Here is a 57412-nt window from a genome sequence, read left to right on the forward strand (position 1 = left end):
CAAGTCTCCCAGTTTCCAATGACCCTCCCCGGTTGAGCCGGGGGCTTTCACATCAGACTTAAGAAACCGCCTGCGCTCGCTTTACGCCCAATAAATCCGGACAACGCTTGCCACCTACGTATTACCGCGGCTGCTGGCACGTAGTTAGCCGTGGCTTTCTGGTTAGATACCGTCAAGGGATGAACATTTTACTCTCATCCTTGTTCTTCTCTAACAACAGAGTTTTACGATCCGAAAACCTTCTTCACTCACGCGGCGTTGCTCGGTCAGACTTTCGTCCATTGCCGAAGATTCCCTACTGCTGCCTCCCGTAGGAGTCTGGGCCGTGTCTCAGTCCCAGTGTGGCCGATCACCCTCTCAGGTCGGCTATGCATCGTGGCCTTGGTGAGCCGTTACCTCACCAACTAGCTAATGCACCGCGGGTCCATCCTCAAGTGACGCAAAAGCGCCTTTCAATTAATAAACATGAGTTCATTAATATTATGCGGTATTAGCACCTGTTTCCAAATGTTATCCCCCGCTTGAGGGTAGGTTACCCACGTGTTACTCACCCGTTCGCCACTCTTCTTTTTCCGGTGGAGCAAGCTCCGGTGGAAAAAGAAGCGTTCGACTTGCATGTATTAGGCACGCCGCCAGCGTTCGTCCTGAGCCAGGATCAAACTCTCATAAAAAGTGTTTGAACAGTCAAAAGACTGTTAAGCTCAATAAAATTGATTCTTTGCTAGCTATTGCTTGCATGTTGTTTGCTTCTATAAAAGAAGCATCCTACACATTGGTTCGTTTGCTTGCTTTGTTCAGTTTTCAAAGGTCTACATAAGCTGTTAAAAGAATGTGTTTAGAAATTGTCGCGATAAGGAGAAATCATTTGAAGTTGTTTTCAAACTTCGGATGATTTTGACTTATTGCCGTCATTTCTCATTCGTTTAGCTTACTTGGTTGTCGCTTTTTAAATGTTTCAGCAACTCTTATATCTTATCAGCTGACGTTTTGTTTGTCAACTGTTTTTTTCAAAAAGTTTTGAAAACTTTTTGAAATGATATTTCAGAAATGTGCTGATTACTAAGCAACTTCGTTAGTTTAGCAATCATTGTTACAATTGTCAACAACTTTTTTCAAAAACATTTCAAGTTGTTTTCAACTGTGTGACTGCTTCGTCAACGTTGATTAATTTAACACTAAAAAAAGATAAGGTCAACCAGAAAGTTCGTCTCAAAAGCTTGATGATTTAATCATCTTAGTACTCAAATTTCCAATCATTCGTATTTTCCATCCTTTCATTATAATTTATGATTCAAATGGATCAATTACGGCGAAACAGCGAACCAAATGTTGCGTTGCTTGGATTTTATCCGTGCAATATTTTTTTAGCTTCTTAACTTTTTTCTTTACTAATAGACTTTTTAGGTACAAAAAAAGGAGATTTTAAAATCTCCTTTTGATTTATTAAAAATAAGGTACACCTTCGATATCATAGTGCCTAATGATTTCCCGAAACCTTTGCGGCTCTTCCCAACGAAAATCTTCCGGTAAATCGCCAACTAATTTTTCTTCACTTGTTTCAAAAACGAACAGGGGAACATTCTCTTCTGCAATTTGACCATTTGTCAATTCTACTAAGTCGATTTTTTTCACATCTAATTTGACACTATCTTTGAGTAAACTCAAAATATTGGCCAAGCCAGTGCGTTCGTTTGAAAAATCGGTAGAGGCTAACTCCATTGTATCTCCTACAGCATGAACTAAAAATCGTTTTGAGCCATTTTGTAAATGCAACATTACTGTTCCAGCAACTTTTTTATTAGTCACGATACCACCTCGGCTGTTTTATCTATAATTTATGATAGCACATTTTCTGAAAATGTGCATAATTATTTCGCCTGGTTTTCAGAGCGCAAATATACTACCGCTTCTTCAATCCATTCAGGTAACACCTTTTTAATTGAGGCAAAACCTATTTTTTTATTTTTATTTGTAAAATAGCGTTTTTTATAATGGCGATTGGGGATATAGCTTTTCTCTAATGTTCGTTTTGACAAACTAATTTTTTGTGAATATTCATCGATATCAATAATTTGGACTTTAATAGTTTCTCCAACCGAAAGAATATCATGAATATTTTTTGTATACCCAGATTGTACTTCAGAAATATGGATTAATCCTTGGGTTTTATCATCTAAAGAAACAAAAGCGCCATAAGGTTGAATGCCAGTAATTTGGCCTTCGAGAATATCGCCGATTTTATAAGACATTTGGTTTCCACTCCTTGTTTTATTCATTATACTGTAACTAGAGATAAAAAAGAAGTTTAGAAATCTAGGAGGTCTTTTTATGTCAATTTTTGATCAACAACACGATCGTCGCCACACTGATAGCGTAAAATGGGATAGCATTGCGCAAACCTATGGAAAAGAAAATTTATTACCACTTTGGGTAGCAGATATGGATTTTCCTGCTCCTATTTCTGTTCAGCAGGCTTTATTGGATTATGTTAAACAAGGAATTTATGGTTATACCCTTTTTGGTGATGATCTTTATGATGCTATTATTAACTGGCAAAAAAGACAACATCATTACGATATTAAAAAAGATGAAATCTTATTTTCACCAGGCGTTGTTCCAAGTATTGCCGTAAGTATCCAGGCCTTTACAAATCCTGGGGATAGCGTCATGATTCATGACCCTGTTTATCCTCCTTTTGCCAAGATGGTGCAAGAAAACGATAGAAAACTTGTACGCAATTCCCTTAAAGTTGCAAATAATCATTTTGAAATAGATTTTGCGGCGCTAGAATCACAGATAATAGAAGAAAAGGTAAAATTATTTATTCTATGTAATCCCCATAATCCCGGCGGACGAGTGTGGACTAAAAATGAATTGAAACAACTGGGAGATTTATGTAAAAAACATCATTGTTTGGTGGTCAGTGATGAGATTCATCAAGATTTGATTTTTGCACCTTATCAACATGAAACCTTCCATAATGTAGATGAAACTTTTGCAGAATTTTCTATTATATTGACTGCCGCAACGAAAACGTTTAACTTAGCAGGAATTAAAAATTCGATGGTCTTTGTCAAAAATCCTCAGCTAAAGGAAGCTTTTACTGCTATACAGGCCAAAAGTGAACAAGATACGATCAATACATTTGGTTTAATTGGCACCAAAGCCGCTTATGATGGTGGCCAAGAATGGTTAGCTGAACTGTTACAATATTTAAGTAAAAATAGTGAATTTACAATTGCTTTTCTTCAAAAGAATCTTCCGCACGTAAAATTCATGCGCCCAGAAGGAACGTATCTTTTCTGGTTAGATTTTTCTGCTTACAATTTAACAGACGCTGCCTTAAATAAAAAAATGATTGAAGAAGCAGGTGTTGTCTTAAATGGCGGCTTTACATTCGGCCCTAATGGAAAACAACATATGCGGCTAAACATAGCTTGTCCAAAAGATACTTTGCAACAAGGACTAGAACAAATCGCACAAGCCTTTCAATAATCACCCTTTTTTTGACTGTATCTTTAGATGCAGTCTTTTTAAAACTATTACATTTTTCATGAAAATTTGTTACACTAATTCAGGAAAAACAATTGAAAATATCATTTTTTTAATTTCATCTCCCCTAATTACTTTATAAAGGAGAACAAAGATGCCTGATTTAGCAAAACGTTTTATGCAATATGCGCCAGGGATTTTCATTCTGGCTCTGGGCACCGTACTTTTTTCTTGTTGTCAACTGGGTGTCAGTTCTCTGGTTTCAGTGCCTTTTACCACGGCAACCATTACCGGTCTAACGCTAGGTAATGCCACAAGCTTAGTCTTTGGATTATTGGCTATCGTGGAAATTATTTTAGTCAAAAGTTTTCCGTTAAAAATTTTCTTACAATTACCTTTTTCTTTTCTTTTTGGCGCAGTAGTGGATTTTTATAATGTCACATTAGGATTAGGCAATTTTGTGGTGACCACGCTGGTCGGAAAAGTTTTACTTTTAATGGCAGCGGTGATTGCAACCAGTGTGGGTTCTTTTTTAATGGTGAATTCCAAACTAATTTTAAATCCTCCCGACGGCTTGGTTGAAATTATCGCTTTAAAAAAAGGGAAGCGTTTTGGTCAAGTCAAATTTTACTTTGATCTAACGATGATTACCGTGGCTTTCTTATTCGGTATGATTTTTCTTGGTCAACCAAGTGGGATTGGTGTTGGTACTCTAGTGGCGCTTTTATTGGTGGGGCGTTTGATTCATTTCATTGAATTAAAAACAACGCATCATGTAAGAGAAGAAACTACCGATTACGCTGAATTAGTAACCGATGATGTTTCAGAAGTAAAAATACCTTAGATAAAAAACCCGAACAAGATGATGATTTCTTCATAAGAAGTCTATCTTGTTCGGGTTTTTTATTTAATCTGCTAAAATTTCAACTGTTTCAATCACAACATCATGAACAGGTTTATCTTGTGGCCCTCTTTTTACATTGGCGATTTCATCTACAACATCCATGCCTTCAACTACATGTCCAAAAACAGTGTGGCGGAAATCTAACCAAGGTGTGCCCCCTTGTTTATAGGCTTCGATGATTTCTGAAGGATAGCCAGCACCTTCTAATTGTCCCAACATATTACCAGGAACATTTTGATTATTCACGATAAAGAATTGACTCCCATTGGTATTAGGGCCTGCATTCGCCATAGACAATGCACCGCGAACATTAAACAATTCTTTTGAAAATTCATCTTCAAAAGTACCGCCAAATGTGCTTTCTCCTCCCATACCAGTACCAGTTGGGTCGCCACCTTGAATCATAAAATCAGGAATAACACGATGGAAAATAACGCCATCATAGTAGCCTTTATTCGCCAATTCTTCAAAGTTTTGAACTGTTTTTGGTGCCAGCTCAGGAAATAGCTGTACTAAAATGTTGCCCCGGTTCGTTTTGATTAATGCTTTGTGACCTGTTTGGTTTTCTAATGTTAGTTGTGGAAAATCGCTCACGATAATTCCTCCTTCAATTTAATGGATTAATTTCATGATAGCAGACTTCGTTTATTTTGCCACGTATTCTTGATTTTAATTTGAGAGATTTGCTATACTAACGGGAAATTTATTAAAACTTGCGGAGGTGTAATATGAAAATTCGTTCCATTAAAAAAGAAGATGATTTATCGTTAGCCAAAATCATCCGCACTAATCTTGAATTTTACAACTTAGCCATTCCCGGCACGGCTTATTATGATCCTGAGCTAAATCACCTCTCCCATTACTACGAAAAATCGCCAAGACGAAATTATTTTGTTGTAATTGAAAACAATGAAATAGTTGGCGGAGTCGGTATCGCAGAATTTCAGGAAGACAAAAACATTTGTGAATTGCAAAAACTCTATTTAAGCGATAAAGCAAAAGGAAAGGGATACAGTCATCAGTTAATGACTACTGCCTTAAATTTTGCCGCAAAAGCAGGTTATGCGGCCGTCTATTTAGAAAGTCACCACAGCTTAACTGCAGCTTTAAGACTTTATCAAAAGTATGATTTTAAATCACTTCCCGCACCCTTATTACCTACTGCTCACAATGCAATGGACTGTTTTTTACTAAGAGAACTTTAAGGAACTCTCACAAATTCAATCGCTAAAACGTTTTAATAGAAAAAACAACTTTTTGCCCTTATACTTAGAGCTATTGCAAAGTTTCATCGTCATAAAAAGCAAGGAGGAAACAAGATGGAAGTGTATGATATTACCATTATTGGTGCAGGTCCCGCTGGTATGTTTGCCGGATTTTATGCGGGCATGCGCAATGCGAAGACAAAAATTATCGATAGTTTACCTCAGTTAGGTGGCCAGTTATCCACTCTTTATCCTGAAAAAAATATATACGACATTCCTGGTTACGTTCAAATAAAGGCCAATGATTTGGTTCAAGTCTTAGAGAAGAAATTACAAACTTTTCCACATACTTATTGTTTAGGTGAAGAAGTCATACACATTGAAAAACAAGAAGATCTGATTGTCATTACAACAAATAAAGAGACCCACTATACTAAAGCGGCAATTTTAGCTTTAGGAAATGGCTCATTTCAACCCCGCAAACTAAACGTTCCGGGTGCTGAAAACTTTGAAAACCGCGGACTTGATTATTATGTCAACGATTTGATGAAATATGCAGGTAAAAAAGTGGCTTTAGCTGGTGGTGGTGATTCCGCAATTGACTGGGCTTTAATGCTAGAACCCATTGCCGCTGAAGTTCATTTGATTCATCGGCGAGATAAGTTTCGGGCCTTAGAACACAGCGTTGAAAAACTTTACCAGTCTTCTGTTAACATCATGACACCTTATGTGATTAGCGAAGTAACAGGGAAAGATTTTGTTGATGGGATTACTTTACAACAGGTACAAACAAAAGAAAAAATTGAACTTGCTGTTGATCATTTGCTCGTAAATTATGGTTTTACTTCCAATCTCAATGTTAAAGAATGGAATTTAGCCGGAACAAGACAAACGATTACGGTTAATTCAGATATGAGCACTTCAATTGCCGGAATTTATGCCTGTGGCGATATTGCCGGTTATGATGGCAAAGTCAAACTGATTGCCACCGGCTTTGGTGAAGCGCCAACTGCCGTTAACAATGCATTGCATTTTATTGATCCCAAAAACCGTACCCAACCGGCTCATAGTACGAGTTTATTTTAGAAACGCATGCTTATTGCTTCATAAAAAAGATCCAAAAGAAAATTCTGTTTATTGTTTGCCAACTGTTAGCTGGTACAAAAGACAGCATAACTCTTGGGTCTTTTTTAAAATTCATCCCATTCCCGAATAGCGCGTTTCACTTTTTCTAATAGTTCCACCATGGTGTCCGCTATAATAACTTCCCCTTCTACCATTACAAATAATTTTTGCGCACAAAGCTCGCACATACTTAAGCAGCTAGTAATTAAAAAATCGGCTTTTTCCTTTAGCTCGTCATCTTCTAACAGTATATTTCCTTGCCGACTTAAATTTTGTTCACAAAATTCAATTAAAGGTTTCATGATACCCTCCCTTTTCTTTGCTTCAAGTTGGTAGATAGTATACCATAAAAGAAGAGTTAATCTTACACCAGAGAATTGGAGGGATTTTTATGGTAATTGAAACAAAAACACTGGAAGAAAAAGCCCGGGAGTTACTAAAAAGTCGAGGGGTTACACTAGATGAAATTGGCGAATTGGTTATGTTTTTACAAAAAGATTATATTCAAGACATCACCTTAGAAAAATGTGTCGAAAGTGTCAATAGTGTCTTAACCAAAAGAGAAGTGCACAACGCCATTATCACAGGTATCCAATTGGATATTTTAGCCGAAGAAGGTAAATTATTGGATCCGCTCCAAGAAATTGTCGCCGATGACGAAGGACTTTATGGCATCGATGAAATTTTGGCACTTTCTATCGTTAATGTCTATGGTTCAATTGGTTTTACCAATTATGGCTATATTGATAAAGTAAAACCGGGAATTTTAAAAGAATTAAACAGTCATGACGGCAAACATGTCCATACATTTCTCGATGATATTGTTGGCGCCATTGCTGCTTCTGCTGCTAGTCGTTTGGCTCATCAAAATCCCGGTGATTCTCACTACATCACCCAATAGTTTTGCATCTAAAAAAGAGGTGTGACAAAAACCTTGTCATACCTCCTTTTTTGCGAAGAAGCGGTGTTCCAAAAGCAAATTCTTCGGAAATAAGCCGAATTTTCGCAAAAATTTAAGAAATAATTTTCCGCAATCCTTTCTTATTTTCTTGCAGCTGACCACTTCTGTCACAACCTCTCAAGCGATAAAGCCAAAGATTATAATTTCTTTCCCTACAAAAAACAACGCTCCTCAATGGTGAGCGTTGTTTTTTTGTTTTAAACTATGGCGTCCCCATAATACCAGCGCTAAAAAACACAACTCCAATAAAACAAAAGCTAAAATAAAACAATGCATAAAGAAGCTTTCTGGTAAAACGTTGATAATTGGATCTGTCCGCGGATCAAATAGCCAGTCGTCATTTTGAAAAAGCAATTCGTGAAACGTAACAAAAAAACGATCGAATCCTGTAGCCATCACAAATCCTAAAATTATCGGGATTCCCATCCCCCATTGGAAGGGACGCACTAAGCGCCACAAACTCTGTTGTTTCTTTAACTTCATTAAAAAGACAATTGAAGGAATAAACGTCACCAAAAAAATGGCATAATTAAACATGAATAACTTTTTAACATCAATAAAATGTCCCCGACCTGCTTCAGACATGGGAAAATCCGGTAATGCTAACCTACTGGCAAAAGGATTATTCAAAAACGCCATCAATTGATCAAAATTTTTCAATAAAGTCGCTTTGCCAACTGTAGTAGCATCCAATATATTTAAATAATGGATATCTAAGACATACAATGGCCGAAAGTTAATGGCAATGGTGATCACTAGTGTAATTACCGTCAAAAAAAGACTCATTAATCCCAGGCGTCTTTGCCAAGGTGCCATCATCTTTTTCATGCTTCAAAGTTCCATTCATCTAAAGAATTGAGAACAAAAGTGGGTGCTTTAGGTAAAGTCGCCACTTCTTCTTTTTGGGTGAAGCCAGATAATACCAATAATGTATCGATACCATTATTTAACCCCGAACATATATCTGTTTCGTAATTATCTCCGACCATGATGACGTCTTCTTTTGAAAGACCGATTTGTTCCAATGCTTTGTTCATAATAATCGCTTCAGGTTTGCCAATAAAAATAGGTTTGGTCTGCGTTGCTGTTTCCACTAATGAAATTAAAGAACCAGCCCCCGGCAATAAACCTCTTTCAGTGGGGATATTTTTATCCGGATTCGTACCAATAAAGGTGGCCCCTTTTTGGATTGCCAAAGTAGCTAAGACAAATTTTTCATAGGTAACTTGATTATCTAAACCCACGACGACATAATCGGGATTTTCTTCCTCCCAAGTAAAATCTGCTGCTAAAATTAAATCAATCAAACCAGCTTCACCAATGACAAAGACTTTTTTGCCCTTGTTATCGGCTTTCATAAAGTCGATTGTTGCCAGACTAGCAGTGTAAATTGTTTGGGGAGCGACTTCAATATCAAACTCATTTTTTAACCGTTGCGCCACTGTTTCAGGGCTACGGGTGGTGTTGTTGGTTACAAATAAAAACGGTAAGTCACGCCGCTTTAATTCATCAACAAACCGTTTTCCCGCAGGAATTGGTTCTTGCCCGCGATAGATGGTCCCATCTAAATCTATTAAATATCCTTTGTACATTAATCTTCTCGCTTCCTAATTGTAAAGCTACCTTTTTTGCCTTCTTTTTTTGCCGATTTAGTCACTGTTTCGGTTTTCTTTGTTGGCTGTTTTTCACTTTTTTTCTTTAAAACCGGTTTTGTTTTTTTCTTTACATCTGTTTTCTTTTCAGCAATATGGGCTGCTGCCGGTTGATTATTGTAATTTTTCTTTCGACGTTTGCGGGTTTGTGTTTTTTCCCGTTTGTTGCCGATTCGCTGAATGACAAAATAGGCACAGCCAAAATTACAATATTCGTACAAATAATCTTCTAAAGTATCAATGCGTTGCTCTGGTTGCGCCTTTTTATCGTCGGCATTGAAAAAACCTTTCAGGCGTAGCTGCTCATAGCCCCAGTCACCAACAATATAATCATACCGCGCCAAAACTTCGCTGAAACGTTCCCCTAATTTCTCAGCATCAAAGCCATCCCGGTGGTCATAAACAAGCTTGTACTGACGTTGTCCAATCATAAAATCTGTTTCATTAATCGGCGTTACAAGCTCCCCTTTTTGCGGTTTTGCCACTTCTTCGGTTGCGACTTCCTCTAAAACCGTCGTCAATTCTTCGGTTAGATTTTTGTTCTCTTTTGTCATGATTTCACCACCTGTTTTTCATTATACCTTGTTTTTATTTACTTGGATAGTGAGTTTGCAAATACGCTACCAACACACTGCGGATAAATTCTGGAAATAAAAATTCATATTTTCCGGCGATCTCGATGGTAGGGAAAAACGGCACAAACATAAAATGATCGACAGTGGTAAAACTATATTCTTGTTCTGCGACAAGTTTTTCTCCCAGCCAATAAACTTCGTGGTTTACGGCATCATATAAGATACCATCATACGTAATGACACCAAAAACTTTACCGCGAAACCCCATGCCCATCATTGGGAAATTACGTAAAAAATTGCGGTTTTTTTCCATTTCTAAAACTAAACGCCGGACATCTGCACCTTTCAAAGTTACTCTTAACAAATGCATTGGATGGGGTAAAGTTGTGTGCAATTGATCTTGATTGACTGCACCTTTTGGCAAGGCCTCTAAAAATAAGCCGCTATTTAAAATCGCCACATCCGTTTGACCCCTTTGTTCTACTGCTTTTAAAGTTGCATCGATGAGGCGCTGTTGTCCATCTAAATCCAAGGTTAAATCATAAGGCAAAACGGCTACTTTTTGAGCTTTTAATAAGTCATGCCCTTTTTGCAAATAACCGCTAATTTCCTCTTCATCTTCTGGAAAAGTTGTTAATGTTGCCGTTTCAATCGTCCGGGCTTTTTTTGAAATAATTTTATGGTCTTCTAATTCCAAACGGACTTCCCCAATATAATAACCAAACTTCCCAGCTGCGGCTAATTGTACGCCGTTGACTACTTTGCCATCGGGAAACAAGTGATGGGTATGGGAACCTAAAATAACATCAATTTCTGGCATTTCACTTGCAATCAACTGATCATCTTCAATGCCTAAATGACTCATTAACACCAATACATCTACCTGAGGACGCAAATGTGCAACTAAATTGGGCAGAATTTCCAAAGGATAGCGGATATCCCAACCATTGGGGCTATAGGTTAGAGGAAATGGTGCAGTCAGGGCAATTAATCCTACTTTAGTCCCTGCTTGGGTGGTAATAATTTTATATTCTTGGGACCATTTTGGTGGACGCAACGTTTTTTTATCAAATAAATTGGCTAATAGTACATCAAAATTTGCTTCATCATAAAGATGATTCAAATCATATTTAGAATTGCCGACTCCTTCGTTATTTCCAATCGTAGCGGCATCATAATGAACCTCATTCATTAAAGCGATATTGGCTTGACCATTAGTCGCTTCTGATAAGGGATGCCAGCGATCGACAAAATCTCCGAGATCGACTGTAATTGCACCATGTCCTTTTTGTGCCAATTCTCGTTGACGTTGTTCCAGATAACGTCTGATTTTCGGCCAATTTTCCAAATGGGAGTGTAAATCATTCGTATGCATAATGGTAATTTTTTCCATATAAAGGCCTCATTTCTAAAAGTATGTCACCTATTAAACTTAGACTAGCACATTTTTTTCACAGCGTCTTATTTGGATAATCGAGTTTTAAATCTTTTACCCCTAGCCTGCCATTTGCTAAAATGAATTTAGTAGCATAAAAGGAGGAATGAAGATGAAACACACATTAAAAGCGGAATGGGAAAAACTATTTAGTAAAAAACATGACTTATCTGAATTAAAAAAGACGACCAAAAATGAAACAGGACATTTTATTACCCCAGATGGCGTTAAAACTGAGGTCTGGGAAAAGCATGATGAAAACGGGCTGAACGAATTGATGACTTCTGATTGGGAATCTTTCTTAGACGGCAATGATGTCTTTAGTGAATTAAGTTTAGAAGAACAAAATGAATTAAAAGCAAATTCCCCTCGTTATGAAGACTATCATCAATAACCTCGATACATTGGCCTTATTCCTCGGGAAAATCATATAAGAACTTTACGTATACACAAAAAGTGCTGGCAGATTCAGCTTTTCTGCCAGCACTTTTTTTATTCTTCAAAATCAGTCTCTTCATACTTTCCATACTCACCATAAAACCGATTGTAACGGCTCTTTAGTTTGCGGAAAAAATAAATACACAACACTTTAATTACCGCATAAATTGGAATCCCAAAAATCAGTCCGAACATTCCCATTAAATCCCCCATCACAAGTAAAACCAAAACAATTGTAATTGGATGGACTAAAAGATGTTTTCCCATTACGGCCGGTTCAATCAAATGACCATTACTCATTTGAACAATTACCCAGACCAAACACATTTTTATTAACATGCCAAAAGAAGACATTAATGCCACAATAAAAGCCGGAATAAAAGCAATAAAAGGTCCAATATAAGGAATAATCGCGGTAACCCCCGTTAATAACGATAACGAGCCGGCATAAGGCATCCCAATGATGACAAAGCCTAGAAATGTCAATAAACCAATGGCAATACTGACTAAGACTTGTCCTTTCAAATAAGCCCCTACTTGCGTATTCATACTACCTGCAATCGCTTTGGCATCTTTGCGAAAACGAGGTGGAATTAATTTGGTAACATAATGAAAGAATTTACGATCATCTTTTAATAAGAAAAAGGTAATAATTGGTGCAGTTCCAATAATTAATACCGTACTGGTGATAGTTGACACCACATTTGATGCACCTTTAAGAACATTGGATAAATAATCGGTTAACCGACTAGACAGTCCTTCTGACCAATTTTGTAATTTTTCCATCGTCTGATCCAACGACTCTTCAAAAGGTGAATTATCGAATAATTTTGTTAACATTTTAATGGTTTTATCCACATAATCCGGGAAAGATGAAACAAGTGAAAGAACTTGTTTTTGAATAATTGGACTAATCAGTACGACTGCTACTACAACTAAACCAATTAAAATAATAAATAATGCCGCAACACTAATCACCCGTTTGATTCCGTTGGCTTCTAGCCAATCGATAATAGGATTAAATAAATAATATAAGACCATCGTTAAAATTAGCGGCCCACTAATGGCCTTAAAAATGGTTACAAAAGGATCAAATAAGAAATCCAGCTGTGAAAACAGCCATAAAACAGCCCCCATTAATAATAAAGCCACTAAAGTAAAAATTAAATTGCGTCCCCCTAAAAAATTAATCCAGCGGGTGGGTTTCTTCTCCATTACCATCACTCCTTACTTAGATTGTAACGGAGTTCAAAAAAGGTGTAAAAGAATACGCCATTTTAAGCTTAAATTAAGTTAGCCGCCTTATATTATTGACATACCCAATAATTTTTTCATTTCTTCTCCTCTAGTGCCTTTGCAAAACTGCCAATTTTGCAAAGGCATTTCTTTTATCTTGAACAAAAAAATGCTAGAATTTGGCGAGGTGAAAAACGTGGAAAAAAGCAGCAGTTTGACACAGGAAACAAAAGAATACTATATGCAACTTGCTTTAGCAGAAGCAAAAAAAGCGCAAGCCATTGGTGAAGTGCCTATTGGTGCAATTGTAGTCTTAGACGGCAAAGTTATCGGTGCCGGCCATAATCTAAGAGAACATGACCAAGATGCAACCGCCCATGCCGAGATGTTTGCCATCCGCCAAGCATGTCAAAATATTGAAAGTTGGCGCTTAGAACGCAGCCAATTATTTGTTACATTAGAACCCTGTCCCATGTGTAGTGGTGCGATGCAATTAGCCCGCGTAGAAGAGGTATACTTTGGCGCATATGACCCAAAAGGCGGTGCTGCTGGTTCGCTTATGAAAATTTTGACAGACGAGCGCTTTAATCATTGGTCTTATGTGGAAGGGGGCATTTTATCAACCGCGTGCGGCCAGCTTCTAACCGATTTTTTCCGTGAATTACGCAAAAAAAGAAAAGCCGCGAAAAAGTCCCCAAACCCGCTTTAAAACAAGCCTTTGAATAAAACTTTTGAAAAAGACTAGCCAAACAGCCGGAAATACGCTATACTAATTCTTGCCGCAAGGCTAGGACAATGGCAGGCTTGTGAATTGTGTCAGATCTGGAAGGAAGCAGCACTAAGCAGGATCTGCCATGTGTCTGATTAAAATGACGTTAAGCGAGACTTCGGTTTCGTTTTTTTTATTATAAAAAATTTGCTTAAACTCATTTTTCTATAAAAGAGTCAAAAAAAAAGAGGTAGCCCGAAAGATGAGGCCCCTCTTTTTTTTTATTTATTAGACAATTTGATCGATCAAACCGCTTAATTTATCTTTTAAACTTTCCGTTGTTTCTTTTAACGAATCCCCATAGACAGAAATTTGTTTACGGCCGGATTTAATTTTTTTCATGACACCCATTAATGAATCTAACTCATCATCGGATAAATTATCCACTACTGACATTAATTTTTCATTGCCATCAAATTTATCGCCAACGAATTGTTTTACTTTATATCGGTCTTTTTTATGACGAATTTTATTAATCACAGCATCTGATGCAATCACCGCTGTTGTAATTCCGGCCACCGCTGCAATACTTAATCCAATTGTCACTTTTGTTTTATTTTTCATCTTTGTCAGCCCCTATCTATAAAGTTTCCTACATCTTCATCATAGCACAGAGCCAAAAATAGCAAAAACAAAAGCGCTTTTAACGTTGAGAACCAGTGCTTATTCACACCGATTTTATTATTAGTATGAAGAACTTTTCGTTAGAGAATGTACAACGGGGTGGGTAATTTTTTTATCAAAAAAGCTAATAAATGGTCCCGTTAAAAAAGCACTAATAAAAGTACCTATCCCAATTGGACCGCCAAAAATAAAGGCGACGACACTGAAAGTAACGTCTTGAATCACCCGGACCACGCGATAAGGTGCGTTAGTTTTATCAACAATTACAGGTGCAATCGCATCATATGGTGCATTACCAAGTTCAGCACCCATGTATAAAGAAGCACCAAAACTAAAAAGTAAAATTCCAATTATCAAAAAAATTCCTTGCATTACAATTGTTTCGGCTACCCAATTGAGATTGGTAAAAATTTCGGTATAAAAATCAATGAAAAAGCCAGCTAATACCATATTGATTACCGTGCCGACACCAATATATTTTCTACCAAAAATAAAAATCAATACCAAAATAATGAGATTCACCAGCAATTGATAGACACCTAATGATAATCCAAATTTTTCTCCCAATGCAATATTTGTCGACGTATAGGGATCTAATCCCACTTTCCCCATCCGTAAAGTGGTGGCTCCTAATGCCAATATAGCCACTCCCACTAGCGCCACAAGCGCGCGTATCGCAATTTCTTTTTTATTCATGTCGTGCCTCCAGCTCGATTTTTATCACAATCGTTTCCTATACTTATTATTTTGTCAAAACTTTGCCAAAAGTGCAAAGATTTGCTTTAGATCAAGACTTTTGCAGGAGTAAAGGTATAAAAAAATACGCCACCGACCAAAGTCGATCACGTATTAAAAAGACTAATCTCTGCGATTCCCACCAAAGATCAATATAAGGCGCAACAATTGTAAGAAAGTGGCAACAGCAGCAGCCACATAAGTTAATGCTGCGGCAAACAATACTTTTCGTGCCATTGGTAATTCCTCATCAGATAATAAATTACCATTACTCAAAATTTTCAAAGCTCGAGCCGAAGCATTAAATTCAACTGGCAAAGTTACCAATTGGAAAATCAACGCCAACGAAAACGCCCAAAGACCTATCGTCACTAATTTTGGCGCACTTAGGAAAAAGCCAATTAAAATAATTGGAAAAGCTAAAGTTGAGCCGAAATTCGCTACCGGCACGATTGCTGCCCGCAAACGTAATGGCACATAGCTTTTGGCGTCTTGTACCGCATGTCCACACTCATGGGCGGCTACTGCAATGGCCGCTACTGAAGTGGATTGAGCCGTCGCCTCTGATAAACTCAACATTTTTGTTTGCGAATTATAGTTATCTGTCAAATTCCCAGCAATTCCTTGTACGCCTACATCATTAATCCCTTGATCATTTAAAATGTATTGCGCCGCTTGGGTGCCTGTTACATGATTGCGGCTTTTTACTTCATCGTACTTTCTAAACGTGCTATTTACATAAGCTGATGCAATCCCAGAAAGCACCAAACCGATAATTACTAAGATCATCGTTGGATCAAAAAAGGGCATAAAGCCATAACCCATTCCATACATAATCATTTCCTCCCTCATGAAATCAGATAAAATTAACTAAGTCTATTTTACCATGTTACTCATGAAAATATTGTGAAGAGAATCGGAAGGAAGTTTATAATTTTTTGACAAACTCTGACTTTAATTTCATTGGCCCAAAACCATCTACTTTACAGTCAATATTATGGTCGCCTTCCACCAAGCGAATATTTTTTACTTTGGTTCCTTGTTTAATCGGATTCGAAGCACCTTTTACTTTTAAATCTTTAATCACGGTCACACTATCGCCATCTTGTAAAAAATTACCATTGGCATCTTTTGCAACCACTCCTGTTACTTGCTCATCTACTTGAGAAGCACTCCATTCATGCCCACATTCTGGACAAACAAATAAGCCGCGATCTTCATATGTATACGCTGACCCGCATTCTGGACATTTCGGTAATTGTGACATGTTTGTTCTCCTTTAAAATTTTTTCGTAGCTTTCATTTTACCTAAAAAAAGAGGCCCTGAAAAGAGGCGATTGGAAAGGTATCAACCCGCTTAATCAATTTTTACTTCTTCTTAATAAAAACAACTTCTGTTTTCTTACTAAAAAGAGCGGATAATAAAATTTTATCCGCTCTTTTTAGCTCTTATAATTCTTCTAGTCCAGCTTTATCCAACAGTTCCACATGATAGCCTGTTCGTAAAATTAATTGCATTTTTTCCAATAATTTGAATTTACGGGACAGTGTTTCTGGCGTAGTGCCTAAAAATGCTGCGAGTTCTTTCATTTTCATCGGAATTGTGACCTGATTACATTGGGCGACTTTACTTAAATCCAGCAAGTAAATTGCTAAACGTTCTTCAATTTTTTCTATGGTCAAAAATTGACTTTGTTGTTCCACCTTTGTCATCTTTTCGGCATTTATCTCCAACAATTTTAGACTAAGCTCTGGATAATCCAGCAGCAATTGTTTAAAGTCCCTTTGCTTTAAAATACAGACTTCAGTTTTTTGTAATGCTTCACTAAATAAGTTATGATTCGTAGCGCCAAAAAGTAGATTTTCGCCTTCATAGCCTCCAGGTTCTATTACCCGCAATAGCTGTTCTCTCCCAGCAGCAGATAATTGATACACTTTCAAATTTCCCCTTGCCACAATTACCAATTGTGCTTGTCCATCAGGAGTAATAACTTGTTCGCCTTTTTGGAAAATGTGATGTTGAACCAACTGATTGATTTTGTGCTGATCTTCTTCATCTAAGTGATTAAATAACGGTACTAAAGTCACACATAAGTGATTCTGTGCCATGCGAGTTCCTCCTTTAAAGCGACTCTACCAATAAACCTTCGAGTGTATCGTGGCCAATGAAGCTTTGAAAAAGACGACTTTGGGCTTTTAACCAACCATATAATGATTGCAAAAATTGGATTAAAGCGAATTTCTCTTCTTTTTCTGCTAATTTGATGCCCCGTGTCACAAATAAATTTTGAGTATTAAAATCTTGTACAGCTGTAAATAGAATTGTCTCCATCGTTTCATATTTTAATTGTCCACTTTCTTCTAACATTGCATACTGAATGAATTCTGCCGTAGTGGTGGGAATAACTTCTCCTTCATCTAACAACAATTGATTTAAGTGGTCAATCAATTCATCTTCTTTTTTTATAATACCTTCAATTTGACCGCCAAAAGCCACTTTACTCCCTTTTAAATAATAATTAGCCTGACGTAATTTATTTCGTTGGATAAATAAATTGGCTAAAATATGACCACTCATAGCACCTGTTGTTGGGGTATGATGATCTTTATCACTTTGGACTAATTCAACTTGATATTTTTCTGCAGCATCCATCTTTTACGCTTCCTTTACTTTAACAGATTGTACTTCATAACCTAGTTTTTCGATTGTCTTTGCCAAAATTTCACCCGTTGTTTGACTCGTATCAATTTCTGCTTTGACTTTGCTAGCATTAAATAAGACTTTGACTTTTTTTACTCCAGCTTCTTTGCTTACTGCACTTTCAATTTTTTGTAAACAAGAAGGGCAAGTTAAAGCGCCCAATTGTATAATTACTTTTGCCATCTTCCATCCTTCTTTCTGCTTTGGTTGCTTTTATTGTAAGACTTCCTTGGAATTAAGAACTTGATAGTTATCAAGTTTTCCCACTTTAAAAGGGAGTAGACGCATCCCATTTAAAATTACTACTAATATACTCAATTCATGAACGAGCATGCCGCTGGCCATGTAAATATAGCCAAAGATTAACCCGACTAATAAAAAGATCACTGTTCCAACAGCAAGGGTGATATTTTCTTTCATATTCCCCACTGTTTTTTTCGTTAAGGCAAAGGCGTGAACCAATTTGGTAAAATCTGAATTCATCAAAACAACATCTGAGGTTTCAACGGCTACATCTGTTCCATTGCCCATCGCAATTCCGATATCTGCCAACGCAATAGAAGGACTATCATTTACACCATCGCCAACAAAAGCTACTTTATGTCCAGATTTTTGTAGTTTTGTAATAAATTCAGCCTTATCTGCTGGTAAAAGTTCCCCGTGGATTTCTGTTATTTCCAGTGAAGCGCCTACAATCGCAGCGGTTTTTTCATTATCTCCTGTTAACATGATGAAATTCTTTATCCCCATTTTCTTTAATTGCACCAATGTTTCTTTTACTTGAGGACGAATTTGATCTTTTACCCCCACTAGCTGCGCCAGTTTTCCATCTACTGCCAAATAAACTAGGGAATGACCATTTTCTTGCAATCTGATTTGATCTTGCAGGGCTTTTTTGATGTTTATGCCGGCTTCTTGTAATAGCTTTTCATTTCCTATTAATACTTCATGACTTCCAATAACTGCCCGAATTCCGCTGCCTTTTACAACCTCAGTTTTTTCGACAGATAAATATTTTTCTACTGCTGCATAACCTAAAATAGCATGTCCTAATGGATGGTCTGATTCTTTTTCCACACTCGCGAGTATGCGTAGATTTTCTTCTCGATCACCTCTATAATTTTGCACAGCCGCAACAGTAGGTTTTCCGGTAGTCAGTGTTCCCGTTTTATCAAAAACAAAAGTATCGACTTTACTAAAATTATCCAAAACCTCTCCGCCTTTTAATAAGATTCCAAACTTGGCACCATTTCCTATGGCCGCTACATTTGAAACCGGAACGCCAATAACAAGCGCTCCAGGACACCCCAGTACTAAAATCGTAATTGCCAAAGACAAATTGCGACTAACTAGCCCTGCTACCAAAGCTAAAACTAAAACCAAGGGGGTATAAAACTTAGCAAAACGATCGACAAAGCGTTCGGCAGTGGATTTACTATCTTGCGCCTCTTCCACTAACTCAATAATTTTCCCAAAGGTGGTATCTTCTCCAACTTTTTGTGCTTCAATTTCCAAGGTACCATTGTCTAGTAACGTCCCCGCAAACACAAAATCACCTTCTACTTTATGCACAATTTCTGATTCACCCGTCACACTTGCTTCATTTAAATAACCATCGCCAGCTTTAATAACGCCATCTACTGGCACTTGTCCGCCGGTTTTAACTAATAAATGATCCAACACATCAACTTTTGCTACATCTATTTCTTCAATTTCCCCTGCACGGATTACAAACGCCGTAGTCGGTGCCATTTGCGCCAGTGTCTTAATTGCCGAGCGGGTCTTTTCTAATGTTTTTTGCTCTAATAAACTGCCAAATAAAAACAAGAAAGTCACCATCGCCGATTCATTAAATTCTCCAATTAAAAAAGCACCAATTACAGCAATGGTTACCAATAAATCAATACTTACAACTTTTACTCGTAAAGCTTGATAAGCTTGAATAAAAATTGGTGCACCTCCTAAAATAGAAGCTACCACCATAGCACCTGTATAGCCTGCGGTAAAATGACTTAATTTATTAATAAAAGCAATAATAATCAGACCACCGCTAGTAAGCGCAATAGTATTTTTATGACGTAAAATCAGCTGTTGATATTTCACTTTTTCTCCTCCTTATCGTCATCAAATCTGTGTAACCTTTTTTAAAATGAAATAAAAAAAGATAGGCCGGCATCATTTTGATGTTTATCATCTGTTCCTTTACTTGACTTGATGGCTTTAGTTTAACTAAAAAATCATTGCAAGAAATTGATTACTATCAAGTCTTTTTAAATTTTTTTAATAAAAATAAAAAAAGATAAGCATAACTTTTTTATATAACAAATGTTCTTGCTAAGATAACAACAACAAAGGAATATATTTTTCCATAAATTACTATAGGAGTTGATTTTTTTGAAACAAGTAAAGACTATTAAAGAGAAACAAGGTAAAACTTTCACGCCCCGCAACGAATTTGAAGCGCGTCTTTTTAAACGTTTTGAAAACTATGCCACAGCAGAAAAAGAAAATAAAAATAACGAAATTTATATTAACCAAGGACAGAAAAAATAACTTTTAATGTGTACCTATGTTCCAAGATATTTTGCTGAAAATTGATATTTTTATTGTTCATTTTTTTTAGAGCTATTATTTTAGACTCCAGACCAAAAATGGCATCATTTGCTTTGATAAATCAGACGAGACTTTTCAAAACAAAAAAACGTAAGAATCAGCTGGTAGGCTAATTTTTACGTTTTCGCTACATATTGATTTTTTGATTGAGGATACTATCCTTAACGAAATTGTTGATGAATTTCCTGACACTTTGCATAATCCAAATCTGAAAATGTGGTCACTATCCTATCCGATACTAAATCCAACGTAGGATAATCAGGATTAGCAAAGCCTATTCCCACCATCTCGGCTTTTTTGACCGCAATACTACCATTGGGAGAATCCTCTATTGCCAAACAGTTTTTAGCTGTTATTCCTAAGCGTTTTGCTGCTAATAAATAGACATCTGGCGCTGGCTTAGAATGTTCTACCTCTTCTCCACTTGTAATAATTGCAAAGTCAGTATAAATGCCAATTTCTGTTAATGATTTTTCAATCTCCGTCAAAGGGGAAGATGAAGCGACAGCAAGGATAGCGTCAGCTGTCTTTAATCTTTTCACGAAATCTTTTGCCCCTTTAATCGGTTTAATCCCATCTCTTTTAATAATTTCTTCCCGTCGTTTAATCATTTCAGCGATATAAACTGGCGCACTTTTTTTTAAACCCAATTCTGCTTTCATTGTTTCCCAAGTATACTGATAAGAAGTGCCCATGAATTTACTATGATAACTGCCAGGTACAGTGATTCCTTCATCTTTTAAAATACTATCTTTGGCTTCAAAATAGCTATATTCCGAATCAATCAACACACCATCCATATCAAAAATAATTGCTTCTAACATATGTCACCAATTTTCTTTTGAATTTTTTAATGAAGTGCTTCTTCGCTTAAATTGCCTTCTGCTATCCAAGTAGCAGGCCCCGTTAGAAAAAGCTGTTCATTTTGAACTTCTACTGCTAGCTTACCACCTAACACGGTTAATGCAACGGGATTTTCAGCATTTTTTTCTATTTGCTTGACCACATAAGCCACTGAGGCTGAACCTGTACCGCAAGCTAGTGTAAAATCTTCTACCCCCCGTTCATATGTACGGACAATCACTTCAGCTTTGTTATCATAAAAATTAACATTTGCGCCTTTGGGTAATTCATCCCAATAACGTAACTTTTGAGCCAATTCACGTAGATTATTCAAATCTTTTTTGGCTAAATCTGTCATTGGCATCACCAAATGAGGAATAGCTGGATCACCTAGTTCTACATAGTAAACTATCTTTCCTTCAAATTCTTTTACCAAAAATTTTGTGACCGGATTTAATTGAACTTTGTAGCTAGCTTGACTTAAGCGCCAGGCTAAAACCTCACCAGCCAGCGTTTCCATGACCATATTTTTCGGTGCTAAATTTTTTTCATAGGCATAACGTGCAATGCAGCGGGCGCCATTGCCACACATTTCCGCTTCAGAGCCGTCAGCGTTGAAAAAACGCATGCGAAAATCACCACCATTTTGCGCTTTATCAACCGCCATGACTGCGTCCGCCCCTAATGACAAGCGCGGACGACAGGCCCCTTTAGCTAAGTCACTTAACTCTGCGGCACTCATTTTCAGTTCAAGGTTATTAACTACAATGAAATCATTGCCAGCACCTTGCATTTTTACAAAAGGAATTTGCATCTCATCACGCCCTTATCTTTTTACTTCATTTTGAATCATTTGCGCATAAGTTTGTCTTTTCACCACTACTTCTGCTTGGCCGTCTTTTGTAAAAATTACTGCTGGGATAGGTAATTTATTATAGTTACTGGCCATGGAGTAGCCATAGGCACCAGTGGTAAAAGTGGCAAAAATATCGCCGGCGCAAACGTCAGGAACCGGTAAATCTTTTATCAATAAATCAGTACTCTCACACGCTTTTCCCGAAATCGTTACTTTTTGCGTTGGTTTTTCATCAACTTTATTGGCGACGACACCCGTATATTGCGCATGATAAAGTCCAGGACGAATATTATCGGTCATACCGCCATCAATACTGACATATTTTCTTAAACCGGGTAGCTCTTTAATTGCACCAATGGTATGAAGCGTAATTCCTGCTTCCGCTACAATACTACGTCCGGGTTCAATCACAATTTCTGGACGCACCAAATCATTTTCTAAACAAAAAGCTGCCGTGAGTTCCATCATAGGATCTAAAAAGTAGCGATACGGTTGGCGGATATCCTCTTTGGTATAACAAACACCAAAGCCGCCCCCAAAGTTTAATTCTTTGACCTGATAGTTATAACGCTTTTTAACTTCCAACATTAGATTTAACGCTACTTGAGTTGCAGCAAGATGGGCAGCATTATCACTTAATTGACTGCCAACATGAAAATGAAAACCATAAAACTCCAAGTTTTCCGCTTGAAAAACTTTTTCAATTTGCGGATATAAAACTGCTGGTTCTAAAGGGATGCCAAACTTGGAATCTTTTTGTCCTGTCGAAATAAAAGCATGGGTTTTCACATCGACTTCTGGGGTAATGCGAAACATAATGTGTGCCTTTTTACCCAATTGTTGACAAATCTGCTGAATTAAGGCGACTTCTTGTAAGCTGTCCACAATAATACGTCCGACACCATAGTCAATTGCCATTTCCAGTTCGGCTACTGATTTATTATTTCCATTAAATTCTATCCTTGCCGCCGGAAAATCAGCAGCGATTGCGGTATATAATTCGCCACCAGAGACAACGTCTAAAGAAAGACCGGCATCTTTAATTAATTGCAACATCGCAATTGTATTAAAAGCTTTACTGGCATATGCTACCCGGGTATTAGGATATTTATCTAAAAAATCATCTTTTAATGCTTGGCATTCTTTTAGAATCAAATTTTCATCATAGACATATAACGGCGTTCCGTATTTTTGAGCCAATGCAACAGTATCGCAATTTCCCCAATACAAATGGCCATTTTTATTTTGCTGTGGAAACATTTCTTCACGCACCTTCCTCATTTAACACTTCTATTAAGTCCACATAGCACTGAATCCCGCCCAACAAATTTTTTTCATCAAAACGCAACTTGCTACTATGAAGTGGATAGACGTAATCTTTTGCTTCATTTTTTATACCGACAAAGAAAAATAAGCCGGGAATTTTTTGTTGAAACATCGAGAAGTCTTCTGCTAATAAGTATGGCGGTGAAGTAACATAACTATCTCCTGCCACAACTTTTAAAGCTTCCACCATTTTCGCATCATTTTTTACAACCCGATACATATGGTTAAAATCGACTTCTGCATAGCAATCGTAAGCTTTAGCAATCTCACTTGCTAAAGTCGTTACCCGTGTTGTTAACGTATCGTAAACTGTATCAGAAAAGGCCCGTGTTGTACCGTGAAGTTCTACTTTTCCGGGAATAATATTCATCGCATCGCCACCATGAATTTCACCAAAAGTTAAAACGGCAGAATCAAGAGGACTTAAATTGCGGGAAACAATCGTATGTAAACCTTGAATAATCGCTGCAGCCGCTAAGATAGCATCTGCCCCTTGCTGCGGTTGGGCACCATGGGCACTTTTCCCATAGACTGTGATATTTACTTCACCATTACGCGCCATCATGCCCCCTTTTTTACAGGCGATCACGCCTTCAGCAAAGTCGGGGAAAACGTGTAAACCTACGATTTGTTCCACACCAAATTTATCTAAGACCCCTGCATCAATCATTAATTGTGCACCACCAGGGCCTTCTTCTGCTGGTTGGAAAATCAAAACAATCGTACCCCTAATTTTTTCAGGATGTTCGCTTAAATATTTCGCAAAGCCTAACATTGTCGCCATGTGACCATCATGACCACATGCATGCATCCGCCCTTTATGCTGTGAATAAAAGGGGACACCACTTTCTTCTGTCACGGGTAAAGCATCAATATCTGTCCGAAAGGCTAATGTTTTTCCCGGCTTATCACTGGCAAAGACCGCAACTAACCCTGTCTCAAGCACTTCATGAACTTCTTTTACTCCTAAACTAGCTAAAGCTTGCTTCAAATAGTAACAAGTCTTAAATTCTTGTAATCCCAATTCTGGAATTTGATGCAGATCTTGGCGAAACTTGGTTACTTCTGGTAATAGTGCCTGAATCTCTTCACGTATCTCCATTTGAATCATCCCTTTTTCTATTTTCACACTCGTGCAAAAGATTTTATTTACCTTTTTACCATTAAGAAATTTTATTTGTTCAAGAGAATCAGATGATTGAATTTTGTTAGTAGTTTATGCGCTAACAGATTTTCTTTTGAAGCTCATAATTTTACAACATTGCAAAAATATTCATTATATCGAGAATAACCTTTGCTATTTCTTGACATTATAGTATATTATTTTGTAAATAGTGATAAATACCGTATAAAAAATATTTTCTGAATATTTTCTTAATTTCTCTCTATTTTACCCAGAAACACTGTGAAAGTAAATATTTAAAAAAAGGATGTGTTGATATGGCAATTTTTAAAGGAGCTGGCGTTGCGCTTGTTACCCCAATGAAAGCAGATGGAACGGTAGATTTCGATAAGTTGAAACAATTAGTGGAGTGGCAAATTGCAAAAGGCATCGACGCTATCATCGCCTGCGGCACAACCGGAGAAGCCTCTACCTTAGTAGATGAAGAACATATTGCTGTCATTGAAACAGTTGTCAAACAAACAGCCGGTCGTGTTCCAGTTATCGCTGGTACCGGCTCAAACAATACACAACATGGCATTTACTTATCAAAAGAAGCTGAAAGAGTTGGCGCTAGCGGCTTACTAGTGGTTACGCCTTATTACAACAAAGCGACCAACAGCAGTTTAGTCAAACATTATGATGCAATCTGCAAGAGCGTCAATATCCCTATTATTCTCTATTCCATTGCCGGCAGAACAGGCATGAATTTGACCCCCAGTATGGTAGCAAAATTAAAAGAACTACCCAATGTCGTAGGGATTAAAGAAGCCAGTGGCAATATTTCTCAAGTGGTGGAGATTTGTACGCTGGCCGATGAGAATTTTGCCGTCTACTCTGGGAATGATGATCAAGTTCTCCCTTTTCTTTCTGTGGGGGGAGCGGGTGTAATTTCCACAATCGCCAATATTTTACCTAGTGAAACAACCCAGATGGTTCATGATTTTTTTGATGGCAATATAGCGAATGCAAAAAAAATGCAGCTCCAACAATTGCCCTTAATTCATGCCCTCTTTAAAGAAGTTAATCCAGTCCCCGTTAAAGCAGCGGTCAGCCTTTTAGGCAGATGTGAAATGAATTATCGACTGCCATTAGACAAACCAGAGGACGACACGTTACAATTATTAAAGACAGCCATGAAAAATCATGGATTAATTTGAATTAATTAGTAATAAAGATAAAAGATTTACTTTTTTGCTAGAAGTTAGCACAGTAAAATAGTAAGTAGGGATAATCTTTAGACAGGCTGTTCCTTTTGGTTCAGCTTGTCTCTTTTGAACAATCTTTTAATAAATTATGAGAGGAGTATTTCATGAAAAAAGTGATTTTAAGTGGTTGCCATGGTCGTATGGGTCAAGTCTTGCAAAAGCTGATTGATCAACATTTGGACTTTGAAATTGTGGCCGGTATTGATCACACACCGCAAAAAAATGCTGCTTTCCCCGTTTATGCCTCCTTAGAGGAAGTTGCGCAAACAGCAGACGTTGTAATTGATTTTTCTCATTATAGTGCAGTCTCCACTTTAATTAAAAATTGTGTGACCAAAGAATTACCTTTAGTGGTGGCAACTACTGGTTTATCAGCTGATACAAAAGCCATGTTCCCAATAGCCAGTCAGGTCATTCCAATATTTTATTCTGCCAATATGTCTTTAGGCATTAATGTTTTAATAAAAGCATTACAAGCAGCTGCCCCAGCTTTAGAAAGTGATTTTAATATTGAAATTGTCGAAAAACATCATAACCAGAAAAAAGATGCACCTAGTGGAACGGCTTTATTATTGGCTGACAGTATTAACCAGTCACTTACTTCACCAAAAGAATATCTTTTTGGCAGAGCAGGTAACGATTTGGAAAATGACTTCAATCAAATGGGGATTCATGCTGTTCGCGGGGGGACTATTCCTGGGGAGCATACGGTAATTTTTGCCGGGCCTGATGAAATTCTAGAATTTAAACATACCGCTTTATCCCGGGATATCTTTGCCAATGGCGCCATGAAGGCTGCTGAATTTTTAATCAACCAAAATGCCGGTTTATACAGTATGCAGGATTTATTAGCTTAAAATTATTTACCAGGAGGTTTTTTTATGTCCGATTTACATTTTACTGACCCGTATGTTCTTGCAAAATATATTAAAGATGCAGAGAAAAAAACACCCGTCAAAGCTTATGTACGAGGTAATTTTGGCGGTTTAAGCCATGATAAAATAAAAATTTTCGGAGATTACAATTCATGGGTACTAATTGGTGACAACCAAGATATTCAAGAGTTTTTACAGAAATACTCAGAAAAAATTGAAGATCTTTATCTCGAAAATGATCGCCGCAATTCAGCCGTTCCCCTCCTAGATCTCACCAAAGTTGAGGCTCGAATTGAACCAGGTGCTTTCATTCGTGATGAAGCGGTGATTGAAAAAAATGCAGTTGTCATGATGGGAGCTGTCATTAATATTGGTGCCGTAGTAGGTGAAGAAACCATGATTGATATGGGTGCGATTTTAGGTGCGCGGGCAACCGTAGGTAAACGGGCACACATTGGCGCAGGTGCTGTCTTAGCAGGGGTTTTAGAACCACCTTCTGCTGATCCAGTTGTCATAGAAGATGATGTTTTAATTGGCGCAAATGCTGTCGTTTTAGAAGGTGTACGCGTGGGGCAAGGGGCTGTCGTTGCCGCCGGTTCTGTCGTAACGCAAAATGTTCCAAAAAGCGCTGTCGTCGCTGGTTCTCCGGCAAAAGTTATCAAAATGAAAGATGAAAAGACGGCTGGCAAAACAGAATTTTTAGATGATTTACGGGGCTAATCTCACTATCATAAAAAGTTTGCTGGTAAAAATTTTCTTAAGTACTTTATTAAAGGAGCGATTTCCTTTGATAAGGTGCTTTTTTATCGTCAAATTGGTGGCATTAGTTTCGATTCTCTATTTTATGTAAAGTTTCCTAACACGAATAGTGATTAATTTTCAGAAAATTTGTGAAATTGCCACGAAATACTGGTAATACCCGAAAAACCGTGTTACGATTTCTAACATAAAGAAATGGAGGAATGCATATGAACACTGGGAATGTTGCTTTTATTGTCATTTGTACTGGTTTAGTTTTCATTATGACCCCTGCTTTAGCTTTTTTCTATGGTGGACTCTCTCGACAAAAGAATATTTTAAACACTATGATGATGTCGATTTGTACCTTGGGACTTGCCTCTATCATCTGGGTTTTAGTTGGCTACAGCCTTTCTTTTAGTGGTGATGGATTATTCATTGGTAATTTGGATAAATTATTTTTCCAAAATGTTTCTATGACAAAAGGAGATGGCATCCCCGAAGGACTTTTTGCTGCTTTTCAAATGATGTTCGCTTTAATCACTTCTGCTATTTTAACTGGCTCGGTGGCAGGCAGAATGCGTTTTTCGGCGATTTTTCTTTTTTTAGCGGCTTGGTTAATCGTAGTTTATGCGCCTATGGCTCATATGGTTTGGGGCGGCGGTTTATTAGATAAACTTGGTTCAGTGGACTTTGCCGGTGGCAATGTCGTTCATATTAGTTCAGGAATTTCTGGTTTAGTGCTCGCAATTGTACTTGGTAAGCGTAAAGAAAGCGGCCATGTTCCTCACAATATACCTTTTGTTGTTTTAGGTACAGGTTTATTGTGGTTAGGCTGGTTCGGTTTTAATGCTGGTAGTGCATTAGCCGCAGATGGCCTGGCCATTCACGCTTTACTTACAACAAATACAGCAGCTGCTGCAGCGATGCTTTCATGGATGGGCTTAGAAAAAATACGCCATGGTAAACCATCAATTGTGGGTTCTTGTACCGGCGCTGTTGTTGGTCTAGTCGCAATTACACCAGGGGCAGGTTTTGTCTCGATTCAATCAGCATTATTAATCGGCTTACTCGTTAGTCCAGTCTGTTACTACGGAATTAGCTTCGTGAAAGAAAAACTTGGCTTTGATGATGCATTGGATGCCTTTGGCTGTCATGGAATCGGTGGAATCTTCGGCGGCATTATGACAGGTATCCTTGCAGATCCTGCCATCGGCGGTCAGACGGGATTAATTTTTGGACAGTCTAATTTATTTATCGTTCAAATATTAAGTATCCTTATCACGATTGCCTTTGCGGGTACCATGAGTTATATCATTATTAGCATTATAAAAAGATTCATGCCTTTACGTGTTTCCCAGACAGACGAATTACAAGGTATGGATCAATGTGAACATAATGAACAAGCCTATAATACTGCTTTAGGTTTAGATTTAGACTAGTCTAAATACGGATATTTCCCCAAAATTTCAACAGGAAAAAATACACTTTCTAACATTGGCCCTCCTCCACAGCAAGTGTTGTGATAACGGGTTAGTTTAGAAAGTGTATTTTTTGATAGCACTCTATTTATTTACTGCTGCCGATAATTGCGACAAGCTGCCTGAATTTCTTGATATATTTCAGCAACTTCAGCCAAGTCTTTGGCATTGGCCCCACTGGCTAACGGATGCCCACCACCATGATGACGTTTCGCAATTTCATTGATAACCGGTCCTTTTGAACGCAACCGTACCCGATAATAGCCTTCAGGTTGTTGCACAAAAATCCCCCATGCTAGCGTAACATCAATTGTGCCAGGTAAAGAGACGACATGCGACGTTTCTGAATCCACCACTTGAAATTCATCCAATAACGTTTGCGGTAAAATAACGCGTCCTGCACCATTGTCGTCAATTTCAATATTTTCGTAAACATAACCAGAAAGTTTCGCCACTTTTAACGAAATTTGTTGCAACTCGCGATTTAATTTCGCTGCATCAAAGCCAAAATCTAATAATTTACCGGCAATTTCCAGCGTATAAGAAGTCGTTGCCGGGTACAAAAAGCGTCCCGTATCGCCAACAATCCCCGCATATAAAAGACGTGCAGCTTCTACACTAATTTTTAAAATATCGGGAAATGAAAAAGCAAAGTCGGCAATCATCTCACTACAGCTGCTGGCTTTTGTGTTGACCCACACTAAGTCACCATAAGGCTCATCATTAGGATGATGATCAATTTTGATTAACTTTGCCCCCTTAGCATATCGTTGATCACTCACTCGCGGCGAATTTGCTGTGTCGGTAACAATTACTAGTGCCCCTTTATAAAGTTCATCTGGCACTTCATCCATTTCTGCCAAATAATTTAATCCTTCAACAGGGCCACCAGCTTGATAAATTTCTTTTGCGGGAAAACTGGCCCGTAACACTTCAGCTAGTCCTACTTGTGATCCTAATGCGTCAGGATCTGGGCGCATATGGCGATGGATAATAATTCGATCATATTCTTCGATTGCTTTTAAAATTTCGTGTCTAATATTCATTTTCTCACCTTAACTTATGGACGTTCCAATACTTGGCAAGTAACAATTGCCAACGCCGCTAATGTATTTTCTAAATAAACTTCAATTTCCAACTTGGCACTGCGCCGTCCTAATTCCAACATGCGCGTGTGAATCGCGATTTTACTTTCTAATTGAATGAGTCGCAAATAATGTAAATTCACTTGTTCAATCCACGTATTACGCCGTTGTTGTTGTAACAAAGCGCGCTTAGCGGCATTGGCAACAATTTCATTTAACACGCCAAAAGAAATCGTCCCCACCTCATTGACCATTTGCGGTGTAACTGTAAAAGTATAATAAGGTTTTTCAAGCTTATTACCCTCATTATCTTGATCCACAAGTTGGATATCACCGGTAATCTGATCGGAAATAGTGTCGGCAATCTGTGGTTGCCGTTGCACCAATTGCATGGCTTTCATCACATCTTGTCGGGAAACTAATCCGACTAAACCTAAATCATCTGATACCACCGGCATTACTTCTAAGCCATCCCAAATCATTTGATGGCTAACCGAAGCCACACTCATTTCGCGTTTTACATAGCTGATTTCTTTGGTCATTACGCGCTCAATCGCTTGATTATCTTGTCTTTCCAAAATATCTTTGGGCGTCACAATACCTACCAGACGCATATTTTTGTTCACTACAGGAAAACGTGAATGAGTTGTGCTTTCTGCTAAGCGCTTATAATCTTTCACTGTGGCTGAAATATCCAAATAAGATGTTTTCTCTAAAGGCGTGAAAATATCACTTACGAGCATAATATCTTTTTTGATCAATTGATCACTTAGGGCACGGTTAATCATTGCCGCAACGGTAAAAGTGTCATAGGTGGTGCGCAGAATCGGCATTTCAACTTCATCGGCCAACCGACAAATTTCATTGGTGGTATCAAAACCACCAGTAATTAAAACTGCAGCGCCTTCTTTTAAGGCTAAACGGTGCACGCCCTCGCGGTTCCCTACAATCATTAAAGAACCCGGTGTGATATAACGCGCCATTGCGTCTTCTTTCATAGCACCAATTACGAATTTGTGCAAAACCTTATCTAATCCGGCTTTGCCCCCTAAAACGTCGCCTTCAATAATTTGGACAACTTCGCCAAAGGTTAATCGTTCAATATTTTTCTTTAATTTCCGTTCAATTCTAATGGTGCCGACGCGTTGAATTGTGGAAACTAACCCGATATTTTCTGCATCTTTAATTGCGCGGTAAGCCGTGCCCTCACTAACATTCAGCGCTTTAGCAATGCCCCGCACCGAAATTCTATCCCCCACGGGCAAGCTTTCGATGTGAGCCAAAATCAAATCATGTTTTGTTGCCATTTTCCCACTCCTAGTTATGGTGTAAAATTTTCTATCCAGCGCTTATTAATTGCGTGGTTTCTTTTATAAAGTAAAGCTATCCCCCACTGTCATCACTTTGCCCACACCAGCTGGTAAAAGAGCAACAAAAGCTTGCGGGTCTTGTTCAATTAATGGAAATGTATTGTAGTGAATAGGGACTACTTGTTTGGCTTTTAATCGTTTAGCCGCTGAAGCTGCTTCTTTTGGCCCCATAGTGAAATTATCTCCGATTGGTAAAAAAGCCACATCGATGTTAAAAGCTTCACCAAAGAGCGCCATATCACCAAAATTTGAAGTATCACCGGCATGGTAAATTGTCTTGCCTTCCGCTTGAATAATAAAGCCAGCAGGTTCGCCTAAATACAGCATTTGACCATCTACTTCATAACCTGCACTATGCTGAGCATGGACCATTTTCACCTGTCCAAAAGGAAAATCAAACTTCCCACCAATGTTCATTCCATGTGTCTTTTTCACACCATTTTTTTCTGCAAAAGTACACAATTCCACCATTCCAATAATCGTGGCATCACAATTTTTGGCAATGGGAACCATATCGCCAACATGATCGCTATGTCCATGTGTCACTAAAATATAATCTGCTTTTACTTTCTCTGCGACTAAATCTGTTTTAGGGTTATCCGTGATAAACGGATCAAATAATAAATCAGTACCATCATCCAGTTTGATAGCGATTACAGAGTGACTGTGATAAGTGATTTTCATTGATGCTCCTCCTTAATAGACAAAATAAAACTAATACAGTTTTCACTTTTCTATTGTAACAGACTTAAACAGAAAAAAGCACGAAAAAAAACATAGTGAACAGAAATTTTTCTATACCTCTCTCAGTTTATAATTGCTGTAACAGAAATACACGGGCTACAATAATTTTATACGGATACATTTTTTGAAATTCTCTCAAAATGTTATCCATTTGTGGCAATAATAAAAAAGAACCGTCAAATATTGACGGTTCCCCAATTTTTTTCTTAGAATTTAACGGGTGTAGCTGTAGCTTGTAGTACTTCGTTTAGTTCTTCGATATTTTTGCGTCCTTGTGTACGCATCCATTCTTTAGCAGCTTCTTCTCCTCCTGTAATGAACGATTCCACCCCATTGGCCCAAGTTGCCCGACCACATAAGACACCATTGAAAGTTGAACCTGCCTCTTTGGCAAATTTCAATGTTTCTTGGAATAATTCTGCCGAAACACCGGCTGATAAGAAGATAAATGGTAGATTCGTTGCTTCTGATTGTTCTTTGAAGTAAGCCATTGCTTCTTCTTTGGTATACGCCACTTCGCCTTTAGCGTAACCTTCCACATAGTTCATATTAACTGGTACTTCCATTTTCAATACATCGACGCCATAACGTGGTTTAGAAAATTCTTTCATCATTTCAATAACTTTGTGCGGTTTTTTCACAGCATATTCTTTAGTGCTGGCGTCAGAATCATTGGCATCATAAGAAACGAGCTCTAAAAAGAATGGTAAATCTTCCGCCGCACATTCTGAACCGATCCGTTCCATGAAAGCTTTCTTTTGGTCGTTAATTTCATCACATTCATCCACATCGTAGTAAAGCAAGAATTTACAAGCGTCAGCCCCTGCTTCTTTAAGACGTTTAACCGACCAGATAGACAAGATGTCAGGTAAGCGACCAGGTGTTGAAGCGTCATATCCTGTTTTTTCATAAGCTAATAATAACCCAGCATTTTCAGCTCTTACTTTAGCTGCTGGTAAACCATATTCTGGGTCAAGTAAGATAGAAGAAGCATATTGGGTTAATTCAGAGGAGACAATTTTTTTGAAATCTTCAATTTGAACACCTTGCGCTTCTGTATCTTGGTACTTATTAATCATTTTCTTTAAAGCGCCCCGTTGATCGATGGCGAGTGCGGAAATCACGCCATTTTTGTCACTTAATTGTTTGATAAAGGCTTTTTTTGCTTCTGTTGTCATAAAAAATCTCCTTAAATTTCTGCTAATTTACTGTTTAATAATGCTGCGATTTCTTCTGGGTTCGTAGCAGCTTTTAATCCTTTGGTTACATCTTGATGCATTAAAAGACGGGCCACACTGGATAAAAGTTTTAAATGCGTAGTTCCAGCTTCAGAGTCGGGAATAAATAGTGCAATAATAAAGTCTGTTGGGCTCCCATCTAAACTCTGCCAATCAATTGCCTTATTCAAACTCACAATGAGAATATCAGCATCTTTAATACTGGCATCTTTAGCATGGGGAATAGCAAAACCATCCATCATACCAGTAGTCCCTTCTGCTTCGCGTTCTAATAATTTTTCATATACTTTATTTTCGTCATTTGAAAGTCCTAATGCAGTAGCTTTTGCAGCTAAGAAGTGCATAACTTCATCTTGGGTAGTCAAATTTTCTTTTAAAAAAATATGGTCTGTTTTGATTAAACTCATGGTTTTCACCTTTCTTAAAAAAGCTGCAGCAGTTTCCTGCAGCTTTTATTTCATTACGCTTGTACTTCGATTTTGGCTTCTGCTTTTTTGGTTGCTTCTTTTGTTACGCGGCTTTTTTGAATTAGTCCGAGAATGACGCCCCCAACAACAGAACCAACTAAGATGGCAAATACCCATTGTAATTTTCCATCAACTACTGGTAATACGAGAAAACCGCCATGGGGTGCAGGGACTTGGACACCAAACATATACGTTAAAACAGCCGCAATAGAAGAACCTAACATCATCGTTGGTAACACACGCAACGGGTCTTTAGCAGCAAAAGGAATGGCACCTTCTGTAATATGTGTAGAACCTAAGATAAAGTTAACCAAGCCGGCATTACGATCATTAGTTTCAAAATATTTGCCAAAGAACAATGTTGCAAAACCTGTAATAAGAGGCGGTGCGATACAAGCTGCTGAAACACCTGCCATAAAACTACTGTTTCCTTGTGCTAACAACGCTGTACCTGTAACATAAGCAGCTTTATTGACGGGACCTCCCATATCAAAAGCACACATACACCCGACAATAATTCCTAACACTAATGGTGAAGAATTTTCAAAGCCTGATAAAAAGCTCATCATTCCTTCATTAACAGTTTTCATCGGACCAGCAATTAATGACATGATTGTACCAACGACAGCAACACCAATCACCGGATATAAGAAAATTGCTTTTAAACCATCTAATTGCTTTGGTAAAACTTTTAACAAACGTTGCAATAATAAAACAAAGTATCCAGCTAAGAAACCGGCAAAAATCCCACCTAGAAAACCAGCTCCACCAGAATTAGCTAATAGACCGCCGACAAAACCGACAACTAAACCCGGACGTTTGGCAATTCCTTCTGCGATATAAGCTGCCATAATGGGCACCATCATCCCCATCGCCGCATCGCCAATTGATTTGAACATAGCAGACGTTGCATTGTAGGTTGGATCGTTGGGATCAAAAGAGTAAACACCCCAAATGGCAAAAGAAACGGCAATGATTACCCCACCAGCCACAACAAAAGGCAACATATGGGAAACACCATTCATCAAGTTTTTATAAATGCTACGACCCAAATTCATTTGACCAGACTCTGTAGGCGTTTCTTCGATAGTATTGGCAAGTGCAGAAATTTTTCCTTTTCCAGCAAGAGCATCATCAATTAATTGATCGGCTTCTTTAATGCCTTTACTAACAGAGACATCAATAATTCGTTTACCGGCGAAACGTTCGGCATGAACATCTTTGTCCGCTGCAATAATAACGGCATCGGCATTTTTGATTTCTTCAGGAGACAGCTCGTTTTCGACCCCTACTTGTCCATGTGTTTCCACTTTAATTGTAATTCCTTTGCGTTTTGCGGCTTGCTCTAAGGCTTCTTGAGCCATATAGGTGTGGGCAATACCTGTCGGACAACCTGTTGCTGCAATAATTTGATATTTCGCCATTTTATACTCTCCTCATTTCTTTTTATCTTTTTTAATTGCTTTTAGACTGAAACTTCCACGTCGCTACTTTTAAGTGTTTCAATTTTAATTTGTTCTGCCAGCTGACTTACATCAGAGAAATCCGTCAACCCTTTACGAAAAGCGGTTGAACTACCAGCAGCAATAGCTTTTTTCAAGGTTTCTGCTGGTGGCTGATCACTAATCATGCCTGCAAGAAACGTAGCGAGTAATGTATCCCCCGCACAAGCAGTATTGACTACTTGACCTTTGGGTGAATTTCCGATTAAAACCATTTCTTTACTAATAAATATGGCGCCATCCCCGCCTAAAGAAAGTAAAACATTTTGAGCCCCCGCTGCTATCAGACGCTTGGCATAAGCCAAGTAATCTGTTTTTGTTTGTAATTGGACGTCATACCAGGCAGCTAATTCTTCTTCATTGGGCTTTAGCAAAAAAGGTTTATAAGGTAGACATTCTAAAACTTCCTTATAGCTACTGTCGATAATGAGTTTGACGTTTTTTTCGTCACAGATTTGGCTGATAGCTACTAAAATTTCAGGTGATACTCCTTGCGGCAGACTGCCTGAAACACATAAATAATCGCCTGGTTGCAGTATTTTTTTTAGCGTTTGCAAAAACTCAGTAATTTTTTCGGCAGGAATTTCCGGCCCTTTATTGACTAATTTAAATTCTTCGCCAGTTTCGTTTACTTGAGTAAAAACATTAATCCGCGTCATACCGGGAACTTCAATAAAATGAGTGCTGATTGCTTTTTCCTTTAAAAAATCGTTGATATAGTGTCCGGTAAAACCGGCTTGAAAGCCTAATGCGGTATTGTCTATTCCCAATTGTTTTAAAATTAATGAAACGTTAACCCCTTTGCCATTGGCTTGAATGTCATCATCTTGCGTGCGATTAACAGTATGCGGGTGCATCGTATCAGTTTCAATAAATAGATCTATTGCTAGGTTTAAGGTACATGTATAAATCATCTTGCCCCTCCTTTCATCCTTATTATGCAATAGGAAACTATGTAAATGTTTTCAGATATGTTGGGAATAGCTGAAAAATTTTTCACTTTTAGTAAGCGCTGTACATCAGTTTGATATAAAGTTACAATAATAACAACTACTAATTGGAAAGGATATCCTCATGGACCCACGATTAAGTGAATCAGAACAGTATTTATGGGATTTCATTCAAAAAAATATAACAAATATCCCTCACTATTCCATTGTTAAATTAAGCGAATTAGCCAATGTTTCGACTGCGACTATTGTCCGTACCATGAAAAAGAAAGGGTACGAAGGTTTTACAGCTTTCAAACATTCTTTAAAAGAAAAAGAAAATACCAACATCAATTTCTCCCATTTGGACAAAATCGATGAAGGTATTAAAATGGCTATTTTAAAAAATGAACAAGAGGTTATTCGGACTATTAATATGATTGAAATCGGCAATATTGAAGATGCAATTCAACGCATCCACGCAGCTAAGCGGATTATGATTTTTGCCCGCGGCTTTTCTGAATTAATCGCCCAAGAAATGATGGTCAAACTGCAGCTTACTAATAAATATTGTGAACTTCATACCGATCCTAATATTATTCGCAATATTTCCCGTAAACTCACCAAAGAAGATGTTGTTATCTTTGTTTCCTTAAATGGCGAAACTGAAGAATTGGTAGTTGCGGCTAAAAATTGTTACGAAGCGGAAATTGGCACAGTGCTACTTACTGCTAGTCGCCACTCTTCTTTAATAGAATATATCGAAATTCCTTTTATTGGCTTTAAATCAGAAGGCTCCTTTTTTCCAGATTATGAGGTACGCTCGCGCCTGCCGCTTTCTATTATGGCCCGTATTCTGCTCGACTCTTATGCATTGCGGACAGCCAAGTAATCATGTAAAAAACAAAAACAGCTATCCTGTATGCCAAAAGCGCAAAAGGATAGCTGTTTTTCTCCCAAAGATTAAGCCGATAAAATATCTGCTTGAATCGGTGCGATTAATGTCAGCAAGTCATTCACCTGGACTTTAACACTGTGACCTAATTCCCCACTGGAAACAATCACTTCTTCATGTGCCAAAATACTGGTATCAAAAATTTGAACATAATCTGGATGTTGCATGAAAATCCCGATTGGCGTATTCGCACCATGAGGATATCCAGTTGCTGCTAAGACATATTCCATTGGCGGAAAGCCAACTTTACGATTACCCGAAGCTTTGGCGGTTTTTTTATAATCCAACCGCCCATCTAAAGGAACTAAAGCAATTACCGTTCCTGTTTTGTTTCCTTTTAAAACCAAAGTCTTGTAAATTGTCGTCACAGTTAACTGTAATTTTTCAGCTTCTGCGCGACCATTTTCTTCATCACTTACATCAAAAGTAAAACTTTCAAAGGGTACATTTTTTGCGATTAAAAATTCTTCCACTGCATTAGACATGTTTTCTGATGCCTCCTTGTTTTTTCACGCGATAAAGCGTCAAAAGCAGCGCCACTAAACAAAGTAAAAAGGAACCTAGGAAAGTAATTTTCATCCCATAAATAAAGACATCTGGCCGGTTGGCAATATAGGTTGTTACGCGTTCCCCCATTTTAGAACTCATGGCATCATATAAAATTGTCGTTGCCATTGAAATCCCGATAACCATCCCTAAATTACGGGCAAAAGAGTTCAAGCTACCCGCTACCCCCAGATTTTCTTTGGTGACACTACTCATAACCATCGTGTTATTCGGGGATTGGAATAATGAGTTCCCCAATCCCATGATAGCAGTTGCAATCACGTAATACCACAATGGTGAATCAGCATGCATAAACATATACATCAACTGGGTAACCGACAACATTCCTAAGCCAATTAAAACTAAAATTTCTGGTCCGATTTTATCTGTTAAATACCCACTTAAAGGAGAACCGATCACCATTAGAAATGGAAAAACCATCATTAAAAGCCCAGCATAACTAGGTGAAAGACCCCGAGCGCTTTGTAAGTAAAATGGAATCACGACATTGACAAAAAAGTTGGAAGAAAAAATCAGCAATGCCGTAATTAAGCTCATGGTAAATACTTTATTTTTGAAAATGCTAAAAGTAATTAAAGGTAATTTAACTTTCTTTTCCACATATAAAAAGACTATAAAACTAATAATTGCCAAAGCAAATAATACTAAAGGAATCGGGGTTAAAAAGCCATGTTCTTGTCCTAAAAAGACCCCGCCAAAAAAGGTCATGATTGTAGCCGCAATCGCAGCAAAACCACCCATATCAATTTTTTGCGCGCTTAATGTAATATCTTTTGGTAAGAATTTTTCACTAATCACCATAGTAATAATCCCCACCGGTACATTAATCCAAAAAATATAAGCCCATGAAAAATGCGCTAAAATCAAACCACCTAAACCAGGACCGGCAATAGATCCTAAAGAAACAAAAGCACCAATCATTCCCAGTGCCCGACCTCTTTCATTCATTGGAAAAACTTCTGTAATAATCCCTGTATTAGTCGCCATAGTCATCGCAGCACCTAACGCTTGAATTACACGGGCAAACAACAAGAAAGCCAACGAATGATTAAATCCACACAGTAAAGAGCCAATCACAAAAATTAACGTGCCAATCCGATAAATTTTAATTTTGCCCCAGCTATCCCCAATTTTCCCGAATAACAATAAACAGGCACAAACCATCATTAAATAAATCGAAACAATCCATTCAGATTGATTCATTGGTACTTGCATATCTTTTGAAATAGTCGGTAAGGCAATATTGACAATACTCCCATCCAAAGTGGACATAAAAGTAAACATCGAAACTGCAACTAAAATCCACCAGCGATTTTTTTGAACCACTTTATCTTCTTGATATGTATGCATGTAAAACTCCCCTTATTAGAAAATAAAACTTGTTGCTCAGACAGCTATCTTGCGATCAAAAAGCGTCACTAAAATAGTATAATCGTTTTTCAGAAAGATTTCATAGATTTTGTTTAAAAAATAAGAAATGTTTTGTAACTAGACTGCAGTTCTCAAGTATACAGCCCAAATTTACAAAAGTATTGCGTTGGTTTGGCTTTCTTGTCAAAACTTATAGCCCTTCAAACATACAAAAAAAATCACTGAAACCTTTTATTTGGTTTCAGTGATTTTTGCTTATCTTCTTTTTTGGCGTTGGGAAGACTCCATAATAACCGGTAAGATAACGGGGCGACGTTTTGTTTGTTCAAACAAATAACGGCTTAAACGATCCCGAATGTCTTGTTTTAATTTACTCCATTCAAATTCTTCATCTTGCAAATGTTTTTCTACAATTTCACTGACCATTTCGGCACTTTCACGAATTAAATCGCGGCTGGCTTTAACGTAGACAAAACCACGGGAAGTAATTTGAGGGGAAGAAACGATTTTTTTCTCCCGCCGATTAATGGTGACCACCGCAATAAAGATCCCGTCTTCTGATAAAATCTTGCGATCCCGTAACACGATGTTGCCAATATCGCCGACACCAATGCCATCAATCAAGACATTTTCCGCTGGAACCGAACCCGCTTGAATCATTTGCTCATTTTTATATTCTAAAATATCACCACGAGCTGTAATAAAGATATTTTTCAAAGGAATTCCAGTTAATTGCGCTAGCTCAGCATGGGCAGCAAGTTGTCGATATTCCCCTTGGATGGGAATCAAATATTTTGGTTTCAAAAGATTTAACATTAATTGTAAATCATCAGGATTAGCATGGCCTGAAACCCGCATATTATCCGAAATTTGTTTCACTGTGCCGCCAGCTCGAAAGACAATATCTTCTGTTTTTGCCACAGTGGTTTCCATTGCGGTTGTTGGCGTCGTGGTGATATATACCAAATCGCCTTCTTGAATCCGCAGTGTCCGATGTGAACCATTGGCCATTCGTTGTAAAGATTTAATCGGTTCTCCCATTCGGCCAGTTTCTAAGACGATAATTTCTTCTGGTGGATAGTTTTTCATTTCTTTTTGGGTAATAAACAAATCTTCATCCGGAACTTCTAATTTGTTTAATTTCATCGCTGTCCGAATAATCCGACCAAAATCTTGCCCGGTTAAAACGACTTTCCGGTTGCAACGATAAGCTGCGTTTAAAACTTGTTGTACCCGTTGTAAATTGCTGGCGACACCGGCAACGATGATGCGCCCTTCCCAATACTTAATCGTGTCGTACACTTCATCGGCAATTTGTCGTTCAGAAGCGACAGGTGTTGGATTTTCAGCATTGCTTGAAGTGCTCAAAAGTGCTAAAACTCCTTCTTTGCCAATTTCAGCAATACGGGCAAAGTCTGTTTGATACATTGGCACTGCCGCTTGATCAAACTTAAAGTCGCCAGTATAAACAATATTTCCTACTTTGGTTTTTAACGTAATTCCAACGGAGTCGGGAATGGAATGGGTCGTTCTAAAAAAGCCCACTGTGGTTGTGCCAAAGTCAATTTCCGTATGTTCATCAATAACGTGAAATTCACGGAATTTTTTTGTGGCTTCATTTTTGTGAACACCAATTTTTGCCAATTCAATTGTTAATTTCGTACCAAAAACAGGAACCTCTACTTTTTCCAAAAAGTAAGGCAATGCGCCAATCGCATCCGCATGTCCATGGGTTAAAAAGACTCCGACAACGCGATCTGCATTTTCTTCTAAATAGGTAAAATCAGGAATGACCGTGTCAATTCCCAGTAATTCATTTTCAGGGTATTTCAACCCACAATCTAATACATAAATATCATCTTCCACTTCGGCGATGTACATATTTTTACCGTTCTCACGAACGCCGCCTAGTGGAATGATTTTGATGTTACTCAAAAACATTCACCTCTCAAAATTTTTTCTATATAAATAGTTATTTACTTTTCTGTGCCCAACTCGCCACTGTCCATTATACACTATAACGCTACAAAAAGTTGCGGCAAACTGCTAAATTCTCGTGGAAGCGGTTTGCACTAAAACTTTCTTAAGTTCTTTTTCTTTAGAAGAAAAGCCACAAGTCGCTCATCCATTCTTTAAACTCCTATCGTAGCTTAAAGAATGGATGAGCGACTTGTGACCAAATGCTAAGTAATTTTTCTAATTTATTTTGGGACGCGAACCAAATTCATTTCGTGTAGCGTTTCGGCAATCTGAACCGAATTCCATGCTGCACCTTTTAGTAAGTTGTCTGAAACAACCCACATGTGTAAGCCGGTTTCCACATCTAAATCACGACGAATGCGTCCGACAAAAGTAGCTTTTTGATCGACACTATTTAGCGCTTGCGGATAAATTTGTTGGCTTGGATCGTCTTGTAATGTTACTCCGGGAGCCTGTGCTAATAAATCTTTTACCGCTTGCGGTGTTAGTTGTTTTTCTGTTTCAAGATAAATCGATTCCGAGTGGCCGCTAACAACGGGAATACGGACGCAGGTTGCTGCCACTTTGATTGCATTATCTGCCATAATTTTATGCGTTTCGTTAATCATTTTCCACTCTTCATAAGTGTAATCGTCTTCAGCAAAGACATCAATTTGTGGGAGTGCGTTAAAAGCAATCGGATAATGCTTTTTATCACTGCCAGCCGGTAAAATTTGCGGATTTAATTCCTCTTTGGTTTTACCTGCAAGTAAATCTGTGGCTTCTTGTTTTAACTCTTCTATTGCTTTGGCACCGGCACCCGAAACGGCTTGGTAAGTCGATACGATAATGCGTTTTAAGCCTGCTTTTTGGCGAATGGGTTCTAGGGCCACCATCATTTGAATGGTTGAGCAATTCGGATTGGCAATAATTCCTTTGTGCTGTTTTAAAGCCTCAGGGTTTACTTCAGGTACCACCAAGGGCACGTCTGGATCCATGCGGAAATGACTGGTATTGTCTACCACCACAGCGCCACGTTTTACCGCTTCTGGGGCAAAGATTTTGGAAATCCCACCACCAGCTGAAAATAGCGCTAAATCTACCTCGTTAAAAGAATCTGGTACTAATTCTTCAATCGTCAATGTTTTGCCTTTAAATTCTCTGGTTTTACCAGCAGAACGTTTGGAAGCCAGCAATTTGACACTGGCAATTGGCAAAGTAGTATCTTCTAACATCTCAATCATTTTTGTTCCGACCGCGCCTGTTGCACCCACAACGGCGATACGATATCCTTTTTCCATCCACTACACCCCTAAGTACAAATTTCACCTGTCTCTGACAAGGAATTGATATTTTTGCTATTTTAGCACAATCTGAAATAAATTTCAGTAAATACTAAAAAACGATTCAGAAAATTACGACAATTAAAGCATATCAAAAAAGGACTGCCATTTTCTAAATGGTAGCCCTCTACTGCTATAAAGAAATATTGTGTAACCAATTACGGGCATGATTTACTTCATCAGCAGATAATTGATGCCCTTGCTTAGTCTGTTTAATTGTTAAATCCGCCCCGCGACTATCAAAAGCTGTTGCCAATTCATTGAAAGATGCTGGTGAAACAATTGGATCCCCTTGACCAAAGGAAAGCCAAATTCGCTTATCCTGTAAAGAAAATTTTTCTTGGTGGACACCTAAAGACATGGGATGGAAAAAAATACCTTGAGTTAATTCTGTTTCTCGTTCGAGTAATAAATGAGCCGCAATATTGGCACCATTGGAGTAGCCAACTAGGATCCAGTCACTTAGCGGTACACCTTTTTGACTACTAACCCGTTTAATCTCCTCATATAAATTGTCGGTTTCTTCTTCTAAACTCACTAAATCAAATTGATTTAAACCATTACGTTTGAAAAAACGATTCATCCCGTCTTCTTCTACTTCGCCACGAAACGATAAAATCTCACAACCACCATCTAAAAAGCGGGCAATATCTACAAGGGACGTTTCATCACCACCCGTACCATGTAAGAGCAGTAACTTCTTAGCACCTGTGGTACCCGCATCATATAAATACTTCATTTTTTTACCTCCATGAGCAGTTCTAATAACGTCATAAAAAGCACAATCGGCCAAATAAATTTTATTATCTGTTTTTTAAATAAAATGTCTCTTACTTTTATTTTTACGACAAATCTGTGAGAAAATTTCTCCTTCTAAACAAGCTTACTAATTGTAAGTATCATAACAAATAAATTCATTTTACTCAATTATTTTATCTTTTTTAGGAAAGTCACTTTATTTAACTTTATCGCGTTCCTATACTATAATAAATTTAAGGGAAATTTTGGGGAAGATTTCCGTCAACGTGTAGGGGAGAGTGTTATTCCTTACGTCATCATGGCTAGATTACTAGCAAAAAATAAGACTTGGATTTAGATATCCAAGTCTTATTTTTTATTTTATGCCACCATAACTTGTTATTTTTCCTAATGCAATGTAACCTTTCTTTCCTTTCGTACGCGGTTGCACGCCCCACAAATAACCTTGGTTTAAAATAATATCATCAAATTTTATCCCTTCTCCTTTTTGCATCAAAGCAATCACTTGCCCGTTTGTATCTGCTTTTTCTCTGAGATAAACTGCTGTATTTAACGTAATGGTTTTCATTTTTGCCAAACCTCCTTTTGTACTGTTTTCAACTGAATTTTCTGGCGTGGAATTGGAGTTTTCAGATGCTGGTATCTTGTTACCAAAAAGTGTGGCAAAGTCTTTGCCTCCCGTTAATCGGTTCAAATCCAGCGGCCCTTTATAACCTGGAATACGTCCATTTGAAGTATATTGATGAATGTCATAGCGATTCGTACAAGTCGGATTAAATCCTTCATACCCGCCATTATTTTGCCCATAGGCGGGAATCCAAATCGCGTCAAATTTTTCTACCGCAAGATTGAATTGCTTATATAAATGGTTGGCAATATAGACACCCACTTTTTTGGCACCTAAACGTTTTAACTCCTGCCGGTAACTTTCACATCCATTGCGCATATTGTGATAAGATTTTTCTTCCACATCCAACCACCAAAAATTTGGCTGAAACCTTTTAGCCCGCTGGTAAAAATCTCTTGCTTCTTGTTGCATGTCAGCTAGACTCGTTCCTCTTACCCACGCATAAACTGCAACTGGAATCTGATGCTCTTTCAATTTCTTAAGGTGCGTTTCAAAATGAACATCACGATGCAATGAGCCATATTGCACCCGTACAATCGCACCATCGATGTTTTGAGCTAGCTTTTTGTAATCAATGGCTTCGGGTAGTTGCCATTCACTAATATCAATAATTACTGGTTTTGGAATCATAGTCTCCTCCTACGAATAAAATTTTTTATTCAAAAAGGGATGTAGAAGAGACGATCGTTCCAATCATCATCCGCTTCTACAGTCCCTCATTCATCTGTTTTAAACTTCTTCAGCAAAAAGCTCTGTTTCAATGGTTTCGACATATTTTGCACTAGCAGGTGCCACAAAGAGTGTGACATCTTTTTTGACAAATAATGGTAACCCACTGATTTCTTCCATCACTTGACGAACGGTTTGTGCACTTAAGTTTTCATTGGCAATACGGGGGATCATTTTGTGTTTCTTTCCTTCACTGTTCAAAAAGGTTAAATGTAGTTTTTTCATTTGGTTTTCCTCCTTTAAAATTCTTGCTTAAATTTTTACGTCTTTTTTGCGTAATAATGATTACTCGGTATATTCGACTTCTTTTGTTTCAATCACGCTGTTATAAGCCACATCTTCTGGCAATAATTGGCTAAAAGCACGGCCAAATGTTAAGACATCTGCTTCAACGGGATTTTCAATGCTATTGTTAAATTTTTGTTTGGTCAGACGCTCTTTCCCTGGTTCTAAAAAAGTGACGGCTAAATTGGTACTAACATGTGTTTTCATTTGTTTTCCTCCTTAGAATAACTATTTTTGTGGTAACTTATGCTTTTACGGCCGATTTCAAAAGCATTTTTTTGTAAGTAGCGCCCTTACACATTAACAACGAAATTTCTGTGGCAAATGTCAAATAATATTTGAAAAAAAGTTTAAAATATTTCGTTATTTCAATCGAATTATTTGTGATTATTTTCACTTATCATGCTGTATTCTTGACTCTAACGTAGAATTGTTAGGTGTTGTTTATTTGCAATTTTCTGAAAAATACCTTTAAATGCTGAAATTCATCTGTTACAATAAGCGATAACTCATTTAGAGTTAAAATTACTTTTTCAAAGGAGAGAATAGCTATGACTGTTTACAATTTTTCAGCCGGTCCTGCCGTATTACCCACACCCGTTTTAAAGCAGGCCCAATCCGAGTTTATGGATTACAAAGGTAGCGGTATGTCCGTGATGGAGTTGAGTCATCGTTCCTCCCTTTTTGATGCAATTATTAAAGACGCTGAAAAACGCTTACGAGAATTAATGAATATTCCGAATAATTATCATGTTTTATTCTTACAAGGCGGCGCCAGTCTGCAATTTACAATGGTCCCCTTAAATTTAGCGCAAAATAAAAAAGCATTATATGTTAATACCGGTTCATGGTCTAAAAAAGCCATTGCCGCAGCTAAAGCTTTAGACAATATCGAAGTTGAAGTGATTGCTTCATCAGCGGCAGATAATTTTAGTTATATTCCAACAATTACACCGGATATGATTGATCAAGATGCTGCTTATTTGCACATTACTACCAACAATACGATTGTCGGTACAGCCTTCCAAAATATTCCGGATGCAGGCAATGTCCCAATTGTGGCCGATATGTCGTCAAATATTTTAGCCAATGATTACAATGTTGCGGATTTTGGTATTATCTATGCCGGCGCGCAAAAAAATATTGGTCCGGCAGGTTTAACGGTCGTCATTATTCGGGATGATCTACTGGGTTTATGTGAAGTAAAAGAACCGATGCTTGATTATAAAGTCCAAGCAAACGCCCATTCTTTATACAACACACCCCCAACTTTTGCGATTTACATGGCACAATTGGTTTTCAAATGGTTGCAAGACTTAGGTGGACTGCCTGAGATTTTACAGCAAGACCAAGAAAAAGCGCAATTACTCTATGACGCTATCGAAAAATCACACTTATTTACCAGTCCGGTTCACCCTGATAGCCGTTCAATTACCAATATTCCTTTTGTGACTGGGGATGAAGAATTAGATCAAAAATTCAACGCTGAAGCATTGGCCGCAGGTTTTGAAAACTTAAAAGGACACCGTTCAGTCGGTGGTATGCGGGCAAGTCTATACAACGCCTTTCCTAAAGAAGGTGTGGAAGCTCTAGTTGCTTTCATGGAAAAATTCGAAAAAGAAAACGGAGGCGCTTAGTATGTTTCATATTAAAACCTTTAACGCAATTGCCCCAGAAGGCATGAACCGTTTTGATAAAGAAAACTATGCGATTAATGAAAGTGAAAACCCAGATGGTATTATTTTACGTAGTCAAAAATTACACGATTACGATTTTCCCATAAGCGTCGTAGCCGTTGCTCGCGCTGGAGCGGGTACCAATAATGTCCCGGTAGCAAAATGTACTGAAAATGGTATTGTCGTTTTTAATACCCCAGGTGCCAATGCCAACGCAGTCAAAGAGTTAGTACTGGCCAGTCTCTTATTATCTGTTCGTCCAATTTTAAAAGGCGCTCAGTGGGTGCAAACATTAACAGGTGCTGACGTGGAAGAACAAGCCGAAGCAAATAAAAAACAATTTGCCGGTCATGAATTAGAAGGGAAAAAATTAGGCGTGATTGGTCTGGGTGCAATTGGCGCTATGATTGCAAACGATGCCTATCGTTTAGGCATGGAAGTAGTCGGTTATGATCCTTATGTTTCAGTCGATACCGCTTGGAGCATTTCACGGCGGGTGCATCGTGCCAATGAATTAGCCGAAGTTTTAACAACTTGTGATTTTGTCACTATTCATGTGCCTTTAACCGATCAAACCAAAGGCATGATTGGGAAAGCCGAACTGGCTAAAATGAAAAAGACAGCCAAACTATTCAACTTTGCCCGCGGCGGAATTGTAGATGATGCAGCCGTATTAGAGGCCTTAACTGCTGATGAATTAGCAGGCTATACCACAGACTTTGCTGACGAAAAATTATTACACCATGAAAAAGTTTTGGTTTTGCCTCACTTAGGCGCTTCTACCGAAGAAGCGGAAGTGAACTGCGCCAAAATGGCTGCCAGAACGTTAAAACGCTTTTTAGAAGAAGGGACGATTAAACGTTCGGTCAATTTTCCCACTGTGGAAATGGCCTTTCACTCCCCTTATCGAATTACCATTATTAATAAAAACATTCCCAATATGCTCGGCCAAATTTCTTCGACTATTGCTGAAATGAATATTAATATTGATAACATGGTTAACCGTGGTCGTGATGACTATGCCTATACCTTAGTGGACATTGCTTGTGACAATGAGGCAAATGCCCAAGCCGTTGCCACGCGTTTAGAGGAAAATCCCGATATTATTCGCGTTCGTGTCATTAAAAATCCGGGGGGGAGCTATTAATGGTCGTAATCAAACCTTTTAAAGGGATTCGTCCGGCTAAAGATTTAGCCGCAAAAGTAGCCGCGTTGCCTTATGACGTGATTAACAGTAAAGAAGCGCAGGAACTCGCAACAGATAATCCCTATAGCTACTTTCATATTGACCGGGCAGAAATCGATTTACCCCAAGACATCTCACCTTATGATCCAGCAGTCTATCAAAAAGCTGCTGCCAATTTAGCTGACTTTTTAGCAAAAGGCTGGCTAAAAAAAGAGGAGAAACCTTACTTTTATTTATATCAGTTGACGATGAATGGTCGCAGCCAAACCGGAATTGCTTTATCTGCGTCGATTGACGATTATGTCAATGGGAATATTAAAAAACATGAATTTACCCGACCAGAAAAAGAAATCGATCGGATCAATCACATCAAAGCTTGTGATGCCAATACCAGTCCCATTTTTTTGGCTTATCGCCAAGAGAATAAAATTCAAACCTTAATAAAAGAGTGGCAAAAAAATCATGAAGCAGTGTATGACTTTAACAGCTACCATGATGTAAATCATAAAGTCTGGGTGATTGATGATACCAAAATTGTGACAACCCTAACTGCGTTATTTGAAGATGTTTCAGCGCTATATATTGCAGATGGGCATCACCGTACAGAATCGGCTGTTAAAGTCGGGATAGAAAAACGTAAACAAGGTACGAACAGTACTGAAAGTGATTATTTCTTAGCAATCGTCTTTCCAGAAAACGAACTCGCCATTTGGGAATACAATCGGGTGGTCAATGTTCCTCTACCAGACGACTTTTTTGACCAAGTTGGCATTGGCTTAACAATAGAAAAAACAACCTCAGAAAAGCCACAAGCTCCTGGACAAATTCAAATGTATCTAGCCGGACAATGGTATACATTGTACGCAAAAGATACGATTAAAAGTAATGATCCAGTCGAACGCCTAGACGTATCTTTACTGCAAAATAATGTTTTGGCGCCGATTTTTGGCATCACTGACGTTCGGACCGACCAACGCATTGACTTTATCGGTGGCATCCGCGGACCAGAAGAACTCGTCAAACTAGTCGATAGCGGCGCGTGGCAAGTAGCCTTCTCCTTATATCCAACCGCGATGACAGATCTCTTAGATGTCGCCGATGCTGGAAAAATTATGCCACCAAAATCAACCTGGTTTGAACCAAAATTATTAAGTGGACTCTTCTTACACGATTTAGAAACAAACTAAGTTGTTAATTCTTTACAATCCATTGATCCCCCTCTTCAATGGATTGTAAAAATTATGCATACAAAAAGCGACTGACAACATCTCTAAAGATCGTTGTTAGCCGCTTTTATTTATTCTGATCTATCAAAAATGAACTACCCATTTTAACAGCTACGTCATTTTCTATTTCACCATTAAAACATTACAAGGTGCGTGATTTACAATATGTTGAATAGTTGAACCTACTTTTTTACGGGTCAAAGATCCCTTTCCCGTAGCGCCCGCCACAATTAAATCAATCGGATATTCAGCCGGAATTTTTTCAGCAATCGTATCCTTTACATCCCCTACTTCAACAATTTGGCTGATATTCTCAATCCCTGCATTACGCGCTTCAGAAACTAAATTTTCCAAAACCATTTTGGCTTTTTCCTGTTCTTCTTTTAAAATCTTCGAAACCGCAAAAGAACTCGTCGAAAGCGACGCTTCATCAATAATCCAAGCCAAATACAATGCCCCATTACTCGCTTTAGCTAAGGCTACTGCCTCATAAAATGCCTTTTCCGCATTTTTTGACCCATCAATTGCCACTAAAATATTTTGATATCGATTCATGAAAATCCCTCCCATTCACTTTTCACTTTCATTTTTGAAAACCTTTTCCTAATTCAAAAGTACCATAAAATGAAAAAGAGAGCTAATTAGACGATGAAAAGGCTCAATTATCACAACGATAATTGAGCCTTCTAATTAAATATTTTCAAATTTGCGTTCCATTAGTAAATTTTGAATATATAGTACAGTTAAAATTCCCAAATGAAGAATAAAAAATAGTAAAACAAACTCTAATTTTTTTTGCGACCATTGTAGGAAAATAATATCAAATACTTTCAGCGGATCTGTAAGAAAATAAATTGAATGTAATCGTGGCGGAAATCGTCCCGCGTAAATTCCCATCGCAGAAAGAAAACAAATCCCACCAATTATCATACGCATGACAAATGGATGTACCTGAAACTTGTCTTTAAAGTAGCGTGCTAACTTTAACAACTCAGAAAAACCCCATAAATTAAAGGCAAATATCACTAAGAATAACGCGATTAAAAGCGCCCATAAGCGCACACTCGGTAAACTACTCCCATCAGCGTAATTATACAACTGCAACATATCCGAATGGACAATATCAGTCACAAGATACGGGATATTCGGGAAAAATAATAACCAAATACACCCTAAAATAACTTGTAATATCGGCGAACGCGTATCCTTAATATGAAATGATAACTCTAATGGAATATAGGCCAATAAAGTATTTAACGATAGAAAATAAAATTTAGTCGTATACATTATAATGATAGTGAGTAACGCTATTAAGCGGATTATGTTTTTGTAGATGGGGGGCACCTCCAAATACTTTTTTAATTATTCTATCTCTCTAACATCAATTTCAAAGCATTCTCCCACGTAGGAATCTCAAATCCTAAGCTTTCTGCCTTAAATAAATCCATTACAGAATATTGCGGCCGTGTTGCTTTTTGTGGAAACTCTGCTGAAGTTACAGGCAAGACTTTCACATCTGTATCTTTCAAAATTTCTTTTGCAAATTCATACCATGAGCAACTGCCTTCATTTGATAAATGATATGTGCCATATTCTGCTTTATTTTCAATCACAAAAAGCATAAATTCAGCTAAAGTTCGTGTCCATGTTGGGCGACCAAATTGATCATTCACAACCGTTAGTGTATCATGCGTTTTTGCTAAGTTTTGCATCGTGAAAACAAAGTTATGACCATATTGTCCAAAAACCCAAGAAGTTCGAATAATATAGTATTTTTCAAGCGTATTTTTTACAGCAATTTCACCTAAAAGTTTTGTTCGTCCGTATTCATTTAGTGGATTTGTTTTATCGTCTACACGATACTCATGTCCTTTTTTCAATCCATCAAAGACATAGTCTGTGCTAACGTAAATCATCGTTGCATCAACAGCTTTCGCTGCTTTTGCAACATTTTCAGTCCCAATCACATTAATTCGTTCGTCCAATTCTTTTCCTTCATCTTCGGCCTTATCTACAGCTGTATAGGCAGCACAATGATAAATGATAGCTGGTTTCAGTTTCATAATAAATTGTAGTGTTTTTTCCCCATCGGTTATATCCAACTCTTTGGCGTCAGTCGAAATATATTCAACCTTATTTTCATCTAATAAATGACGTAACTCAGACCCTAATTGGCCGTTTCCACCTGTAATTAAAATCAATTTTTTTCCTCCTAAAAAAGCAGGAATTCTCCTGCTTTAAGCTTTCAACGAATCACTATTGGCCTTGTTTAGCATAGTTGTCTTCAACTTTTTGTTTTTCAGCTTGCCACCAAGTTTGATGATTTGTATACCAAGCAATGGTATCTTTTAAGCCAGATCGGAAATCTGTAAATTCAGGTTGCCAACCTAACTCTTCACGCAATTTTGTAGAATCAATAGCATAGCGCAAATCATGCCCTGGACGATCGTTAACATGTTCATAATCATCTTTAGGTAAGTCCATCTCTTCCAAAATCATTTCCATTACAGTTTTATTATCTTCCTCGCCATCGGCCCCAATAAGATAAGTCTCGCCAATTTTACCTTTTGTGAGAATCAACCAAACTGCAGAAGAATGGTCGTTGGTGTGGATCCAGTCGCGTACGTTTTTTCCATCCCCATAAAGTTTTGGTTTAATACCACTCAAGATATTTGTAATTTGGCGTGGAATGAATTTTTCAATGTGTTGATACGGACCATAATTATTAGAGCAATTGGAGATGGTTGCTTGTAAGCCAAATGAGCGCACCCAAGCCCGAACTAATAAATCTGAACTCGCTTTAGAAGCAGAGTACGGACTAGATGGGTTATATGGTGTATGATCGGTAAATTTTTCTCCCTCACCTTCGCCATGGCCAGGAAGATCCTCACGTAATGGTAAATCCCCATATACTTCATCAGTTGAAACATGATGATAGCGTACGCCAAATTTACGACACGCTTCTAATAAAACAAAAGAACCTACGATATTCGTTTGAATAAATGGAGATGGATCTTTTAACGAATTATCATTATGAGACTCAGCAGCATAATGAACAACAGCATCCGCCTCTTTTACCAGGCTATCAACAAGAACAGCATCGGCAATATCTCCTACTACTAGCTCTACGCGATCAGAAGGTAATCCAGCTAAATTTTCTTTATTGCCGGCATAAGTTAATTTATCCAATACTGTTACATGGACTTCAGGATGATTATTTACCACATAATGAACAAAATTTGATCCGATAAAACCAGCTCCGCCGGTAACAATAATATTTTTCACTACTTCACCCTCCTAAATTTCACCATAGACAAATGGATTTTCTGCTTCAAATTCTTTTAAAGTTGGATGTTTCTTATCTTTGTCAGATAAAATCGCTTTGTCTAAAGCAATTGGCCACTCAATTGCTAAATCTGGATCGTTAAAGGCAATACCAGCATCCGCTTCAGCATTATAATAATTATCACATTTATACAAGAAATTAACATTCGGCGTTAAGGTGACAAAACCATGAGCAAATCCTTTGGGTACCAATAATTGACGATGATTGAATTCTGACAATAAGTAGCCCTCCCACTTTCCATAAGTAGGGCTTCCTTTACGAATATCCACAATCACATCTAAGACGACACCGGAAACAACACGTATTAATTTCGTTTGTGCCGCTTCCCCTTTTTGAAAATGCAATCCGCGTAAAACACCAGGTTGGGTCGAAAGCGAATGATTATCTTGAACAAAATTATATGTAATTCCAGCTTTTTTAAAATCTTGTTCGGAATAACTTTCAGTGAAAAAACCACGGTGATCTCCAAAGACTGCTGGTTCAATAATTTTAACGTCCTGTAAATTTGTATTTGTTACTTTAATTTTCCCCATCACTACGCCTCTTCTACTAAACGGAGTAAATATTGTCCGTATTGATTTTTCTTCAATGGTTGGGCTAATTCTTTTAATTCTTCTTTTGTAATATATCCCATCCGATATGAAATTTCTTCTAAACACGCCACTTTAAGATTTTGTCGTTTTTCAATTGTCTCAATAAAAGTAGATGCTTCTAATAAAGATTCATGTGTGCCTGTATCTAACCAAGCATAGCCACGTCCCATCACTTCAACAGAAAGTTTTCCTCTTTCCAGATACACTTGATTGACATCCGTAATTTCTAATTCTCCACGTGGTGAAGGCTGAATATTTTTGGCAATTTCAATGACGTCGTTATCATAAAAATACAAACCTGTCACGGCATAATTTGATTTTGGTTCTGCTGGTTTTTCTTCAATTGAGATAGCATCCATCTTCTCATCAAATTCAACTACACCAAAACGTTCAGGATCATTTACGTGATAGCCAAAAACCGTTGCGCCCACTTCCTTTGAAGACGCACGCTGTAACATTTTAGATAAACCACCACCGTAATAAATATTATCCCCTAAAACTAAGCAGACACTATCATTTCCAATGAACTCTGCACCAATAATAAAGGCTTGTGCTAAACCATCTGGACTTGGCTGAATGGCATATTCAATGTGAATTCCCAATTCATGTCCATCACCAAAAAGTTCTTCAAAGCGTGGCGTATCTTGTGGGGTAGAGATAATTAAAATTTCTGTTATTCCTGCCAACATTAATGTCGACATTGGATAGTAAATCATCGGTTTATCGTAAACCGGCATAAGTTGTTTGGATGTTGCCTTTGTTAAAGGATATAGGCGTGTGCCGGATCCTCCTGCTAGAATTATACCTTTCATGATATTCCTCCAAATTCTTTAATACTTCATCATTCTTCTTGAAAATTGCAATGCTTTAACTATATTCCCTTTTTTGTACACAATATAAATTGTGAGAAAAATTAGATATAAAAAGAAAGCAATAAATGTTGAAAAATAATAATTACTAATTATGAATACACTTACTAATGAAACTTCAACTATAATATCAATAGTAATATTTATTTTTAAAATTCTTGTCAACTGAATCTCCGAAAAGATGCATCTACTCATAATACAAATTAATAATGACAATACTGTAACAGGTAAAGATTTTAAAATAAATGTCGATATACTCGTTAAAATTATTGCCATTAACAATCCAATTAAGTTAGAAATTAATATTATTCTTTCTTTTCTAATTGTTTTTAAATAGGTCATTATCAACAATGACATTCTACCTTCAAATATTATGATTGGAAATAGAATGCCCATATATATCAGGCTTTCTGCATATTGAGGCAACCAGAATTTCAAAATTATCTTAACTGCTGGATATACTATTAGAGCAAGGTACGATATCGGCACAAATATATTTCTCAAATTTAAGTAAACACTTGGTAGTTGACTTCTTCTCATTTTTCTCAACATTGGGAACATAACTACCCCAATTGCATTGATAAAAGTGAGAAACATGTTAGAAATACTTAGAATAAGGGATAACTGTCCAAATGTTTTTATGTCCCATACCTTTTCAACAAATATGCGTGTTATTCCAGTTATTAATAAGCTAGCAATATTACTAAACATTAAATTACTGCCAACTCGAATATTCGAAATTATAACTGGAAAAATTTTCTTAAAGGGTTCTCTTGGTGAAAATAAAATGTCTTGAATTACATATAACCCCCATAGCATCATTATAAATTTAGAAATTATATCAAGAACAATCACGCCTAAAAAACTATCAAAATTGAGTAGGTAAATAAATAATATAACGATATATAAATAACGGTCTGTTCTAGATAAAGTAGCATATTCTTTAATACGATTAGTGGATTGTAAGATAAAGAGCACAAACTGTTTACAATTGACTATAATTAAAGATATAGCTGTGAGTACCAAGATTAATATAAAATTTTCATTTTTTATAAATATTGATATTAAGCATATTAAAAAAAGTACTATCAAAGATTGAAATAATAGAAAATACCAAAATTGTGTACCTAATTCTTTCTTATTTACATCATCATATTCTTTACCTGCAAGTTTCAAATATATTCCATCAAGCCACCCAAAATGAAAAAAACCTACATATCCTGAATAAAGTACATATAATTGCCACAATCCATAGTTTTCGAGATCCAGAAATTTGGGTATTATCAAATATAAGATTGCGTAAATTAAAAGTACAATAAAATTTGCCGATACTGTGTAATTTAAATTTTTTATAATAAGTTTTGTCTTCTCATTCATATTATTCCTACAATCATTTTTATTAAGTTGGCAAAGAAAATAAGTTCATGATACTTTCAATAACCATATTGTATTTAAATAATGCTAAAAAACCGCTGTCTGCACTGGACCCCTTTAAAGTAAAAAAGTAACCAGAAAATATAACAAAGAAAAAATATGATAGTAAAATTAGATAATTATATATTTTAGTTTTTCTAAACATAAAGTGAAGGTTTTGTGAATATAATACATAATTTAATAAATACACATTCCTTATCAGACGAATGAAATTATTATTCAATAAAACCAATAAAAAACTGACAGAAACCAATAAATTAACCGGTACTAAAAAATCTACAAAATTTTTGCTAGGAATTTCTTTTGAGAGCTTTACCAATTTAATAACTAACCAAAGATTTACAGAAAAATAAGCTAGTATCAGTATTGTTTTACTCATTCCACCAGTAGCGTTATTATTTCCCCAGTAACTAATAAATTTTGTATCTTCAAAAAAATATTGTATGTTGTTCCTAATAGCAGCTAAACATACAGTAGAAATTCCAAATATTAAAAATATTACTTTTTTATTAAGCTTTGAAACAATGAGAATCAGATAAAATAAAGATGTAACATGAAAAAGAGAAGCGATAAAGATTATGAATACATACAAAAAGTACGCTTTTATCCCTTCATTATTACAGAAAATGTAAAAAGCAAATAATATTAGAATCATCGAAATAAAATTTCTTAATTGAATAGCATTCGAAAAAAAACCAAAAATAAAAAATAGGAATAATGTGGACGATACATAATTTGTATAAAGTAAAATTATATACCGTAAAAAAATTAGACAAGTAAGTGACGTAATACAAAGAAAAACTTGATAACTATTAGTAAAAAAACTAAAAAAATACATTATATATTTAAAGCCAATTTCTATTCCTGGATCAGTATTCGTACCCAAAATGCTAATTCTATGATAAAGTGCCTGGTACGCCTCGTAATCTGCATTATAAGTATTAAACCCCATTAAAATCCACATTATAAAAATCAATAAAAAGCTAGATACTTTTTCTAACTGCGAGACTTTTCTTTCGCTCTGAGCAGATGATAAAAGCTGCATATTATTATACTTCATACCTAAGTCCATCTCTTACGCCCCTAAAAATAGCAAGAATTTTTTGTATGCTATTTTTTTCCAAAAAGCATACAAAAATTGTTTTTACCAATCTCTTATTAATCAATTTAACAAATTCCTTATCATTTGGATATAATTTATTCAAAATTATTGAGTTTTTGGCAATGTAATATCTTCTAACATCATTATGATTACTATGCTGTACCTCTAAACTTCCTATTTTAGTTACAGTACCTTCTCCAACAGTATGAATAATCTTTAATTGTTTAGTAGCTATAATATCAAACCCATTTTGCGTCACACGTTCGCAAAATTCAACATCAATTTGGTCAATGAAAAAATCTTCTCTCATTCCTCCTATTTCTCTAACTAGTTCTAAATCAAAAATCATACCTGATGCATTAGCAAATGAAATTTTCTGAAAATCATTTCTAATACTCGTTTTTCTATATTTTCCTGAATACCGTGCAGTAAATTCCGCAACTTTTTTTCTCTGCTTATCATAATAAATTGGTACGAGTACCCCAATATTTGAAAATCTTTGTTTGGCAATATTATAGTTTTCCATAGCCATTTCCAAAAAACTTTCGTCTACTATTGTATCTTGATCAAATAGTACAACGTATTTTGCATTCATCTCTTTAAGTTTGCTACATCCAATATTTTGTGCAGCACCTAATCCTAAATTTGTATCTAGTTCTACAAATATAAAATTTGAATTTTCATTAACAAACCGTCTCAAACTTTTTTTAACGTGATTTTCTCGTGAACCATTATCAACTACTACCGTAATGAAATTTTCTGATGCCTTTATAGAATTTAATACGTTATCATCTGGGTTATATGTAACAATTACAACACCTAACTTACTTTTCAACAGATAATCCTCCGATAGCCATTCTCCATTTTTTTTCTAATACATTGTTTTCAAATTCTTTCATATATAGATTTCTGACCTCTTCTCGTACATCTTTATATTTACTATAAAAATTTTTCAATTTTATAAAACTTACATCATCAAACATAATTCCAACATTATAACGGTCAATAAATTCAGCGGTATCACCTTTTAAAGTTGAAATAATAGGAAGACCAAATTTAAAATACTCAATTGATTTTAAACTTAACCCAATTACA

At 37.2% G+C, this 57412-nt stretch carries 62 protein-coding genes, 1 rRNA gene and 1 other RNA gene (2 of these 64 only partly in view); 17 read left to right on the plus strand and 47 right to left on the minus strand.

What is annotated here, in order from left to right; translation table 11 throughout:
* The 3 genes from RK01_RS07705 to RK01_RS07715 form a co-directional block, all read right to left on the minus strand.
* Positions 1-671: ribosomal RNA gene (locus RK01_RS07705) — 16S ribosomal RNA — on the minus strand; it reaches 889 nt to the left of the window's first position.
* Positions 672-1443: 772 nt separating this feature from the next.
* On the minus strand, positions 1444-1806 hold the full coding sequence (locus tag RK01_RS07710; protein ID WP_016172730.1) for a hypothetical protein: 363 nt from the start codon (positions 1804-1806) through the stop codon (positions 1444-1446).
* Positions 1807-1868: 62 nt separating this feature from the next.
* Positions 1869-2249, minus strand: coding sequence for a CvfD/Ygs/GSP13 family RNA-binding post-transcriptional regulator (locus RK01_RS07715; RefSeq protein WP_016172731.1), 381 nt, complete (start codon positions 2247-2249; stop codon positions 1869-1871).
* Positions 2250-2328: 79 nt separating this feature from the next.
* Here RK01_RS07715 and RK01_RS07720 point away from each other — a divergent pair, with 79 nt between their 5' ends.
* Together RK01_RS07720 and RK01_RS07725 are read left to right on the plus strand one after the other, a co-directional pair.
* Positions 2329-3495, plus strand: a complete 1167-nt coding sequence (locus RK01_RS07720) for a MalY/PatB family protein (protein ID WP_016172732.1) — start codon at positions 2329-2331, stop codon at positions 3493-3495.
* A 151-nt stretch (positions 3496-3646) separates the two neighbouring features.
* Positions 3647-4336, plus strand: a complete 690-nt coding sequence (locus tag RK01_RS07725) for a YczE/YyaS/YitT family protein (protein WP_016172733.1) — start codon at positions 3647-3649, stop codon at positions 4334-4336.
* Positions 4337-4399: 63 nt separating this feature from the next.
* On the opposite strand, the gene RK01_RS07730 is transcribed toward RK01_RS07725, so the two are convergent.
* Positions 4400-4990, minus strand: coding sequence for a peptidylprolyl isomerase (locus RK01_RS07730; protein ID WP_016172734.1), 591 nt, complete (start codon positions 4988-4990; stop codon positions 4400-4402).
* 134 nt (positions 4991-5124) lie between these two features.
* On the opposite strand from RK01_RS07730, the gene RK01_RS07735 reads away from it, so the two are divergent.
* Positions 5125-5601 carry a GNAT family N-acetyltransferase gene (locus RK01_RS07735; protein ID WP_016172735.1) on the plus strand — a complete coding sequence of 159 codons (477 nt, stop codon included), beginning with the start codon at positions 5125-5127 and terminating at the stop codon, positions 5599-5601.
* Positions 5602-5715: 114 nt separating this feature from the next.
* Positions 5716-6687, plus strand: coding sequence for an NAD(P)/FAD-dependent oxidoreductase (locus RK01_RS07740; protein WP_016172736.1), 972 nt, complete (start codon positions 5716-5718; stop codon positions 6685-6687).
* Between the two features lie 104 nt (positions 6688-6791).
* Here the strand turns inward: RK01_RS07740 and RK01_RS07745 are convergent, their stop codons facing one another.
* Positions 6792-7028 (minus strand): DUF1450 domain-containing protein, encoded by a 237-nt coding sequence (locus RK01_RS07745; protein ID WP_016172737.1) that lies wholly within the window; start codon positions 7026-7028, stop codon positions 6792-6794.
* 89 nt (positions 7029-7117) lie between these two features.
* On the opposite strand from RK01_RS07745, the gene RK01_RS07750 reads away from it, so the two are divergent.
* The gene (locus RK01_RS07750) at positions 7118-7627 is read left to right on the plus strand and encodes a phosphatidylglycerophosphatase A family protein (protein WP_016172738.1); all 510 of its coding nucleotides are present in this window, start codon (positions 7118-7120) and stop codon (positions 7625-7627) included.
* A 231-nt stretch (positions 7628-7858) separates the two neighbouring features.
* Here RK01_RS07750 and RK01_RS07755 read toward each other — a convergent pair whose 3' ends face one another.
* From RK01_RS07755 to RK01_RS07770, 4 genes are read right to left on the minus strand one after another with little or no spacing between them, the layout of a single operon-like run.
* Entirely contained in the window at positions 7859-8515 is a 657-nt protein-coding gene (locus tag RK01_RS07755) for a TIGR01906 family membrane protein (RefSeq protein ID WP_016172739.1), read from the minus strand.
* The gene (locus RK01_RS07760; protein ID WP_016172740.1) at positions 8512-9279 is read right to left on the minus strand and encodes a TIGR01457 family HAD-type hydrolase; all 768 of its coding nucleotides are present in this window, start codon (positions 9277-9279) and stop codon (positions 8512-8514) included. Before RK01_RS07760 ends, RK01_RS07755 begins: the two co-directional genes overlap by 4 nt.
* The gene (locus tag RK01_RS07765; RefSeq protein WP_016172741.1) at positions 9279-9893 is read right to left on the minus strand and encodes a YutD family protein; all 615 of its coding nucleotides are present in this window, start codon (positions 9891-9893) and stop codon (positions 9279-9281) included. Before RK01_RS07765 ends, RK01_RS07760 begins: the two co-directional genes overlap by 1 nt.
* A gap of 34 nt (positions 9894-9927) precedes the next feature.
* Complete coding sequence (locus RK01_RS07770; RefSeq protein ID WP_016172742.1) at positions 9928-11307, minus strand: bifunctional metallophosphatase/5'-nucleotidase; 1380 nt, start codon at positions 11305-11307, stop codon at positions 9928-9930.
* Positions 11308-11461: 154 nt separating this feature from the next.
* Between RK01_RS07770 and RK01_RS07775 the strand changes: the two genes are divergently transcribed.
* Entirely contained in the window at positions 11462-11743 is a 282-nt protein-coding gene (locus tag RK01_RS07775; RefSeq protein WP_016172743.1) for a hypothetical protein, read from the plus strand.
* Between the two features lie 98 nt (positions 11744-11841).
* Here the strand turns inward: RK01_RS07775 and RK01_RS07780 are convergent, their stop codons facing one another.
* Positions 11842-13002: an AI-2E family transporter gene (locus RK01_RS07780; protein WP_016172744.1), complete on the minus strand. Its 1161-nt coding sequence runs from the start codon at positions 13000-13002 to the stop codon at positions 11842-11844.
* Between the two features lie 217 nt (positions 13003-13219).
* Between RK01_RS07780 and tadA the strand changes: the two genes are divergently transcribed.
* Positions 13220-13732: a tRNA adenosine(34) deaminase TadA gene (gene tadA, locus RK01_RS07785; protein WP_016172745.1), complete on the plus strand. Its 513-nt coding sequence runs from the start codon at positions 13220-13222 to the stop codon at positions 13730-13732.
* 75 nt (positions 13733-13807) lie between these two features.
* Positions 13808-13894, plus strand: an RNA gene (ffs, locus tag RK01_RS13535) — signal recognition particle sRNA small type.
* A gap of 126 nt (positions 13895-14020) precedes the next feature.
* Here the strand turns inward: ffs and RK01_RS07790 are convergent.
* From RK01_RS07790 to RK01_RS07825, 8 genes are all read right to left on the minus strand, one after another.
* Entirely contained in the window at positions 14021-14356 is a 336-nt protein-coding gene (locus RK01_RS07790; RefSeq protein WP_016172746.1) for a hypothetical protein, read from the minus strand.
* Between the two features lie 120 nt (positions 14357-14476).
* Positions 14477-15112, minus strand: a complete 636-nt coding sequence (locus RK01_RS07795; protein ID WP_016172747.1) for a YczE/YyaS/YitT family protein — start codon at positions 15110-15112, stop codon at positions 14477-14479.
* 162 nt (positions 15113-15274) lie between these two features.
* A complete protein-coding gene (locus tag RK01_RS07800) occupies positions 15275-15985 on the minus strand; it encodes a zinc metallopeptidase (RefSeq protein WP_016172748.1) in 711 nt (236 codons plus the stop codon).
* A gap of 94 nt (positions 15986-16079) precedes the next feature.
* On the minus strand, positions 16080-16418 hold the full coding sequence (locus tag RK01_RS07805) for a zinc ribbon domain-containing protein YjdM (protein ID WP_016172749.1): 339 nt from the start codon (positions 16416-16418) through the stop codon (positions 16080-16082).
* A gap of 182 nt (positions 16419-16600) precedes the next feature.
* Positions 16601-17260 carry a Crp/Fnr family transcriptional regulator gene (locus RK01_RS07810; protein WP_016172750.1) on the minus strand — a complete coding sequence of 220 codons (660 nt, stop codon included), beginning with the start codon at positions 17258-17260 and terminating at the stop codon, positions 16601-16603.
* A gap of 13 nt (positions 17261-17273) precedes the next feature.
* Positions 17274-17804 (minus strand): ferritin family protein, encoded by a 531-nt coding sequence (locus RK01_RS07815; RefSeq protein ID WP_016172751.1) that lies wholly within the window; start codon positions 17802-17804, stop codon positions 17274-17276.
* Between the two features lie 3 nt (positions 17805-17807).
* Complete coding sequence (locus RK01_RS07820; protein ID WP_016172752.1) at positions 17808-18035, minus strand: heavy-metal-associated domain-containing protein; 228 nt, start codon at positions 18033-18035, stop codon at positions 17808-17810.
* A gap of 30 nt (positions 18036-18065) precedes the next feature.
* The gene (locus tag RK01_RS07825; protein ID WP_016172753.1) at positions 18066-19955 is read right to left on the minus strand and encodes a heavy metal translocating P-type ATPase; all 1890 of its coding nucleotides are present in this window, start codon (positions 19953-19955) and stop codon (positions 18066-18068) included.
* A gap of 291 nt (positions 19956-20246) precedes the next feature.
* Between RK01_RS07825 and RK01_RS13745 the strand changes: the two genes are divergently transcribed.
* A complete protein-coding gene (locus RK01_RS13745) occupies positions 20247-20405 on the plus strand; it encodes a hypothetical protein (RefSeq protein WP_016172754.1) in 159 nt (52 codons plus the stop codon).
* Between the two features lie 221 nt (positions 20406-20626).
* Here RK01_RS13745 and RK01_RS07830 read toward each other — a convergent pair whose 3' ends face one another.
* The 4 genes from RK01_RS07830 to RK01_RS07845 are packed head-to-tail and all read right to left on the minus strand — an operon-like array spanning position 20627 to position 24592.
* Entirely contained in the window at positions 20627-21289 is a 663-nt protein-coding gene (locus RK01_RS07830; RefSeq protein ID WP_016172755.1) for an HAD family hydrolase, read from the minus strand.
* A 26-nt stretch (positions 21290-21315) separates the two neighbouring features.
* Positions 21316-22122, minus strand: a complete 807-nt coding sequence (gene dapF / locus RK01_RS07835; RefSeq protein ID WP_016172756.1) for a diaminopimelate epimerase — start codon at positions 22120-22122, stop codon at positions 21316-21318.
* A gap of 12 nt (positions 22123-22134) precedes the next feature.
* Positions 22135-23445: a diaminopimelate decarboxylase gene (gene lysA, locus RK01_RS07840; RefSeq protein ID WP_016172757.1), complete on the minus strand. Its 1311-nt coding sequence runs from the start codon at positions 23443-23445 to the stop codon at positions 22135-22137.
* Complete coding sequence (locus RK01_RS07845; protein ID WP_016172758.1) at positions 23429-24592, minus strand: M20 metallopeptidase family protein; 1164 nt, start codon at positions 24590-24592, stop codon at positions 23429-23431. Before RK01_RS07845 ends, lysA begins: the two co-directional genes overlap by 17 nt.
* 338 nt (positions 24593-24930) lie before the next feature.
* Here RK01_RS07845 and dapA point away from each other — a divergent pair, with 338 nt between their 5' ends.
* From dapA to RK01_RS07865, 4 genes are all read left to right on the plus strand, one after another.
* Complete coding sequence (dapA, locus tag RK01_RS07850; protein ID WP_016172759.1) at positions 24931-25812, plus strand: 4-hydroxy-tetrahydrodipicolinate synthase; 882 nt, start codon at positions 24931-24933, stop codon at positions 25810-25812.
* A 152-nt stretch (positions 25813-25964) separates the two neighbouring features.
* Complete coding sequence (gene dapB / locus RK01_RS07855) at positions 25965-26717, plus strand: 4-hydroxy-tetrahydrodipicolinate reductase (protein ID WP_016172760.1); 753 nt, start codon at positions 25965-25967, stop codon at positions 26715-26717.
* A gap of 24 nt (positions 26718-26741) precedes the next feature.
* Positions 26742-27455: a 2,3,4,5-tetrahydropyridine-2,6-dicarboxylate N-acetyltransferase gene (gene dapD, locus RK01_RS07860; RefSeq protein WP_016172761.1), complete on the plus strand. Its 714-nt coding sequence runs from the start codon at positions 26742-26744 to the stop codon at positions 27453-27455.
* 248 nt (positions 27456-27703) lie between these two features.
* Positions 27704-28915 (plus strand): ammonium transporter, encoded by a 1212-nt coding sequence (locus tag RK01_RS07865; RefSeq protein WP_016172762.1) that lies wholly within the window; start codon positions 27704-27706, stop codon positions 28913-28915.
* A 131-nt stretch (positions 28916-29046) separates the two neighbouring features.
* Here the strand turns inward: RK01_RS07865 and RK01_RS07870 are convergent, their stop codons facing one another.
* The 7 genes from RK01_RS07870 to pfkB all read right to left on the minus strand — a co-directional run bounded on the left by RK01_RS07870 (position 29047) and on the right by pfkB (position 36274).
* Positions 29047-30000, minus strand: coding sequence for a DHH family phosphoesterase (locus RK01_RS07870; protein ID WP_016172763.1), 954 nt, complete (start codon positions 29998-30000; stop codon positions 29047-29049).
* Positions 30001-30014: 14 nt separating this feature from the next.
* Complete coding sequence (locus RK01_RS07875; RefSeq protein WP_016172764.1) at positions 30015-31346, minus strand: DRTGG domain-containing protein; 1332 nt, start codon at positions 31344-31346, stop codon at positions 30015-30017.
* 63 nt (positions 31347-31409) lie between these two features.
* Positions 31410-32093, minus strand: coding sequence for a metal-dependent hydrolase (locus RK01_RS07880; RefSeq protein WP_016172765.1), 684 nt, complete (start codon positions 32091-32093; stop codon positions 31410-31412).
* A gap of 266 nt (positions 32094-32359) precedes the next feature.
* Positions 32360-33331, minus strand: a complete 972-nt coding sequence (gene lacD / locus RK01_RS07885; RefSeq protein ID WP_016172766.1) for a tagatose-bisphosphate aldolase — start codon at positions 33329-33331, stop codon at positions 32360-32362.
* Between the two features lie 11 nt (positions 33332-33342).
* Positions 33343-33798 carry a fructose PTS transporter subunit IIA gene (locus RK01_RS07890; RefSeq protein WP_016172767.1) on the minus strand — a complete coding sequence of 152 codons (456 nt, stop codon included), beginning with the start codon at positions 33796-33798 and terminating at the stop codon, positions 33343-33345.
* Between the two features lie 53 nt (positions 33799-33851).
* The gene (locus tag RK01_RS07895; RefSeq protein WP_016172768.1) at positions 33852-35282 is read right to left on the minus strand and encodes a PTS fructose transporter subunit IIC; all 1431 of its coding nucleotides are present in this window, start codon (positions 35280-35282) and stop codon (positions 33852-33854) included.
* A gap of 41 nt (positions 35283-35323) precedes the next feature.
* The gene (pfkB, locus tag RK01_RS07900) at positions 35324-36274 is read right to left on the minus strand and encodes a 1-phosphofructokinase (protein WP_016172769.1); all 951 of its coding nucleotides are present in this window, start codon (positions 36272-36274) and stop codon (positions 35324-35326) included.
* 160 nt (positions 36275-36434) lie between these two features.
* On the opposite strand from pfkB, the gene RK01_RS07905 reads away from it, so the two are divergent.
* On the plus strand, positions 36435-37181 hold the full coding sequence (locus RK01_RS07905; protein ID WP_016172770.1) for a MurR/RpiR family transcriptional regulator: 747 nt from the start codon (positions 36435-36437) through the stop codon (positions 37179-37181).
* 71 nt (positions 37182-37252) lie between these two features.
* Here the strand turns inward: RK01_RS07905 and RK01_RS07910 are convergent, their stop codons facing one another.
* The 8 genes from RK01_RS07910 to RK01_RS07945 all read right to left on the minus strand — a co-directional run bounded on the left by RK01_RS07910 (position 37253) and on the right by RK01_RS07945 (position 45092).
* Entirely contained in the window at positions 37253-37729 is a 477-nt protein-coding gene (locus tag RK01_RS07910; RefSeq protein ID WP_016172771.1) for a YbaK/EbsC family protein, read from the minus strand.
* On the minus strand, positions 37722-39161 hold the full coding sequence (locus RK01_RS07915) for an MFS transporter (protein WP_016172772.1): 1440 nt from the start codon (positions 39159-39161) through the stop codon (positions 37722-37724). The genes RK01_RS07910 and RK01_RS07915 overlap by 8 nt, the downstream gene beginning before the upstream one ends.
* A 276-nt stretch (positions 39162-39437) precedes the next feature.
* Entirely contained in the window at positions 39438-41117 is a 1680-nt protein-coding gene (locus RK01_RS07920) for a ribonuclease J (protein WP_169391354.1), read from the minus strand.
* A gap of 266 nt (positions 41118-41383) precedes the next feature.
* On the minus strand, positions 41384-42442 hold the full coding sequence (locus RK01_RS07925) for an aspartate-semialdehyde dehydrogenase (protein ID WP_016172774.1): 1059 nt from the start codon (positions 42440-42442) through the stop codon (positions 41384-41386).
* A 175-nt stretch (positions 42443-42617) separates the two neighbouring features.
* Positions 42618-43223, minus strand: a complete 606-nt coding sequence (locus tag RK01_RS07930; RefSeq protein ID WP_016172775.1) for an alpha/beta hydrolase — start codon at positions 43221-43223, stop codon at positions 42618-42620.
* Between the two features lie 375 nt (positions 43224-43598).
* Complete coding sequence (locus RK01_RS07935) at positions 43599-44501, minus strand: GH25 family lysozyme (protein ID WP_016172776.1); 903 nt, start codon at positions 44499-44501, stop codon at positions 43599-43601.
* Positions 44502-44600: 99 nt separating this feature from the next.
* A complete protein-coding gene (locus RK01_RS07940; RefSeq protein WP_016172777.1) occupies positions 44601-44825 on the minus strand; it encodes a DUF2922 domain-containing protein in 225 nt (74 codons plus the stop codon).
* A 60-nt stretch (positions 44826-44885) separates the two neighbouring features.
* A complete protein-coding gene (locus tag RK01_RS07945; protein ID WP_016172778.1) occupies positions 44886-45092 on the minus strand; it encodes a hypothetical protein in 207 nt (68 codons plus the stop codon).
* A gap of 344 nt (positions 45093-45436) precedes the next feature.
* Here RK01_RS07945 and serC point away from each other — a divergent pair, with 344 nt between their 5' ends.
* From serC to RK01_RS07960, 3 genes are read left to right on the plus strand one after another with little or no spacing between them, the layout of a single operon-like run.
* A complete protein-coding gene (gene serC, locus RK01_RS07950; RefSeq protein ID WP_016172779.1) occupies positions 45437-46522 on the plus strand; it encodes a 3-phosphoserine/phosphohydroxythreonine transaminase in 1086 nt (361 codons plus the stop codon).
* A 1-nt stretch (position 46523) separates the two neighbouring features.
* The gene (locus tag RK01_RS07955; RefSeq protein WP_016172780.1) at positions 46524-47708 is read left to right on the plus strand and encodes a phosphoglycerate dehydrogenase; all 1185 of its coding nucleotides are present in this window, start codon (positions 46524-46526) and stop codon (positions 47706-47708) included.
* Complete coding sequence (locus RK01_RS07960) at positions 47708-48934, plus strand: DUF1015 domain-containing protein (protein WP_016172781.1); 1227 nt, start codon at positions 47708-47710, stop codon at positions 48932-48934. The genes RK01_RS07955 and RK01_RS07960 overlap by 1 nt, the downstream gene beginning before the upstream one ends.
* Before the next feature lie 162 nt (positions 48935-49096).
* Here the strand turns inward: RK01_RS07960 and RK01_RS07965 are convergent, their stop codons facing one another.
* The 10 genes from RK01_RS07965 to RK01_RS08010 form a co-directional block, all read right to left on the minus strand.
* On the minus strand, positions 49097-49528 hold the full coding sequence (locus RK01_RS07965; protein ID WP_016172782.1) for a universal stress protein: 432 nt from the start codon (positions 49526-49528) through the stop codon (positions 49097-49099).
* Between the two features lie 135 nt (positions 49529-49663).
* Positions 49664-50260 carry a DUF1361 domain-containing protein gene (locus tag RK01_RS07970; RefSeq protein WP_016172783.1) on the minus strand — a complete coding sequence of 199 codons (597 nt, stop codon included), beginning with the start codon at positions 50258-50260 and terminating at the stop codon, positions 49664-49666.
* Between the two features lie 80 nt (positions 50261-50340).
* The gene (gene rfbD / locus RK01_RS07975; RefSeq protein ID WP_016172784.1) at positions 50341-51174 is read right to left on the minus strand and encodes a dTDP-4-dehydrorhamnose reductase; all 834 of its coding nucleotides are present in this window, start codon (positions 51172-51174) and stop codon (positions 50341-50343) included.
* A 55-nt stretch (positions 51175-51229) separates the two neighbouring features.
* Positions 51230-52258 (minus strand): dTDP-glucose 4,6-dehydratase, encoded by a 1029-nt coding sequence (gene rfbB / locus RK01_RS07980; RefSeq protein WP_016172785.1) that lies wholly within the window; start codon positions 52256-52258, stop codon positions 51230-51232.
* A gap of 12 nt (positions 52259-52270) precedes the next feature.
* Entirely contained in the window at positions 52271-52852 is a 582-nt protein-coding gene (gene rfbC, locus RK01_RS07985; protein ID WP_016172786.1) for a dTDP-4-dehydrorhamnose 3,5-epimerase, read from the minus strand.
* Positions 52853-52854: 2 nt separating this feature from the next.
* Positions 52855-53724, minus strand: coding sequence for a glucose-1-phosphate thymidylyltransferase RfbA (gene rfbA / locus RK01_RS07990; protein WP_016172787.1), 870 nt, complete (start codon positions 53722-53724; stop codon positions 52855-52857).
* A gap of 18 nt (positions 53725-53742) precedes the next feature.
* Complete coding sequence (locus RK01_RS07995) at positions 53743-55158, minus strand: lipopolysaccharide biosynthesis protein (protein WP_016172788.1); 1416 nt, start codon at positions 55156-55158, stop codon at positions 53743-53745.
* Between the two features lie 22 nt (positions 55159-55180).
* Positions 55181-56287, minus strand: a complete 1107-nt coding sequence (locus RK01_RS08000) for an EpsG family protein (protein WP_016172789.1) — start codon at positions 56285-56287, stop codon at positions 55181-55183.
* Positions 56265-57152 (minus strand): glycosyltransferase, encoded by an 888-nt coding sequence (locus RK01_RS08005; RefSeq protein WP_016172790.1) that lies wholly within the window; start codon positions 57150-57152, stop codon positions 56265-56267. Before RK01_RS08005 ends, RK01_RS08000 begins: the two co-directional genes overlap by 23 nt.
* On the minus strand, positions 57142-57412 hold the 3' portion of the coding sequence (locus RK01_RS08010) for a glycosyltransferase family protein (protein WP_016172791.1). The gene runs 857 nt beyond the window's last position; only the last 271 of its 1128 coding nucleotides appear in the window; its start codon lies beyond the right edge, outside the window — the gene reads right to left on this strand; its stop codon occupies positions 57142-57144. Before RK01_RS08010 ends, RK01_RS08005 begins: the two co-directional genes overlap by 11 nt.

Origin of the sequence: Enterococcus dispar ATCC 51266 (assembly GCF_000406945.1) — a bacterium.
Lineage (GTDB): Bacteria > Bacillota > Bacilli > Lactobacillales > Enterococcaceae > Enterococcus_C > Enterococcus_C dispar.

Excerpts from the sequence above, each read along its gene's own strand:
- RK01_RS07715 (WP_016172731.1), bottom strand. The coding sequence starts at position 2,249 with ATGTCTTATAAAATCGGCGATATTCTCGAAGGCCAAATTACTGGCATT.
- RK01_RS07720 (WP_016172732.1), top strand. The coding sequence starts at position 2,329 with ATGTCAATTTTTGATCAACAACACGATCGTCGCCACACTGATAGCGTA.
- RK01_RS07725 (WP_016172733.1), top strand. The coding sequence starts at position 3,647 with ATGCCTGATTTAGCAAAACGTTTTATGCAATATGCGCCAGGGATTTTC.
- RK01_RS07735 (WP_016172735.1), top strand. The coding sequence starts at position 5,125 with ATGAAAATTCGTTCCATTAAAAAAGAAGATGATTTATCGTTAGCCAAA.
- RK01_RS07740 (WP_016172736.1), top strand. The coding sequence starts at position 5,716 with ATGGAAGTGTATGATATTACCATTATTGGTGCAGGTCCCGCTGGTATG.
- RK01_RS07745 (WP_016172737.1), bottom strand. The coding sequence starts at position 7,028 with ATGAAACCTTTAATTGAATTTTGTGAACAAAATTTAAGTCGGCAAGGA.
- RK01_RS07750 (WP_016172738.1), top strand. The coding sequence starts at position 7,118 with ATGGTAATTGAAACAAAAACACTGGAAGAAAAAGCCCGGGAGTTACTA.
- RK01_RS07755 (WP_016172739.1), bottom strand. The coding sequence starts at position 8,515 with ATGAAAAAGATGATGGCACCTTGGCAAAGACGCCTGGGATTAATGAGT.
- RK01_RS07760 (WP_016172740.1), bottom strand. The coding sequence starts at position 9,279 with ATGTACAAAGGATATTTAATAGATTTAGATGGGACCATCTATCGCGGG.
- RK01_RS07765 (WP_016172741.1), bottom strand. The coding sequence starts at position 9,893 with ATGACAAAAGAGAACAAAAATCTAACCGAAGAATTGACGACGGTTTTA.
- RK01_RS07770 (WP_016172742.1), bottom strand. The coding sequence starts at position 11,307 with ATGGAAAAAATTACCATTATGCATACGAATGATTTACACTCCCATTTG.
- RK01_RS07775 (WP_016172743.1), top strand. The coding sequence starts at position 11,462 with ATGAAACACACATTAAAAGCGGAATGGGAAAAACTATTTAGTAAAAAA.
- RK01_RS07780 (WP_016172744.1), bottom strand. The coding sequence starts at position 13,002 with ATGGAGAAGAAACCCACCCGCTGGATTAATTTTTTAGGGGGACGCAAT.
- RK01_RS07790 (WP_016172746.1), bottom strand. The coding sequence starts at position 14,356 with ATGAAAAATAAAACAAAAGTGACAATTGGATTAAGTATTGCAGCGGTG.
- RK01_RS07795 (WP_016172747.1), bottom strand. The coding sequence starts at position 15,112 with ATGAATAAAAAAGAAATTGCGATACGCGCGCTTGTGGCGCTAGTGGGA.
- RK01_RS07800 (WP_016172748.1), bottom strand. The coding sequence starts at position 15,985 with ATGTATGGAATGGGTTATGGCTTTATGCCCTTTTTTGATCCAACGATG.
- RK01_RS07805 (WP_016172749.1), bottom strand. The coding sequence starts at position 16,418 with ATGTCACAATTACCGAAATGTCCAGAATGCGGGTCAGCGTATACATAT.
- RK01_RS07810 (WP_016172750.1), bottom strand. The coding sequence starts at position 17,260 with ATGGCACAGAATCACTTATGTGTGACTTTAGTACCGTTATTTAATCAC.
- RK01_RS07815 (WP_016172751.1), bottom strand. The coding sequence starts at position 17,804 with ATGGATGCTGCAGAAAAATATCAAGTTGAATTAGTCCAAAGTGATAAA.
- RK01_RS07820 (WP_016172752.1), bottom strand. The coding sequence starts at position 18,035 with ATGGCAAAAGTAATTATACAATTGGGCGCTTTAACTTGCCCTTCTTGT.
- RK01_RS07830 (WP_016172755.1), bottom strand. The coding sequence starts at position 21,289 with ATGTTAGAAGCAATTATTTTTGATATGGATGGTGTGTTGATTGATTCG.
- dapF (WP_016172756.1), bottom strand. The coding sequence starts at position 22,122 with ATGCAAATTCCTTTTGTAAAAATGCAAGGTGCTGGCAATGATTTCATT.
- lysA (WP_016172757.1), bottom strand. The coding sequence starts at position 23,445 with ATGAGGAAGGTGCGTGAAGAAATGTTTCCACAGCAAAATAAAAATGGC.
- RK01_RS07845 (WP_016172758.1), bottom strand. The coding sequence starts at position 24,592 with ATGGAGATACGTGAAGAGATTCAGGCACTATTACCAGAAGTAACCAAG.
- dapA (WP_016172759.1), top strand. The coding sequence starts at position 24,931 with ATGGCAATTTTTAAAGGAGCTGGCGTTGCGCTTGTTACCCCAATGAAA.
- dapB (WP_016172760.1), top strand. The coding sequence starts at position 25,965 with ATGAAAAAAGTGATTTTAAGTGGTTGCCATGGTCGTATGGGTCAAGTC.
- dapD (WP_016172761.1), top strand. The coding sequence starts at position 26,742 with ATGTCCGATTTACATTTTACTGACCCGTATGTTCTTGCAAAATATATT.
- RK01_RS07865 (WP_016172762.1), top strand. The coding sequence starts at position 27,704 with ATGAACACTGGGAATGTTGCTTTTATTGTCATTTGTACTGGTTTAGTT.
- RK01_RS07870 (WP_016172763.1), bottom strand. The coding sequence starts at position 30,000 with ATGAATATTAGACACGAAATTTTAAAAGCAATCGAAGAATATGATCGA.
- RK01_RS07875 (WP_016172764.1), bottom strand. The coding sequence starts at position 31,346 with ATGGCAACAAAACATGATTTGATTTTGGCTCACATCGAAAGCTTGCCC.
- RK01_RS07880 (WP_016172765.1), bottom strand. The coding sequence starts at position 32,093 with ATGAAAATCACTTATCACAGTCACTCTGTAATCGCTATCAAACTGGAT.
- lacD (WP_016172766.1), bottom strand. The coding sequence starts at position 33,331 with ATGACAACAGAAGCAAAAAAAGCCTTTATCAAACAATTAAGTGACAAA.
- RK01_RS07890 (WP_016172767.1), bottom strand. The coding sequence starts at position 33,798 with ATGAGTTTAATCAAAACAGACCATATTTTTTTAAAAGAAAATTTGACT.
- RK01_RS07895 (WP_016172768.1), bottom strand. The coding sequence starts at position 35,282 with ATGGCGAAATATCAAATTATTGCAGCAACAGGTTGTCCGACAGGTATT.
- pfkB (WP_016172769.1), bottom strand. The coding sequence starts at position 36,274 with ATGATTTATACATGTACCTTAAACCTAGCAATAGATCTATTTATTGAA.
- RK01_RS07905 (WP_016172770.1), top strand. The coding sequence starts at position 36,435 with ATGGACCCACGATTAAGTGAATCAGAACAGTATTTATGGGATTTCATT.
- RK01_RS07910 (WP_016172771.1), bottom strand. The coding sequence starts at position 37,729 with ATGTCTAATGCAGTGGAAGAATTTTTAATCGCAAAAAATGTACCCTTT.
- RK01_RS07915 (WP_016172772.1), bottom strand. The coding sequence starts at position 39,161 with ATGCATACATATCAAGAAGATAAAGTGGTTCAAAAAAATCGCTGGTGG.
- RK01_RS07925 (WP_016172774.1), bottom strand. The coding sequence starts at position 42,442 with ATGGAAAAAGGATATCGTATCGCCGTTGTGGGTGCAACAGGCGCGGTC.
- RK01_RS07930 (WP_016172775.1), bottom strand. The coding sequence starts at position 43,223 with ATGAAGTATTTATATGATGCGGGTACCACAGGTGCTAAGAAGTTACTG.
- RK01_RS07935 (WP_016172776.1), bottom strand. The coding sequence starts at position 44,501 with ATGATTCCAAAACCAGTAATTATTGATATTAGTGAATGGCAACTACCC.
- RK01_RS07940 (WP_016172777.1), bottom strand. The coding sequence starts at position 44,825 with ATGAAAAAACTACATTTAACCTTTTTGAACAGTGAAGGAAAGAAACAC.
- RK01_RS07945 (WP_016172778.1), bottom strand. The coding sequence starts at position 45,092 with ATGAAAACACATGTTAGTACCAATTTAGCCGTCACTTTTTTAGAACCA.
- serC (WP_016172779.1), top strand. The coding sequence starts at position 45,437 with ATGACTGTTTACAATTTTTCAGCCGGTCCTGCCGTATTACCCACACCC.
- RK01_RS07955 (WP_016172780.1), top strand. The coding sequence starts at position 46,524 with ATGTTTCATATTAAAACCTTTAACGCAATTGCCCCAGAAGGCATGAAC.
- RK01_RS07960 (WP_016172781.1), top strand. The coding sequence starts at position 47,708 with ATGGTCGTAATCAAACCTTTTAAAGGGATTCGTCCGGCTAAAGATTTA.
- RK01_RS07965 (WP_016172782.1), bottom strand. The coding sequence starts at position 49,528 with ATGAATCGATATCAAAATATTTTAGTGGCAATTGATGGGTCAAAAAAT.
- RK01_RS07970 (WP_016172783.1), bottom strand. The coding sequence starts at position 50,260 with ATGTATACGACTAAATTTTATTTTCTATCGTTAAATACTTTATTGGCC.
- rfbC (WP_016172786.1), bottom strand. The coding sequence starts at position 52,852 with ATGGGGAAAATTAAAGTAACAAATACAAATTTACAGGACGTTAAAATT.
- rfbA (WP_016172787.1), bottom strand. The coding sequence starts at position 53,724 with ATGAAAGGTATAATTCTAGCAGGAGGATCCGGCACACGCCTATATCCT.
- RK01_RS07995 (WP_016172788.1), bottom strand. The coding sequence starts at position 55,158 with ATGAATGAGAAGACAAAACTTATTATAAAAAATTTAAATTACACAGTA.
- RK01_RS08000 (WP_016172789.1), bottom strand. The coding sequence starts at position 56,287 with ATGGACTTAGGTATGAAGTATAATAATATGCAGCTTTTATCATCTGCT.